47 protein-coding genes, 2 tRNA genes and 3 pseudogenes are annotated in these 47098 nt (G+C 64.5%); 30 read left to right on the top strand and 22 right to left on the bottom strand.

Annotated features, from left to right (window positions below):
* Together VL129_RS16245 and VL129_RS16240 are read left to right on the top strand one after the other, a co-directional pair.
* Positions 1-819 (top strand): hypothetical protein (locus tag VL129_RS16245; protein ID WP_325414542.1); only part of this gene is annotated, 819 nt, incomplete at its 5' end.
* 75 nt (positions 820-894) lie between these two features.
* Positions 895-1194, top strand: a complete 300-nt coding sequence (locus VL129_RS16240) for a hypothetical protein (RefSeq protein WP_325414540.1) — start codon at positions 895-897, stop codon at positions 1192-1194.
* 592 nt (positions 1195-1786) lie between these two features.
* Here VL129_RS16240 and VL129_RS16235 read toward each other — a convergent pair.
* Together VL129_RS16235 and VL129_RS16230 are read right to left on the bottom strand one after the other, a co-directional pair.
* Positions 1787-2131, bottom strand: a pseudogene (locus tag VL129_RS16235) (transposase); the annotation flags it as partial.
* 232 nt (positions 2132-2363) lie between these two features.
* Positions 2364-2903 (bottom strand): DUF421 domain-containing protein, encoded by a 540-nt coding sequence (locus VL129_RS16230; RefSeq protein WP_325414538.1) that lies wholly within the window; start codon positions 2901-2903, stop codon positions 2364-2366.
* Positions 2904-3122: 219 nt separating this feature from the next.
* On the opposite strand from VL129_RS16230, the gene VL129_RS16225 reads away from it, so the two are divergent.
* From VL129_RS16225 to VL129_RS16175, 11 genes are all read left to right on the top strand, one after another.
* Positions 3123-3539, top strand: a complete 417-nt coding sequence (locus VL129_RS16225) for a hypothetical protein (RefSeq protein WP_325414536.1) — start codon at positions 3123-3125, stop codon at positions 3537-3539.
* A complete protein-coding gene (locus VL129_RS16220) occupies positions 3536-4132 on the top strand; it encodes a MerR family transcriptional regulator (protein ID WP_325414534.1) in 597 nt (198 codons plus the stop codon). Before VL129_RS16225 ends, VL129_RS16220 begins: the two co-directional genes overlap by 4 nt.
* Positions 4129-4566: a DUF1810 domain-containing protein gene (locus VL129_RS16215; protein WP_325414532.1), complete on the top strand. Its 438-nt coding sequence runs from the start codon at positions 4129-4131 to the stop codon at positions 4564-4566. Before VL129_RS16220 ends, VL129_RS16215 begins: the two co-directional genes overlap by 4 nt.
* 131 nt (positions 4567-4697) lie before the next feature.
* Positions 4698-5060, top strand: a complete 363-nt coding sequence (locus VL129_RS16210) for a DUF1304 domain-containing protein (RefSeq protein WP_325414528.1) — start codon at positions 4698-4700, stop codon at positions 5058-5060.
* Between the two features lie 234 nt (positions 5061-5294).
* Complete coding sequence (locus VL129_RS16205) at positions 5295-5705, top strand: hypothetical protein (protein ID WP_325414526.1); 411 nt, start codon at positions 5295-5297, stop codon at positions 5703-5705.
* An 11-nt stretch (positions 5706-5716) separates the two neighbouring features.
* Complete coding sequence (locus VL129_RS16200; RefSeq protein WP_325414525.1) at positions 5717-6463, top strand: SAM-dependent methyltransferase; 747 nt, start codon at positions 5717-5719, stop codon at positions 6461-6463.
* Positions 6464-6506: 43 nt separating this feature from the next.
* Positions 6507-6713, top strand: coding sequence for a cysteine-rich CWC family protein (locus VL129_RS16195; RefSeq protein WP_325414523.1), 207 nt, complete (start codon positions 6507-6509; stop codon positions 6711-6713).
* Positions 6714-6784: 71 nt separating this feature from the next.
* The gene (locus VL129_RS16190) at positions 6785-7225 is read left to right on the top strand and encodes an ABZJ_00895 family protein (protein ID WP_325414521.1); all 441 of its coding nucleotides are present in this window, start codon (positions 6785-6787) and stop codon (positions 7223-7225) included.
* A gap of 183 nt (positions 7226-7408) precedes the next feature.
* The gene (locus VL129_RS16185) at positions 7409-7660 is read left to right on the top strand and encodes a hypothetical protein (protein WP_325414519.1); all 252 of its coding nucleotides are present in this window, start codon (positions 7409-7411) and stop codon (positions 7658-7660) included.
* A 22-nt stretch (positions 7661-7682) separates the two neighbouring features.
* Entirely contained in the window at positions 7683-8084 is a 402-nt protein-coding gene (locus VL129_RS16180; protein WP_325414518.1) for a MerR family transcriptional regulator, read from the top strand.
* 29 nt (positions 8085-8113) lie between these two features.
* The gene (locus VL129_RS16175) at positions 8114-8692 is read left to right on the top strand and encodes an NAD(P)H-dependent oxidoreductase (protein WP_325414517.1); all 579 of its coding nucleotides are present in this window, start codon (positions 8114-8116) and stop codon (positions 8690-8692) included.
* Here VL129_RS16175 and VL129_RS16170 read toward each other — a convergent pair.
* From VL129_RS16170 to VL129_RS16160, 3 genes and pseudogenes are all read right to left on the bottom strand, one after another.
* Positions 8674-10240: pseudogene (locus VL129_RS16170) on the bottom strand (cation:proton antiporter domain-containing protein). The gene VL129_RS16175 and the pseudogene VL129_RS16170 sit on opposite strands and share 19 nt — an antisense overlap.
* Positions 10241-10312: 72 nt before the next feature.
* Positions 10313-10388, bottom strand: a tRNA-Gly gene (locus VL129_RS16165).
* 4 nt (positions 10389-10392) lie between these two features.
* Positions 10393-10468, bottom strand: a tRNA-Glu gene (locus VL129_RS16160).
* A 356-nt stretch (positions 10469-10824) separates the two neighbouring features.
* On the opposite strand from VL129_RS16160, the gene VL129_RS16155 reads away from it, so the two are divergent.
* Entirely contained in the window at positions 10825-11592 is a 768-nt protein-coding gene (locus VL129_RS16155) for a hypothetical protein (RefSeq protein WP_325414515.1), read from the top strand.
* A 70-nt stretch (positions 11593-11662) separates the two neighbouring features.
* Here VL129_RS16155 and VL129_RS16150 read toward each other — a convergent pair whose 3' ends face one another.
* The 3 genes from VL129_RS16150 to msrB are packed head-to-tail and all read right to left on the bottom strand — an operon-like array spanning position 11663 to position 13473.
* Positions 11663-12544: an ATP-binding protein gene (locus VL129_RS16150; RefSeq protein WP_325414513.1), complete on the bottom strand. Its 882-nt coding sequence runs from the start codon at positions 12542-12544 to the stop codon at positions 11663-11665.
* Between the two features lie 13 nt (positions 12545-12557).
* Complete coding sequence (locus tag VL129_RS16145) at positions 12558-13040, bottom strand: glutathione peroxidase (RefSeq protein ID WP_325414511.1); 483 nt, start codon at positions 13038-13040, stop codon at positions 12558-12560.
* 28 nt (positions 13041-13068) lie between these two features.
* A complete protein-coding gene (msrB, locus tag VL129_RS16140; protein ID WP_325414509.1) occupies positions 13069-13473 on the bottom strand; it encodes a peptide-methionine (R)-S-oxide reductase MsrB in 405 nt (134 codons plus the stop codon).
* Positions 13474-13672: 199 nt separating this feature from the next.
* Here msrB and VL129_RS16135 point away from each other — a divergent pair, with 199 nt between their 5' ends.
* The 3 genes from VL129_RS16135 to VL129_RS16125 all read left to right on the top strand — a co-directional run bounded on the left by VL129_RS16135 (position 13673) and on the right by VL129_RS16125 (position 16806).
* On the top strand, positions 13673-14884 hold the full coding sequence (locus tag VL129_RS16135) for a pyridoxal phosphate-dependent aminotransferase (protein WP_325414507.1): 1212 nt from the start codon (positions 13673-13675) through the stop codon (positions 14882-14884).
* A 159-nt stretch (positions 14885-15043) separates the two neighbouring features.
* On the top strand, positions 15044-15916 hold the full coding sequence (htpX, locus tag VL129_RS16130; RefSeq protein WP_325414505.1) for a protease HtpX: 873 nt from the start codon (positions 15044-15046) through the stop codon (positions 15914-15916).
* Between the two features lie 239 nt (positions 15917-16155).
* Positions 16156-16806, top strand: coding sequence for a DUF2959 domain-containing protein (locus VL129_RS16125; protein ID WP_325414503.1), 651 nt, complete (start codon positions 16156-16158; stop codon positions 16804-16806).
* Between the two features lies 1 nt (position 16807).
* Here VL129_RS16125 and VL129_RS16120 read toward each other — a convergent pair whose 3' ends face one another.
* A complete protein-coding gene (locus VL129_RS16120) occupies positions 16808-17455 on the bottom strand; it encodes a thiopurine S-methyltransferase (RefSeq protein WP_325414500.1) in 648 nt (215 codons plus the stop codon).
* Positions 17456-17575: 120 nt separating this feature from the next.
* Here VL129_RS16120 and VL129_RS16115 point away from each other — a divergent pair, with 120 nt between their 5' ends.
* The 12 genes and pseudogenes from VL129_RS16115 (at position 17576) to VL129_RS16060 (ending at position 31671) form a co-directional block, all read left to right on the top strand.
* Entirely contained in the window at positions 17576-17992 is a 417-nt protein-coding gene (locus VL129_RS16115) for an OsmC family protein (protein ID WP_325414498.1), read from the top strand.
* A 240-nt stretch (positions 17993-18232) separates the two neighbouring features.
* Complete coding sequence (locus VL129_RS16110) at positions 18233-19723, top strand: methyl-accepting chemotaxis protein (protein WP_325414495.1); 1491 nt, start codon at positions 18233-18235, stop codon at positions 19721-19723.
* 91 nt (positions 19724-19814) lie between these two features.
* A complete protein-coding gene (locus VL129_RS16105) occupies positions 19815-20024 on the top strand; it encodes a YgdI/YgdR family lipoprotein (protein WP_027589791.1) in 210 nt (69 codons plus the stop codon).
* Positions 20025-20206: 182 nt separating this feature from the next.
* Positions 20207-20785 (top strand): ANTAR domain-containing response regulator, encoded by a 579-nt coding sequence (locus tag VL129_RS16100; RefSeq protein WP_325414492.1) that lies wholly within the window; start codon positions 20207-20209, stop codon positions 20783-20785.
* A gap of 623 nt (positions 20786-21408) precedes the next feature.
* Positions 21409-22641 carry an alanine transaminase gene (gene alaC, locus VL129_RS16095; RefSeq protein ID WP_325414490.1) on the top strand — a complete coding sequence of 411 codons (1233 nt, stop codon included), beginning with the start codon at positions 21409-21411 and terminating at the stop codon, positions 22639-22641.
* A 606-nt stretch (positions 22642-23247) separates the two neighbouring features.
* Positions 23248-24492, top strand: a complete 1245-nt coding sequence (locus VL129_RS16090) for a CmpA/NrtA family ABC transporter substrate-binding protein (RefSeq protein WP_325414488.1) — start codon at positions 23248-23250, stop codon at positions 24490-24492.
* A 16-nt stretch (positions 24493-24508) separates the two neighbouring features.
* A complete protein-coding gene (gene ntrB, locus VL129_RS16085) occupies positions 24509-25354 on the top strand; it encodes a nitrate ABC transporter permease (RefSeq protein ID WP_325414486.1) in 846 nt (281 codons plus the stop codon).
* Positions 25355-25368: 14 nt separating this feature from the next.
* Positions 25369-26157 (top strand): ABC transporter ATP-binding protein, encoded by a 789-nt coding sequence (locus VL129_RS16080; RefSeq protein ID WP_325414484.1) that lies wholly within the window; start codon positions 25369-25371, stop codon positions 26155-26157.
* Positions 26158-26303: 146 nt separating this feature from the next.
* Entirely contained in the window at positions 26304-27005 is a 702-nt protein-coding gene (locus VL129_RS16075) for a hypothetical protein (RefSeq protein ID WP_325414482.1), read from the top strand.
* A 250-nt stretch (positions 27006-27255) separates the two neighbouring features.
* A pseudogene (locus tag VL129_RS16070) lies at positions 27256-28455 on the top strand (NAD(P)/FAD-dependent oxidoreductase); the annotation flags it as partial.
* Between the two features lie 16 nt (positions 28456-28471).
* Positions 28472-31168, top strand: coding sequence for a nitrate reductase (locus VL129_RS16065; RefSeq protein ID WP_325414480.1), 2697 nt, complete (start codon positions 28472-28474; stop codon positions 31166-31168).
* Positions 31169-31194: 26 nt separating this feature from the next.
* A complete protein-coding gene (locus tag VL129_RS16060; protein ID WP_325414478.1) occupies positions 31195-31671 on the top strand; it encodes a cytochrome C in 477 nt (158 codons plus the stop codon).
* A gap of 52 nt (positions 31672-31723) precedes the next feature.
* On the opposite strand, the gene VL129_RS16055 is transcribed toward VL129_RS16060, so the two are convergent.
* The 7 genes from VL129_RS16055 to ppsA all read right to left on the bottom strand — a co-directional run bounded on the left by VL129_RS16055 (position 31724) and on the right by ppsA (position 38611).
* The gene (locus VL129_RS16055) at positions 31724-32701 is read right to left on the bottom strand and encodes an OmpA family protein (RefSeq protein ID WP_325414476.1); all 978 of its coding nucleotides are present in this window, start codon (positions 32699-32701) and stop codon (positions 31724-31726) included.
* A 75-nt stretch (positions 32702-32776) separates the two neighbouring features.
* Complete coding sequence (gene sigX, locus VL129_RS16050; RefSeq protein WP_325414474.1) at positions 32777-33370, bottom strand: RNA polymerase sigma factor SigX; 594 nt, start codon at positions 33368-33370, stop codon at positions 32777-32779.
* An 84-nt stretch (positions 33371-33454) separates the two neighbouring features.
* Positions 33455-34279, bottom strand: coding sequence for a mechanosensitive ion channel family protein (locus VL129_RS16045; protein WP_325414546.1), 825 nt, complete (start codon positions 34277-34279; stop codon positions 33455-33457).
* A gap of 2 nt (positions 34280-34281) precedes the next feature.
* A complete protein-coding gene (locus VL129_RS16040; RefSeq protein WP_325414472.1) occupies positions 34282-34515 on the bottom strand; it encodes a CrfX protein in 234 nt (77 codons plus the stop codon).
* Positions 34516-34627: 112 nt separating this feature from the next.
* A complete protein-coding gene (rraA, locus tag VL129_RS16035; protein ID WP_325414470.1) occupies positions 34628-35116 on the bottom strand; it encodes a ribonuclease E activity regulator RraA in 489 nt (162 codons plus the stop codon).
* A gap of 59 nt (positions 35117-35175) precedes the next feature.
* Complete coding sequence (locus tag VL129_RS16030; protein ID WP_325414468.1) at positions 35176-36171, bottom strand: alpha/beta fold hydrolase; 996 nt, start codon at positions 36169-36171, stop codon at positions 35176-35178.
* Between the two features lie 70 nt (positions 36172-36241).
* Positions 36242-38611 carry a phosphoenolpyruvate synthase gene (gene ppsA / locus VL129_RS16025; RefSeq protein ID WP_325414466.1) on the bottom strand — a complete coding sequence of 790 codons (2370 nt, stop codon included), beginning with the start codon at positions 38609-38611 and terminating at the stop codon, positions 36242-36244.
* Between the two features lie 157 nt (positions 38612-38768).
* On the opposite strand from ppsA, the gene ppsR reads away from it, so the two are divergent.
* On the top strand, positions 38769-39587 hold the full coding sequence (ppsR, locus tag VL129_RS16020) for a posphoenolpyruvate synthetase regulatory kinase/phosphorylase PpsR (RefSeq protein ID WP_325414464.1): 819 nt from the start codon (positions 38769-38771) through the stop codon (positions 39585-39587).
* A gap of 57 nt (positions 39588-39644) precedes the next feature.
* Here the strand turns inward: ppsR and prpF are convergent, their stop codons facing one another.
* The 6 genes from prpF to VL129_RS15990 form a co-directional block, all read right to left on the bottom strand.
* Positions 39645-40832: a 2-methylaconitate cis-trans isomerase PrpF gene (gene prpF, locus VL129_RS16015; protein ID WP_325414462.1), complete on the bottom strand. Its 1188-nt coding sequence runs from the start codon at positions 40830-40832 to the stop codon at positions 39645-39647.
* Positions 40829-41248 carry an endonuclease domain-containing protein gene (locus VL129_RS16010; RefSeq protein ID WP_325414544.1) on the bottom strand — a complete coding sequence of 140 codons (420 nt, stop codon included), beginning with the start codon at positions 41246-41248 and terminating at the stop codon, positions 40829-40831. Before VL129_RS16010 ends, prpF begins: the two co-directional genes overlap by 4 nt.
* A 156-nt stretch (positions 41249-41404) precedes the next feature.
* Positions 41405-44011: a Fe/S-dependent 2-methylisocitrate dehydratase AcnD gene (acnD, locus tag VL129_RS16005; protein WP_325414461.1), complete on the bottom strand. Its 2607-nt coding sequence runs from the start codon at positions 44009-44011 to the stop codon at positions 41405-41407.
* Positions 44012-44082: 71 nt separating this feature from the next.
* On the bottom strand, positions 44083-45210 hold the full coding sequence (gene prpC / locus VL129_RS16000; protein WP_325414459.1) for a bifunctional 2-methylcitrate synthase/citrate synthase: 1128 nt from the start codon (positions 45208-45210) through the stop codon (positions 44083-44085).
* A gap of 81 nt (positions 45211-45291) precedes the next feature.
* On the bottom strand, positions 45292-46179 hold the full coding sequence (gene prpB / locus VL129_RS15995; protein WP_325414457.1) for a methylisocitrate lyase: 888 nt from the start codon (positions 46177-46179) through the stop codon (positions 45292-45294).
* Positions 46176-46883, bottom strand: coding sequence for a GntR family transcriptional regulator (locus tag VL129_RS15990; RefSeq protein WP_325414455.1), 708 nt, complete (start codon positions 46881-46883; stop codon positions 46176-46178). The genes prpB and VL129_RS15990 overlap by 4 nt, the downstream gene beginning before the upstream one ends.
* Positions 46884-47098: the final 215 nt, after the last annotated feature.

The following is a 47098-nucleotide window of genomic DNA, read 5'->3' as shown; positions in this document are numbered from 1 at the left end:
CCGCCAGCGCCGCCACAGCACGCTGGGACATGTCAGCCCGGAAGCCTTCGAAGCCCGGATGAGTACTTAAACCCGTGTCCACGACTTCTGGGCAAGATCACACCACCAGAGGAAGGGGATCTGTACTTTGATACGGACTGCCTCAAATTTCTCGACGAAAAGTGGAAGCTTAGCAAAAAAATTATTATCCCAAGCTCTCCTAATTTTCATTTTGAAAATGAAAGCAACAAGTCCTTAACCCCTTTACATAAGTCATTTAAGCGCGGCACAAGTGGGTCAGACTGGAAAAAAGCATACCAGGCAGTTAAACATGAACGCGCAAAAAGTTTAAGTAATGGCAATTTAGGCAACCTACTTCGAGCTTTAGGCGCGCTATTTATATTGAATCTTTATTACAAGAGGGAGAAATTTTCCTTAGGTAAAGACAGCACTGGGAATACGCTTTCATTAAACTGCGGTTCGGATATATTTTCTATTTTAGCGCACAAGCAAATTGGTCACGACGGCAATGGTGGCTACATAAAAAATTCCGAATTCGATAAGTCTATTTACTATGTTGACTGGACTCACGAGACTGGCGCTGAGTTTCAGAAAAACATGACAGCAATGAACCAGCGTATTAATCAATTGTTTTTTCAGCATCCTAAGATTCTTAAATATATTTCAGAAAACGACGTGGCGGAATATGAGGGTAATCTGGCCTGGGATGTATTAGGAAAAAATGAGTACATTCGCACTCTACAACAAGCTCAAAGAGAAATTCCTATAAAATACGAAAAATTAGAGTATGAGGCACGGATAAACCTGCAAGATGTGTAAAATTGCATATAACAAACGCATCAAGTCGCTCGCAGACTCGCTGGGACAGCTTTTGCTGCCCCTTATGCGGGCGTTATGCAGCTCATGAATAGAAATATTCGCACCTTAAGCGATCTCGATTTGAGTCCGAATGAAATGCGCTCAGTACTGAGCCTTCGGATAGGTGCTGATGTGGCCAAAGAATGCAACCTGGAACAAATTTTCTTTTTTATAAAAGGCCTTGATAGGGTTAGATTGATATCGATGGCGGATGACTACTTAGACCCAAAGGACTTGAGTACTAAGTATTTTATTTCAAAGGTTGAAAATGAAATTGGAGATATAGCCCTTTCGTGGTTTTGCGAAGGTAAAGTTGATGGCCGGCATGGTCGCTAGTGCATAACAAATGGTTCAAACTGTTCGCTTCGCTCACTGGGATGGGCTAAAGCCCGCCCTTTAACAAAACGTTATACGGGTTTGACTCATGGAAGAACTACTAGGCCTCATGCTCCGCTTCGTAGGATACGTGGTAGGGGAATTTATTCTGGGCACTTTCTTTTACGCCATCGGCTGGCCATTTGTAAAAGCATTCACGCTTGGGAAATACCCTAAGCGCGAATGGCTGAGCGGATCTAGAAATGAAGCTTATGTATGGTGCATAGGAATTTTTGTATTTTCAGTTTCACTAATGACCATATTTGGGCAGTTCAATGTATAACAATGCGTATATGGACTCTTCCTACAAGCGGTGAGGAAAGCTTTTTCTGATCCTGTCGCCAGTGCGGTTGCATTCGTATATCCGGCCTGTAGTGGGCGTTTCGTCCGGGCCATTCTGTAGTTCGCGCAGCGGGGGCCAAGCGTTCAATCGATCACCGGGATCATGATTGTTATCGGCCTTGCTCCGCTGCAGGACTCACCTGTTTCGACAGTTTCGCTGCTCACCACAACCACCCGAAAAGCACCTCACATCTACTGATTACTCCCGCCGTCAGGCGGGTCTTGCGCTCTGCCAGTCACCGCTGAAGCGCCGCTCGTGGCACCACACCGCCCAGCAGATCCTGACCAGTTTGTTGGCCAGCGCGACTGCAGCCTTGTTGTGGCCAATGCGCGCGGCGGTTTCCAGGCTCCAGCGCTGCAGGCGAGTGAGTTTTTCCGGCGTTCGCGCCTGACGGCGTTGCGCGGCCAGCAACGCCACCCGTGCGCCATGGATCAGCAGGGTGCGCACATAGGTATTGCCCTGTCGGCTGATGTGCCCGAGCTTTCGGCGCTCCCCGCTGCTGAACTCGCGGGGCGTCATGCCAAGCCAGGCGCTAAGTCGGCGACCATTGGCGAAGAAAACAAAGGAAAACAAAGGGGACAGATTTATTTTGCATCCCCAGCTGCTCGGCAGCGGCGCTGATCGAGCCACTGTCGACCGTCGAGGCTGGTTTTCATCGCTAGAAATCGCATTGAAGGGCTGGCGGGAAAAACGGGGCTGGCGGCACGGCCACGTGGCAACCGGACCGGCGTGTTCGCCCGAGCTCCTGTACGCATCGATCAACAACCGCCAGACCGTGTCCCGGCCTTCAAACGCCCTTTGCATCCGGCCCCGGTACATGTACCCCGGCCAGTGTGGACCGGCTGTCACCTGCGCCATCGGTGATCACGCTGAAACTGCCATCGGTCTCAAGCACCACTGCCTCGATGCCATCCAGCGCTGCTAGCCCCTCACTGCGCGCCGCAGCACGCACCTCGTCTTCCGTCACCCGCGCCGCGCGTAACGCATCGTCGAGAAAGCGCCCGCGATAGAACAGCAGCGCCGGCTCGCCCGTCACCGTGCGCCGCACCCACGCCACCCGCACGCTGGACCAGGTGACCACATACTGCAGCCCGATCAACAGCGCGAACGCCAGTACGCCCTCCGCCAGCGACACATTGCGGTTCAGCAGAATGGTCGCGAAAGTCGAGCCCAGCGCGACCGTCACCACCAGATCGAAGGCATTCATCTTCGACAACGTCCGCCGCCCCGACAGACGCAACAGCAGCACCAGGCCGATATAGGCCAGCACGCCTACAACCAGCGTGCGTATCAGCGTTGTTCCGCTACTGAAAAACATGCCTTCCACGATCACCTCCGCATATGGGCCATGCAGGGTGGACAGGGCTGGCGGCAGGAAATTGCAGCCAGCAACGGTCAGACCGCGATAGGGAAATCGAGGATTAATTCATCGCCTGCTTACCCGCACGAGCAGTGGCTAATTTGCCATTACGCGCCGCATAGACCGCTTGACCTGCCGGCTATAGTAGGCCCGAAGCTAGACGCTCCCCTTCCACAGGAGCACACCATGACCGACCCGAATTCGATGTCCGACGACCAGTTTCTTGCAGCCTTTCTGGATTCCAGCATGCCGCCAGCGGGCTTTGACCACCTGGGCCACATTCGCGCAGCCTGGCTGCTGCTCCAGCGTCGTCCGCGGGAAGAGGCGGTGTCGGAAACCTGTGATGCCATCGCCCGGCTGGCGACTCATCTGGGTGTCCCGGGGAAGTACAACCGAACCCTTTCCGAAGCGCTGGTTCGTTTGATGGCGCAGGGCGGCGCCACCGATAGGACACTCTCCTGGCTGGACTTTCTTGCAGCCAACGCCGATCTGGTCGGTGGTGCGCGCCCTGTCCTGGCGCGCCACTACAGCGACGAAACCCTGAACTCGGTGGCGGCGCAGGCGCACTTCACGCCGTCCGACCGCCAGCCTCTACCGTTATGAGCCACGCACGCAGGGACACATTCACACTCGGCCAGCTCGCCAAACGCGTCGGGCTGGCGCGATCCTCGATCCTGCATTACGAGTCCGTCGGGTTGTTGGCCCCTTATGCACGTAGCCCGGCCGGCTACCGCCTCTACGGCGAGTCCGAGCTGGATCGTCTGCTCACCATTCGCCGCCTGCGAGGGTCCGGTCTGGCGCTGGCCGACATACGCATCATTCTCTCGCCGTCCGATGAATCAGCCTTGCGCGGAGGCACCGGGCCCATGGCGCTACTGGAGAAGCGTCTGCTCGGTCTCAGCCAGGAAGTGGAGCGTATCCGCACGCAACAGCGCCTTCTCGCACATCTGCTCGCGGCTCCCGACATCCGAAACGGTCGGCAGCATTGGGACAAGGCGTCGTGGGTTGCACTGTTGCGACGTGCAGGGTTCGACGAAGAAGCCATGCACCTGTGGCACGTTGAATTCGAGCGTGAAGATCCGGACGAGCATGCGAACTTCCTGGCGTTGCTTGGGCTCACCCCGGCGGAGGTCGCCGAGATTCGGCGCTGGTCAAAGGCAGCATATGGCGAGCAAACCCTGCGGAGTTCCCCATGAATACCGATGCGCTCAGTCTTTCCCGGTTCATCGAGGCCCAGGAAGCCTCCTACGCCACGGCCCTGGCCGAGCTGCGTGCCGGCCGGAAACAGACGCACTGGATCTGGTTCGTGTTTCCTCAGCTCAAGGGGCTGGGCAGCAGCGCCAACGCCGACTATTACGGCCTGAGCGGGCTGGCCGAGGCTCGTGCCTATCTGGCGCATCCGCTCTTGGGCCAGCGGCTGCACGAGGCCACTGCAGTCATGCTGGCGCATCAGGCCGCCGGGGCCGCCTCGGTGCTGGGTGAGCTGGATGCGATGAAGTTCCGCTCCTGCATGACGCTGTTCGCCCGTGCCGATCTCGCCGGGCCGGTTTTCGGCGCTGCGCTGAAACGTTTCTTTGCCGGACAGCCGGACGCGCGCACACTCCGGTTGCTGGGTGAGGCTGAAGAGTGAAGATGCTGTTTGCCTCCCTGTATGCAGCGGTAATATTTTCCACACTCTACGCCGGACGTTTGCCTGCCTTTAAAATCAGAGCAAAACAACAGGCAGCACAACACTCCCCCTAACGAGCAACAGGTATAACAATGATAATAACCGCCAATCTGGCCGTGCTTTTTGTAGCCTTGCTTCACGTATATTTTCTGGTACTGGAAATGTTCCTTTGGGAAAAACCGGCAGGTCTCAAGGCCTTTGGCCAATCCAGAGAGAAGGCGGCGATCACGAAGGTACTGGCCGCGAACCAGGGGCTTTACAACGGCTTCATCGCCGCCGGCCTGTTGCTGGGCGTTATCCAGGGCGCAGCGGGATATGATTTCAAAGTTTACTTTCTGTCCTGCGTCATCATCGCCGGCATATATGGCGCAATGACAGCGAGCCGCAAGATCCTGTTTATACAGGCTGCTCCCGGCATTATTGCGCTCTTGCTGGTTATTTATTCCGGGCAATAAATTCGGCAACCGCGAGGGTCGCGACTTGCTGCAGCACGCCAATGCTCTGCACAACCGGAAAGGGCTGTCTCATATCCGGGGCACAGCGATTTATCCTTGCCTCAATGATGGGAAGCCCATAAATTGCGCACTGTTTCAGAACAGTGCGCCTTGGCGCTTGGCAAGTCGAGATGAGGTTTGAACTTGGACTGGATAAATGGAGGATCTGTGCGTTCGAATTTGAAGAAGTATCTTGTGATTGCCATCACCTTCCTGCTCGCGTCGTGCAGCCAGGCGGAGCGTGATCTGAATGAGGCGATAGCGCTGTCGCGGGACGGGCTGGCACTGCTGCAGCAGTCGGAGAATCCGGATCTCGCCGAGGCTGATCGGGTGAAGCTGGCGGCGGAAGGTCTCGCCAAGGCCGAGGCCGCCAAGGAAAGCTACCAGGCGCTGATCGCGGCGGATCCGCAGAGGGGGCTCTACCATAACAACTACGCTTGGCTGCAGATGAAACTTGGCGATCTTGCAGGGGCCGAGAAGTCGTTCGAAGAGGCCGGCAAGTACCGAGACTCCATCCAGCCCGATGGTGTGCTGGACAAGAATCTCGAGGCGTTGCGCCAGTTGCGCGAAGACCAAGCCCAACGATTGGCGGGTGAGACCCCGTAAGGAATCTGCCCATGGACATCCCGCGCATCTTCAACATCACGGAAAGCGCTCACCGCATCCACAACCCGATCACCCCCGAAAAGCTCGCCACGCTCGGCGCGGCGCTGCGTCTGGAACAGGGGGCCCGGGTGCTTGACCTGGGCAGCGGTTCGGGGGAGATGCTCTGTACCTGGGCGCGCGATCACGGCGTGGGCGGCATCGGCATCGACCTGAGCCAGTTGTTCAGCGAGCAGGCGAAGCGCCGTGCCGTAGAGCTGGGCGTGGCCGATCGAGTCACGTTCATCCATGGCGATGCGGCGGGCTATGTCTGTGACGAGAAGGTCGATGTGGCCGCCTGTATCGGGGCGAGCTGGATCGGCGGTGGCGTCGCCGGCACCCTCGAGCTGCTGGCGCGGAGCCTGCGCCGCGGAGGGATCATGCTCATCGGCGAGCCCTACTGGCGGCAATTGCCGCCCACGGAGGATGTGGCCAAGGGCTGTCAGGCGAATGCGATTGCCGACTTTCTCCTGCTTCCAGAGCTGCTCGCGTCGTTCGGCGAGCTGGGCTACGACGTGGTGGAAATGGTGCTGGCCGACCAGGACGGCTGGGACCGATACGAGGCGGCCAAGTGGCTCACCATGCGCCGCTGGCTGGCAGCCAATCCCGGCGACGAGCTGGCGAGCGAGGTTCGCGCCCAGCTGACCTCGGAACCCGTGCGTTATGCCACGTACACGCGCGAATACCTGGGCTGGGGCGTGTTTGCGCTGATGGCGCGGTGATGCAGAATCCGCAACGGCTCGGTCTCCTTCAGGTAGTCAACGCATGAAGAACCCCCTCCCCCATCAGCGCTGTCCGCTTTGTGGCGCTGCGAATCAGTGCGCACCGGCCTCCGCCGGGCATTTCGACGTGGAATGCTGGTGCACGCAGGCAACGGTGAGTCCGCAGGCGCTGCAGCGGCTGCCGGCGGACCAGGTGGACCGAGCCTGCCTGTGTCCGCGTTGCGCGGCCGGGGTCGAGGACCGCGGCTGAAGCCGCGCCTCCCCGCATCCTCCCATCCCGCCCCCACACGCGGGCGCCATCAAGACCCAAGGAAACCCCTGATGTCTGACGTTTCTGCCGAATCGCCCAAACCCTTCTTCATTGCCCTGCTGATTCTCGGGGGCACTCTCTGTTTCGCCATTCTCTTCGTGCTGATCGACATCCTGCTGGCGATGGATTCTCCCAGCAGTGGCGCGGTAGGCGGGTTCCTCGCCGCCATGGGGGTTGGCCAGTACCTGGCGGGCAAGCGCTCGGCTCCGCTGCCCCGCAAGACCAAGTGGCTGGCCGCTGGCTGGTACACCCTGTTGACCCTGGCGCTTGGCGCGGGCCTGCTGGCCCTGGATGCGGCACTGAACCCGGAGCTTTCCGAGCTGGCGAGCCTGAGTGCCGGCTTGCTCCTCGTCATCGCGGGGATCGCGGTTGTCCTGTCGCTGCCGCTCACCTATGCGGGCCTGCTGGTCGGCGAAAAGGCGGCCGCCAGGTTCGCGGCGAAACGGGCTTGATCGTCGTACGCAGCCAGAGGCAAGCAGGCGCGTGATCCACCCACCCATGATTCAGATCAACGCACCCGGCCAGTTTTTGCCAGGTGCCATCAATATGATATGTACGGGACGGATTGCTCGCGCCCAGGGCTCTGCCCCGGGGCTGCGCGACCCGTCATATCAAAAAGCCCAGATGGAATTCCCATGAATCCGAAAGCCTTCACGAAGATCAACACGGCCTATGCCGAGCTGCCCTGGTACCGCAAACGCTGGTTCATTCTGATTTCACTTCTGGTATTTACCCCCGTCGCGGTCGTGGTCGCCCTGACGGGCGATGTGTACGCCCAGAGCAAGGGCCAGAGCTATGTGTTCACGGATCGCCAGCGCAACCAGATCCTGTATCTGGCGGCCATGTTCTTCTTTGTCGGCATCGTCTCCGCCCTCGGCCGGGCCTGATTCCTGCAGGCACAGCCGCGATATGTATATCGGCAATCTCTCGAAGCAGACCGGCGCATCGCGCAAGGCGATCTACCTTTACGAGGAACTGGGGCTCATTCCGACACCCAGGCGCCAGGGCACGTATCGCGTCTATGCGCCGGAGGTGGTCGGCATCGTCGAGACCATCCGCTGCGCGCAGGCACTCGGCTTTACCCTGAAGGAGCTGGCCGAAGCCCTGCAGAGCGTACCCGGCCGGCCACAGCCGAGCCTGGACGACCTCGTCGAACAGATCGATCGCAAGCGGCGGGCCCTGCAGGCGCAGATCTACGCCGCAACGACACGGATCGAGCGGCTGGACGAGCTCCGCCAGCGCCTGGCTGACGCACCCTCGCTGTGGGTCTGCGAGAAAACCGTTGACTCTGCCCCTAGGGGCAAACCTTAGGCTGCCGGCTCCGATGAACAGGAGTCAGCATGAACAAACGTATTCTCGTCATCCTCGGCCATCCCTCGCAGGACAGCCTGTGCGGCGCCCTCGCCCAGTCCTACGCCAACGGGGCGGCGTCGGCAGGCCATGAAGTGCGCAGCCTTGCCCTCGGATCGCTGCGTTTCGATCCCGTGCTGCACGAAGGCTACGCGCGCATTCAGGTACTCGAACCCGACCTGCTGGCCGCCCAGGAGGCGATCACCTGGGCCCAGCACCTCGTCTTCGTTTATCCGATCTGGTGGGGGTCGATGCCGGCCCTGCTGAAGGGCTTCTTCGACCGGATTTTCCTGCCGGGATTCGCCTTCCGCTTTCGCGAGGGCGCGCTGATGGCCGACGGCCTGCTGGCGGGCCGTTCGGCGCACCTGCTAGTCACCCTGGACACGCCGCCCTGGTATTTCCGCTGGGTGTACCGGATGCCCGGGCATCATCAGATGAAGCGCACCATTCTCGAGTTCTGCGGCATCAAGCCTGTCACCGTCACGAATTTCGGCCCGGTGAAAGGCGCCAGCGCCAAGACACGGGAGCGCTGGCTGGCGCGGACGTTTGCCTACGGCGCGAACGTCTGACTCGACGCTGCGTGGCGGGCTTCCAGCTGCTTGGCCACGTTCTGCGCCAGACCGGCGCCGGCTTCGCTCATGGTCAGGTAGGTGTGATCCGCGCCCGCCGCTTCGATCTGCCGGGCGACGTCCTCGTAGAGGGCATGGGAGACCAGCAGGCCGGTGAAGCCCTTCTCGCGCAGCTTGCGACTGGCGATGACCTTCGCCTCGGCGTCGTTCATGGCCAGGATCACCGCCTCGACCTGGCGCATCTCCAGGCTCTGCCAGAAGGTCTGATCTTCAGCATCGGCATAGAGAATGTTGCAGCCCTCGCGGGCCGCGCGTTCGACGGCCACCGGGTCGGAGTCCAGGCTGATCAGCCGGTAGCCTTTCGGCTGCAGGTCGTTGTAGGCGGCGCGTCCGGTGCGCCCCATGCCCATGACCAGGATCTGTGCATCACCCAGCGACACCGGCTGTTCGTCCGGGTGGCGGGTGTCGCGCTCCAGCGGGATCAAGCGGGTCGTACAGCGACGCCGAGACACGATTGAACTGCGCCGAGAGGATGAACGAAAAGGCCACCGTGATGGCCAGCGGCACCAGCCATTGCGGCATCACCACGCTCATGACGATCAGGCCGAATTCGCTGTAGTTGGTCAGGCTGGCGGCGCTGAGGAAGGCGCTGCGCGAGCGCAGGCGGAAGGCCAGGAACAGGAAGAAGAACAGCACGGTCTTCAGCGGCAGCAACAGTGACATCACGGCGGCGAAGATCAGCGCGTCGATATCCGGCAGTCCGCCGATGCCGATCTGCAGGAAGAAGCCGACCAGGAAGACTTCCTTGACCGACCACAGGGAATTGGACAGCTCGCCAGCGCGCGGATGCTTGGCCAGCATGGCGCCGAAGGCCAGTGCGCCCAGCTCGGAACTGAGCCCCACCGACTCGAAACCCAGGCCGCCGACCACCAGTGCCATCATCAGACCGAGCAGCACCAGCAGTTCCTCGTGACCGCTGTGATCAAGCAGCCGGAACAGCAGCGGACGCAGCAGCGGCAACAGGAAGACCAGCAAGGCCCAGGCCGAGGGCACCTTGCCACTGGCCAGGCTCATCACCAGCAGGGCGATCAGGTCCTGCATGATCAACACGCCGATCGCCACCCGGCCATGGAAGGCCTTCAGCTCGCGGCGACTCTCCAGCACCTTGGCAGCCAGCACGGTGCTGGAGAACGCCAGCACCACCGAGAGCATCAGCGCTTCGTACGCGCTGACATCGAAAAACAGCAGGATCGGCGGCAGCATCAGCACGGAGGACAGCCCGAAATGCAGCAAGCTGCCGCCCACCACTTCCGGGCGGGCCAGGTTGCTGAGCTTGAGCTTGAGGCCCACGGTGAACAGCAACAGCAGCACGCCCAGGTGCGACAGGTGGGCGAGGATCTCGCTGTCCTGGCGGGTGATGCCGAGCTGGTTGTCGAACGCGGCCAGGGCGAACCCGGCGCCGAGGTAGCCGATCAGCGGCGGCAGGCCGATGACACGGGCCAGCAGACCCAGTCCGAAGGCGAAGGCGATCCAGGTGGCTTCGATCATGGGCGGCTCCCTTCGCGTGATACACCAGGCAGAAACGAAAAAAGCGACCTTGCGGTCGCTTTTTTCTGAGTTTGGAGCGGGAAACGAGACTCGAACTCGCGACCCCGACCTTGGCAAGGTCGTGCTCTACCAACTGAGCTATTCCCGCTTATTGGCGTCCCCTAGGGGACTCGAACCCCTGTTACCGCCGTGAAAGGGCGGTGTCCTAGGCCACTAGACGAAGGGGACGCGGCCCGGAACTTACAACAGTTTTTGCAAACTTTCTTTCCGGCTTCCCCGCTTGGCGTTGCCGTCTGCGCTGGAAGTGGGGCGCATTTTATGGATGCCTCGGGGAGGCGTCAACACCCAAACAAAACTTTTTTTAAATCAATGACTTCTGCTCAAAAAACATTCAGGCCGAACGACTGTCCGTCGCCTCGCCCCAGCGCGTGCTTTCCGGCGCTCGACGGACGCGGCACGATGCGGCACTGCGCGGCAGGGGCCTGTCCGGACCGGAGGTGCGCGACGAAAGCTTAATAGACCCTAGGAGCCAAGGGGAGAAATCTCTACACTCGGGGCCAGATGCCATCACCGGAGGAAAGCCGTTGTCTCCAGCCCTTATCACCGCCCTGGTCTTCGCCGCGCTGTTCATTGCGATCATCCTGGTTTATGTCAGCCAGCAGATCGAGCGCCGCAAGCTGGAGCGACAGCGCCAGAAAGCCGAACTCACCGAGCGCGTTCGCCGCTGCGCCGATCTCAGCGAGATTCTGCCCGGGCAGATGATGTCGCCGGCGCTCAAGCTGCTGATGTGCAAGCTGGAGCTCAAGCTCAGCGAGCGACTGCGCCCCATGGCGCCGGAAAACACCGAACTGGTCACGCGCATCGACGAGCTGGTGGTGCTGCTGGGCAAGGGCGAGAACCTGCCGGTGAAGAACCTGCCGCAGTCGATCAATACCGAGAACAAGGCCAAGGAAGTGCGCTTCCTGCTTGAAGGCCTGCACGGGGTGATCACCCGCGCGGCGCGCGAGAATCTCATCACCACGGCCGAGGCGCGCCACTGGGTCGACGAGATCCGCCACATGATGGTGCAGCTGCACATCGACTTCTTTACCAGCGTCGGCGTGCAACTGCTGCAACAGGACAAGCCCCGCCAGGCGCGCCTGGCCTTCGAGCGCGCCGTGCAGTTCCTGCGCCGCCAGGCCGACCAGGAGCGCTACCGCATCGAGCTGCGCGAACTGGCCAAGCACCTGGAGCGCGCGAACAACCTGGCGCTGGACCGCGAGCCCACCGAGGAAGATGACGACCAGCTGACCGTCGGCCTCACCCAGGAGGAAATCGACGATCCGTGGCGCAAGAAGCAGGTCTACGACTGAGACCCGCCCCTTTCGGGGGCGCAGCGCCGTCGCGCTCTGCCCCCTGCCCCGCCGCCGCTCGGCGGCCTGATCACTGCAACAGCCTGAGCCCCACCCACTGCCGCGCGAACTGGTAGGCGCAGCGGCCATTGCGGTTGCCGCGCCCTGTCGCCCAGCGCACCGCCGCCTTCTCCAGCTCCTCGTCCCACGCCCAGCTCAGACCGGCCTCGGCCGCCAGGCTGCCGATCCAGTGGCGCACCACCGACAGGTAATGCTCCTGGCTGAAGGGATAGAAGGACAGCCACAGGCCGAAGCGGTCGGAGAGCGCGATCTTGTCCTCCACCGCTTCGCTCGGGTGCAACTCGCCGTCCACCCGCTCCCAGTTGTCGTTGTCGCTCTGCCGTTCCGGCACCAGGTGCCGGCGGTTGGAAGTGGCGTACAGCAGCACGTTGTCCGGCGCGCGTTCCAGCGAACCGTCCAGCACGCTCTTCAGCACCCGGTACTCCCCCTCCCCAGCCTCGAACGACAGGTCGTCGCAGAACAGCACGAACCGTTGCGACTGATCGATCAGTTGCTCGACCACCCGTGGCAGGTCGGCCAGATGATCGCGTTCGATTTCCACCAGGCGCAGCCCGGCCGGCCAATGCTCGGCCAGCAGCGCGCGCACCAGCGAACTCTTGCCAGTGCCGCGCGCGCCCCACAGGAGGGCGTGGTTGGCGGGCAGGCCGGCGACGAACTGGCGGGTGTTACGGGCCAGCTGCTCGCGCTGCAGATCCACACCCAGCAGGTCATCCAGGCGCAAGTCGTGGCTCACCCGCAACGGCTGCAGGAAGCCGCTGCGTCCCTGGCGTTGCCAGCGCGCGGCCAGGGTGGTGGTCCAGTCGATCACCGGCGGTTCGACCGGCAACAGGGGTTCGAGTCGCTGCGCCAGGCGCTCGGCCCGCTCCAGCAACGCGATCAGTCGGGAATCCAAGGGGGTACTCCTTTTACAGCAGCAGCTTTTCCACTGCCTCTTGCAAGGCTTCGGGTTTGGTGGTCGGGGCGAAGCGCTCGACGCGCGAGCCGTCTGCACTGATCAGGAACTTGGTGAAGTTCCACTTGATGCGCTGACTGCCCAGCAGGCCCGGCGCGCGGCGCTTGAGTTCGACGAACAGCGGATGGGCACCCGGGCCGTTCACCTCCAGCTTGCGGAACAGCGGGAAGCTGACCCCGAAGCTGGTCGAGCAGAAGCTGGCGATCTCCTGCTCGTTGCCCGGCTCCTGGGCGCCGAACTGATTGCAGGGAAAACCCAGCACCGTCAGCCCGCGATCCTTGTATTGCTGCCAGAGGTGTTCCAGCCCCTCGTACTGCGGGGTGAAGCCGCAGCGGCTGGCGGTATTGACCACCAGCAATGCCCGGGCGCCGTAGTCGGCCAAGCGGGTTTCCTGTCCTTTGATATCGGTAATCGGGATCTGCAGCAGATCGGTCATCGGGGCAACACTCCTTTGTCGAACGGTTTCAGGCGGGGTCCGTCTTCGGCACCAGCTTGAGTGATGCCGAATTGATGCAGTAGCGCAGCCCGGTTGGCCGCGGGCCGTCCGGGAACACATGGCCGAGGTGGGCATCGCAGCGCGCGCAGCGAACTTCGATGCGCTGCATGCCGTGGCTGAAATCCTCCAACTCCCTGACCGCGTCGCCGTTCACCGGCTGGAAGTAACTGGGCCAGCCGCTGCCCGAATCGTACTTGGTGTCGGAATCGAACAGCGGCGCCTGGCAACAAGCGCAGTGGTAGATGCCCGGCGTGCGGGTGGCGTAGTACTCGCCGCTGAATGCACGCTCGGTGCCACCCAGGCGGCAGATATGGAACTGTTCGGGCGAGAGTTCCTCGCGCCAGGCGTCGAGGGGTTTGTCGATCTTGTCCATCGCGGCTCCGGAAACGTCAGCAGACCCTATGGAAAATGCCGGCCCGCACCTTTCCCCGCTTGCGGGCCAGTCGTATCATGCGGGGCTTTCAACCGCCAGTCTGGCAGCGCACGCGGATGCTGCCAAGGCGCTCCTCGCCGCCTTCGACTGCACGTGGCCGTGCAGCCTTGCGACGTTCACTTCGGGAACACTCAGCATCATGCAGATCAGTAAGTCGAACAAGCTCGCCAACGTTTGCTATGACATTCGCGGGCCGGTGCTCAAGCACGCCAAACGCCTGGAGGACGAAGGTCATCGCGTGCTCAAGCTGAATATCGGCAACCCGGCGCCGTTCGGCTTCGAAGCCCCGGAGGAGATCCTCCAGGACGTGATCCGCAATCTGCCGACCGCCCAGGGCTACAGCGACTCCAAGGGTCTGTTCAGCGCGCGCAAGGCGGTGATGCAGTACTACCAGCAGAAGAACGTCGAGGGCGTGGGCATCGAGGATGTCTATCTCGGCAACGGCGTGTCCGAGCTGATCATGATGTCCATGCAGGCGCTGCTGAACAACGGCGACGAGGTGCTGCTGCCGGCGCCCGACTACCCGCTGTGGACCGCCGCCGTGAGCCTGGCCGGTGGCAAGCCGGTGCACTACCTGTGTGACGAGCAGGCCGGCTGGTTCCCCGACCTGGCCGACATGAAGGCCAAGATCACCCCCAACACCAAGGCGCTGGTGCTGATCAACCCGAACAACCCCACCGGCGCCGTGTATTCCAAGGAGTGCCTGGAGGCCATCGTCGAGCTGGCCCGCCAGCACAACCTGATCCTGTTCTCCGACGAGATCTACGACAAGATTCTCTACGATGACGCCGAGCACATCGCCACCGCCTCGCTGGCGCCGGACGTGCTGTGCCTGACCTTCAACGGCCTGTCCAAGTCCTACCGGGTGGCGGGTTTCCGCTCCGGCTGGATCGCGATTTCCGGTCCCAAGCACCTAGCCAAGGGCTACATCGAAGGCCTGGACATGCTGGCCAACATGCGCCTGTGCGCCAACGTGCCGGCCCAGCACGCCATCCAGACCGCCCTGGGCGGCTACCAGAGCATCAACGACCTGGTGCTGCCGCCCGGCCGCCTGTTCGAGCAGCGCAACCGCGCCTACGAACTGCTCAACGATATCCCCGGCATCAGCTGCGTGAAGCCGATGGGCGCGCTGTACGCCTTCCCGCGCATCGACCCGAAGGTCTGCCCGATCCACAACGACGAGAAGTTCGCCCTCGACCTGCTGCTCTCGGAGAAGATCCTCATCGTGCAGGGCACCGCCTTCAACTGGCCGTGGCCGGACCACTTCCGAGTGGTCACCCTGCCGCGCGTGGATGACCTGGACATGGCCATCCGCCGGATCGGCAATTTCATGAAGACCTACCGCCAGTGACGACAACGACCCTGCCAGGCAGGGTCGTGTGCCGCATCCGCAAGACAGGCGAGGCGCAGCCAGGGGACACAGTTTGCAATAGTCCCTCGGTTGAATAGGCCTCGCCCGAACCTTATATAACCAGCGTTCCGTTATTCCTCAGTGGAGTTCGCCCACACCATGATGCGTATTTTCCTGTTCCTGGCCACCAACCTGGCGGTGCTGATCATCGCCAGCATCACCCTGAAACTGCTCGGGGTTGATCGCTTCACCGGCCAGAACTACGGCAGCCTGCTGGTTTTCTGCGCCGTGTTCGGCTTTGCCGGCTCGCTGGTCTCGCTGTTCATCTCCAAGTGGATGGCCAAGATGAGCACCGGCACCCAGATCATCACCCAGCCGCAGACCCGCCACGAGCAGTGGCTGCTGCAGACCGTGGAGCAGCTGTCGCGCGAAGCCGGCATCAAGATGCCGGAAGTGGGTATCTTCCCGGCCTACGAGTCCAACGCGTTCGCCACCGGCTGGAACAAGAACGACGCACTGGTCGCCGTCAGCCAGGGCCTGCTGGAGCGCTTCTCCCCCGATGAAGTACGCGCCGTGCTGGCCCACGAGATCGGCCACGTGGCCAACGGCGACATGGTCACCCTGGCGCTGATCCAGGGCGTGGTGAACACCTTCGTGATGTTCTTCGCGCGCATCTTCGGCAACTTCGTGGACAAGGCCATCTTCAAGAACGAGGACGGCCACGGCATCGGTTACTTCATCGCGACCATCTTCGCCGAACTGGTTCTCGGCATCCTGGCCAGCATCATCGTCATGTGGTTCTCGCGCAAACGCGAATTCAAGGCCGACGAAGCCGGCGCCCGCCTGGCCGGCACCGGCGCGATGATCGCCGCCCTGCAGCGCCTGCGCGCGGAAAGCGAAGTGCCGGTGCACATGCCCGACAGCCTCACCGCCTTCGGCATCAACGGTGGCCTGAAGCACGGCCTGGCCGGCCTGTTCATGACCCACCCGCCGCTGGAAGACCGTATCGAGGCCCTGCGCGCCCTGCGCTGATCGGCCACCATCGCTTCACACTTGCTTGGGCGACTTCGGTCGCCCTTTTTTATGCTTACCCCCTCTCCCCGGTCCTCTCCCGCGAGGGGAGAGGGAGGTGTCCGATTGCGTTCCCTCTCCTTGCGTCCTGGTGGGAGGGGGGAGGTCATGGCGCTTGCGTTTCCCCTCTCCCCTTGCGGGAGAGGACCGGGGAGAGGGGTTGGGTTACAGTGTCGCCATTTTCACGCCGAGGACTCCTTATGCTGCGCCCCCTTTCCGCCCTGCTGTTCACCGCCCTGCTCGGCCTGACTGGTTGCCAGAGCGCCTATTTCGCCGCCATGGAAAAGGTCGGGGTGCACAAGCGCGACATCCTGGTCGACCGGGTGGAAGAAGCCCGTGACAGTCAGCAGGAGGCCAAGGAGCAATTCCAGAGCGCGCTGGACCGCTATCGCAGCGTGGTGCAGGTGAAAGGTGGCGAGCTCGAGGCGCGCTATGAGGCGCTGAACAAGGAATACCAGGCCAGCGAATCCAGCGCGAAAGAGGTACGTGAGCGCATCGAAGCCGTCGAGGATGTGGCCGAGGCGTTGTTCGAAGAGTGGGAAGGCGAGCTCAAGCTGTACAGCAACGCCAGCCTGCGCAAGGCCAGCGCCGCCGAACTCAAGCGCACCCGGGCGCAATACAAGACCCTGCTGGAGCGCATGCGCGCCGCCGAGCGACGCATCGAGCCGGTGCTGAGCGTGCTGCGCGACCAGGTGCTGTTCCTCAAGCACAACCTCAACGCCCGCGCCATCAGCGCACTGCAAGGCGAATACCGCAGCCTGCAGGGCAATGTCGATCAGTTGCTGCGCGACATGCAGCGCGCCATCGACGAGGCCGACACCTTCGTGCGCAACCTGCAGCAGAACAGCTGATTCAGCGCGCCAGCCGGTAGGCCGCCTCGTCCAGCCGGGTGGCCCCCAGCTTCAGGAATTTCCAGTTTTCCGCCAGCACGTCGCGACGCTCCAGCGGTGTCACCGACCAGCCAGCTCCGCCCCAGCGCTCGCGCACCTCGGCGTCATCGACCGCGAACGGCGGGCCATCGCGCAGCGCCTGGTCATAGTCCACCGTCACCAGCAGCCCCTCGCAGCGTGCTGGCAGGATCGCCGTCAGGTGCGCCACGTACCGCTCGCGCAGGGCCGGCGGCAGGGCGATCATCGCCGCCCGGTCGTAGAAGCACACGCAGTCGGCCACATCCTCGGCGCGCAGGGCGAAGAAATCGCCGCACCAGAGTTCCAGCGCTGCGTGCCGGTAGCAGCGGAAACGACCGTTGTCGCTGATCTCAGGGGTCAGGCCCTGCTCCGCAAAGAAGGCCTGCACGGCCGTTTCCATCAGCTCCACGCCCAGCACCCGATGGCCCTGCCCGGCCAGCCAGGCCATGTCCAGGCTCTTGCCGCACAGCGGCACCAGCACCCGGGTTCCCGGCTCGCCGGCCCAGTGCCGCAGCAGCCAGGGATTCACTTCGGACAGATGAAAGCCGATCTCGTTACGGTTCCAGCGCGCCCGCCAGAAGTCTTCATGCATGGTGTGTTCCCCGAATTGGTCAGCGGCGGGATTCTCGCATGAAAGGCCGGTCGGTCCGGCGGAACAACTGCCGGCTCCAGACGCTCTACCCTGTTCGAGCCCATCGCTGGAGAACCGTCCATGAGCATCGTCGTGCACACCCTGACCAGCGCCAGCTACCGCCACAGCGTCATGGTGGATGAGCGTCATGAACTGGCCACGGACCTGCCGATCGGCCAAGGTGGCCAGGGCAGCGCACCCGAGCCCCACGACTACTTCGACACCGCCCTGGCGACCTGCAAGGCACTGACCGTGACCCATTACGCCCGCCAGAACGGCATTCCGCTGACCGGCATCAGCGTGGAGGTCAGCCACGACGGCAGCCGGGAGAAGGAAGGCTTCTACGCGATGACGGCGGAGCTGACCCTGCGCGGCAACCTGACCGACGAGCAGCGCGCCGAGCTGAAGCGGGTGGCTGGCCACTGCCCGCTGCACAAGCTGATGACCCAGGTGCAGATCAGCATCGAGACCCGGCTCAGCGAAGGCCCGTTCAGTTAATTCAACGATCCACCAGGAATGACCCGCTTGGTATCAGTTTTAGGCATTTGAGCCGTCGAACGCCGTGATAGCATAATGCCCACACTTTTGTCGGGGGCGTTTCCAGCGCCTTCGCCAGCCGCTGTACCCGCCCCTCGCCGTGTGCCTAATAACAATTAAAAGGTTTCTGCCGAGTCCGTGCGCGTTTCCGAACGCTTGCGCGCGGGGCTTTCCCATTAATTTTTTTAGGCTGCCGACCCCATGAACCAAAGCCTGACTTCCCTGCAACGCCATCACCGTCAGGCCGACCGCGTCATGCGCGGCGTGCTCTGGGCGATGTTCCTCTACGCCCTGATCCTGGGCCTCTGGTTCGACAACGCCGGGCAGGCCCTGGTGATCGGCGGCCTTACCGGCGTGACGCTGACCGTGCTCGGCCAGCTGATCCCTGGCCAGCGCCTGCTGCGCGGCCTGATGGGCGCGGCCTTCATGGTGATGGCCGCCCTGCAGATCAACCTCGCCCACGGCGTGGTGGAGTTCCATTTCGGTATCTTCGTGCTGCTGGCGGTCCTGCTGTTCTACCGCGACTGGCTGCCGATCGTCGCGGCAGCGGCCACCGTGGCCGTGCACCACCTGGTGTTCTATGCCCTGCAGACGCGCGGCTTCGATCTGGTGGTGATCCAGCAAGGCGGCTGGGGCACCATCTTCCTGCACGCCTTCTACGTGGTGCTGGAGACCGCCATCCTGGTGTATCTGGCGCAGCAGAGCCACAAGGCCGCCGCCGAAGGCGAAGGCCTGATGACCGCCACCGATCGCCTGGTGTCCGACGACAAGATCAACCTGACCTATCGCATTCCCCAGCGCGGACCGATCGCCCAGCGCTTCAACGCCTTCCTCGACGAGCTCGGCGAACTCACCGGCGCAGTGGTGCGCGACAGCCGCCAGCTGGAGCAGTCGGCCGATCACCTGGCGGCCACCACCGATCAGTTGCGCAGCGGCGCGAACCGCCAGCTGGACGAAACCGCGCAGATGCTGGCGGCCATGGACGAGATGGTCGCCGCCATCGAAAACGTCGCCGATCATGCCAGCGAGGCGGCCCGCGCCGCCCAGGGCATCAACGAGAAATCCGACACCGGCGAACGCCTGCTCCAGACCTCGCAGCAGGCCATCGACGCCCTGGCCGAGCAGCTGAACGAGGCCAACCAGACCGTGCAGGCGCTGGCCGAGCAGTCCGAGCAGGTCAGCAAGGTGCTCGAGGTGATCGGCAGCATCGCCGGCCAGACCAACCTGCTGGCGCTCAACGCGGCCATCGAGGCGGCGCGCGCCGGCGAAGCCGGCCGCGGCTTTGCCGTGGTGGCCGACGAGGTGCGCAACCTGGCGCAACGCACCGCCGACTCGACCCGCGAGATCCATGACATCCTCGGGCGCCTCCAGCAGGACAGCCAGACCGCCGCTCGGGTCATGCGGAGCAGCCGCGAAGCCGCGCTGGACTGCGTGACCGGCAGTCGGCAGGCGGGCGAGCTGCTGGTGGCCATGGGCGACGAGATCGAGGCGATCAGCCGCATGAATACCCTGATCGCCTCCAGCACCCAGGAGCAGAGCGCGGTCAACCTGCAGATCAGCCAGAACCTGCAGGGCATCCGCGAGGTGGCAGAGCGCAACGCCGACGACGCGCGGCGCCTGGACCAGGAGAGCGAGCAGCTGCAGGCGCTGACCGACCGGCTGGAGCGGCTCAGCTCGCGCTTCCACGTCTGAGCGGGTTCGGACGAACGCGGGGAGCATCCGCCAGGCCTGCTGGTCACAGCCCTGTACGCCCGTTCAGGGTGAAACGGTAGGAGGCTCCTCAATGAAGCACTGGATCATTGCTGCGTGCTGCGCGCTGGGGCTGGCGGGTTGCGCCAGCGATTACATCATCGCCACGACCGACGGCCAGATGCTGGCCAGCCAGGACAAGCCCGAGCTCGACAAGAAGACCGGCCTGATCGAGTACGAGGACAGCGAGGGGCGCACCCGGCAGATTCCCAAGTCCCAGGTGCGGCAGATCATCGAGCGCTGATCCACGGCCAAGCGCCCTGGCATGGCAGTTGCTCCGGCATCGGCATACCTATAACGGCGCGCCCGCGCCTTGCCGTGCCCGTGTTCCGCCGATCCACCATGAGGCATGACCTCCTTGCCATGCGCCCTTGTTGTGCGCATGAGCGGGAATGGTTCGGCGGAGCACATCGTGGAGAGACTGCCATGCTGCGCATCCTGCTGATCAACGACACCGCCCGTCATGTGGGGCGTCTTCGACAGGCCCTGAGCGAAGCGGGATTCGACGTCATCGCCGAATCCGGTCCGACCATTGACCTCCCCGACCGCGTGGAAGCGCTCAAGCCCGACGTCATCCTGATCGACAGCGAATCGCCCGGCCGCGACGTGCTCGAGCAAGTGGTCATGGTGTCGCGCGCCCAGCCCCGCCCGATCGTGATGTTCACCGACGAGCAGGACCCACAGGTGATGCGCCAGGCGATTCGCTCGGGGGTCAGCGCCTACATCGTCGAAGGCATCCAGACCCAGCGCCTGAAGCCCATCCTCGACGTGGCCATGGCCCGCTTCGAAAGCGAGCAGACCCTGCGCAGCCAGTTGCAGGCCCGCGAAGCGCAGCTCAACGAACGCAAGCGCATCGAACAGGCCAAGGGCATCCTCATGAAGCTGCGCCAATGCGACGAGGAAGAGGCCTACACCCTCATGCGCCGCCAGGCCATGGGCCGGCAGCAGAAACTCATCCAGGTGGCCGAGCAGATCATCGCCATGCAGTCGCTGATGCGCGGCTGAGGCCTACCCCACAGGGCTGGACTTGTAGGGCCGGGTTTATCCCGGCCGACATTGCTGCGACTGACATCCTTAGCTGTCACCCGCCTCCGCTGGCCGGCGTAAAGCCGGCCCTACAGGTTCTTCCCGGCATCAGGCGAACGTCATGCCTTGTAGGGCCGGGTTTACCCCGGCCGATGTTGCTGCGACCGACACCCTTAGCGGAGCACCCACCTCCGCTGGCCGGCATAAAGCCGGCCCTACAGGTTCTTCCGGTATCGGCGAACGTCATGCCTTGTAGGGCCGGGTTTACCCCGGCCGATGTTGCTGCGACCGACACCACAGGCTTAGCACCCGCCCCCGCTGGCCGGCGTAAAGCCGGCCCTACAGGTTCTTCCCGGCATCGGGCGAGCGTCATGCCTTTGTAGGGCCGGGTTTACCCCGGCCGACGTTGCTGCGACCGGCACCCTTAGCGGAGCACCCGCCCCCGCCGGCCGGCGTAAAGCCGGCCCTACAGGTCCGGCCACAGTCCCAGCGCCCGGGCCGGCTTGCCGCTTGTCGGTGGACGGCGTATCGTCGCCTTCGGTCGCACAGGCGACCAGCGTCGCTCGGACGGTTCCGGGCGCTTACGTCACATCGAGGAAATCATGGCCGAACACGGCAAGCGCCGCTTTGCGCGCATCGATCGTCTGCCCCCCTACGTTTTCAATATCACCGCCGAGCTGAAGATGGCCGCCCGCCGCCGTGGCGAGGACATCATCGACTTCAGCATGGGCAACCCGGACGGCGCCACGCCGCCGCATATCGTCGAGAAGCTGGTGCAGGTCGCCCAGCGCGACGACACCCATGGCTATTCCACCTCGCGCGGCATTCCGCGCCTGCGCCGCGCAATTTCGCGCTGGTACCAGGATCGCTACGCCGTGGAGATCGACCCGGAATCCGAAGCCATCGTCACCATCGGCTCCAAGGAAGGCCTGGCGCACCTGATGCTGGCCACCCTGGACCAGGGCGACACGGTGCTGGTCCCCAACCCCAGCTACCCGATCCACATCTACGGCGCGGTGATCGCCGGCGCCCAGGTGCGCTCGGTGCCGCTGATTCCCGGCATGGACTTCTTCGCCGAGCTGGAACGGGCGATTCGCGAGTCGATCCCCAAGCCAAAGATGATCATCATCGGCTTCCCCTCCAACCCCACCGCCCAGTGCGTGGAGCTGGACTTCTTCGAGCGTGTGGTGGCCCTGGCCAAGCAGTACGACATCCTGGTGGTGCACGACCTGGCCTACGCGGATATCGTCTATGACGGCTGGAAGGCGCCGTCGATCATGCAGGTGCCGGGCGCCAAGGACGTGGCGGTGGAGTTCTTCACCCTGTCCAAGAGCTACAACATGGCCGGCTGGCGCATCGGCTTCATGGTCGGCAACCCCGAGCTGGTCAACGCCCTGGCGCGCATCAAGAGCTACCACGACTACGGCACCTTCACACCGCTGCAGGTGGCGGCCATCGCCGCGCTGGAAGGCGACCAGCAGTGCGTGCGCGACATCGCCGAGCAGTACCGCCAGCGCCGCAACCTGATGGTCAAGGGCCTGCACGAGGCCGGCTGGATGGTCGAGAACCCCAAGGCGTCCATGTACATCTGGGCGAAGATTCCCGAGCCCTATGCGCACATGGGCTCGCTGGAGTTCGCCAAGAAGCTGCTGGCCGAGGCCAAGGTGTCGGTGTCCCCGGGCATCGGCTTCGGCGAGTACGGCGACGATCATGTGCGCTTCGCGCTGATCGAAAACCAGGACCGCATCCGCCAGGCGCTGCGTGGCATCAAGGCGATGTTCCGCGCCGACGGACTGATCACCCCACCGACCAAGGCGCGCAAGACCGAGGCCTGACCCGTCAGGGGCCGGCGCAACGCCGGCCCCGTAGAGCAGTCGGCGCTTTCCCGGCGGCCGATGCGGTGTGCACCCAGCGGCGGCCCACGAGGCCGCGCGGAAATCCTGTGGGGCCGGCTTTACGCCGGCCAGCGGGCTCGAATCCTCAGAAACCATTGCGTTCCCACCTCTGCCGGCCGGGATAAACCGGCCGGGCAGGTCCGGCCCCACAACCACCAGCGTAACCAGGCTTTCGTAGGAGGGGCTTGGCCGCGACGCCCTACCCACCCGGTCGCGGCTAAAGCCGCTCCTACAGGTTCCGCATCGGTCATCGCGGTAGCGCTCCAGCATGCGCCGCCCTGGCGCATAGCAGGTGCCCCAACGCACAAGTACAAGGCATCGCCTTTCCCACTCTCCGCTCTGCATACGCCAACCGGCTGTTTTCAAAGGCTTTTAATTGCCTCTGAAAACCTGGCAAGCCCTTTGCTTTGTCTCAACCGAACTCTCGCGGCACGCCAATGGCGGCGGGCTGTGGATCGCGGACAACGGCGTCCGTCGGGTTGCCTTCCCCCTCGCAGGTAACCCGACGTGTACGCCGTTTTTTATTGCCCGAAAAAGGAAGTCTCCATGAACGAGCGTGATTCGACCCGTCGCACCTTTCTCAAGCAGTCCATTGCCGTCGCCGGGCTGAGCCTCGCCGCGCCGTCTTTCCTGCGCACCACCGCCTGGGCGGCGGGTTCGGATGCGCCGGAGAAAACCGATCTGCGCATCGGATTCATACCGCTCACCGATTGCGCCTCGGTGGTTGTCGCCGCCACCCAGGGCTTCGGCAGCAAGTACGGGCTGAACATCACGCCCAGCAAGGAAGCCTCCTGGGCTGGCGTGCGCGACAAGTTGAACACCGGCGAGCTGGATGCCGCCCACGTGCTGTACGGCATGATGTACGGCGCCCAGCTAGGGCTGGCCGGCCCGCAGCGTGACATGGCGGTACTTATGAGTCTGAACCAGAACGGCCAGGGCATCACCCTCTCGAAACAGCTGCGCGACGCGGGCGTGACCACCGGCGAACAGCTGGCCGCCCATGTAAAGCAGTCCGCCACGCCGCTGACCTTCGCCCAGACCTTCCCCACCGGCACCCACGCCATGTGGCTCTACTACTGGCTGGGCGCCCACGGCATCAATCCGATGAGCGACGTGAAGACCATCACCGTGCCGCCGCCGCAGATGGTGGCCAACATGCGCGTCGGCAACATGGACGGTTTCTGCGTCGGCGAGCCCTGGGGCGCGCGGGCGATCTTCGACAAGGTGGGCTTCACCGTGGCCACCAGCCAGCAGATCTGGCCGGACCATCCGGAGAAGGTGCTGGGCACCACCCGCGCCTTCGTCGAGCAGTACCCCAACACCGCCCGCGCGCTGGTGATGGCGCTGCTGGAAGCCAGCCGCTTCATCGACGCCAATGAGGAAAATCGCCGCAGCACCGCCAAGCTGATCGCCGGCAAGGCCTATGTGAATGCCCCGGTGCAGGTGATCGAGCAGCGCTTCCTCGGCAACTACGAGGATGGCCTCGGCAACAGCTGGCAGGACCCGTACAGCATGCGGTTCTGCCGCGACGGCAGCGTCAACTTCCCCTATCACTCCGACGGCATGTGGTTCCTGACCCAGTTCCGCCGCTGGGGACTGCTGAGCGAAGACCCCGATTACGCCGCCGTGGCCGCTGCCGTCAACCAGACCCGCCTGTACAGCGAAGCCGCCAGCGCCCTGGGCATGGCCGTACCGGCCAGCCCGCTGCGCAGCAGCACGCTGATCGACGGCAAGCGGTGGGACGGCAGTGATCCGGCCGGCTACGCCCGTTCCTTCACCATCAAGGTTTGACCTGAGGAGACGCGCCATGACCGTACCCTTGACGCCGCCCCCGGTGGCCCATCGCGAAACCCACCCCCTGCGTCGCCTGGCCATCGCCGGCTGGCTGCGCCAGGGCACGCAGGCGGTGCTGCCGCCGCTGCTGGGCATCCTGCTGTTCCTGTTCCTCTGGGCGCTGCTGGCGGCGCGCAGCGAGGGCCTGCCCGGCCCCCTGGTCACCGGGCAGGCGGCGCTGGCGCTGTTCGCCGATCCCTTCTACGACAACGGCCCCAATGACATGGGCATCGGCTGGAACATCCTGCATTCGCTGGGTCGAGTCGGCGCCGGCTTCGGGCTGGCGGCGCTGGTCGGCATCCCGCTGGGCTTCGCCATCGGCCGCTTCGCCTTCCTGGCGCGCATGCTGGCGCCGATCATCAGCCTGCTGCGCCCGGTGTCGCCGCTGGTCTGGCTGCCGATCGGCCTGCTGGTGTTCGAGGCCGCCGGGCCGGCGTCGATCTGGGTGATTTTCATCAGCGCCATCTGGCCGATCATCCTCAACACCGCCGCCGGCGTGGCCAGCGTGCCGCAGGACTACCTGAACGTCGCCCGCGTGCTGAAGCTCTCCGAATACAAGGTGCTGACCCGCATCCTGTTCCCGGCGGTGCTGCCGCACCTGATGACCGGCATCCGCCTGGCCATCGGCGTGGCCTGGCTGGTGATCGTCGCGGCGGAAATGCTCACCGGCGGCATCGGCCTGGGCTTCTGGGTGTGGGACGAGTGGAACAACCTCAACGTGGCGCACATTCTCATCGCCATCGTCATCGTCGGCCTGGTCGGCCTGGCCCTGGAGCAGAGCCTGCTCCTGCTGGCCCGCCGCTTCGACTACCACAGCTGAGCCCGGAGGCTTTCATGGACAAATTCGTCGAGCTGACCCGCGTCGGCAAACACTTCGAGACCCGCAAGGGGCGCTTCGTCGCCCTGCGCGAGGTGAACCTGGACATCGCCCGCGGCGAGTTCGTCTCGCTGATCGGCCACTCCGGCTGCGGCAAGTCCACGGTGCTCAACCTGATCGCCGGGCTGCTGGAGCCCAGCGAGGGCGGGCTGATCTGCAACGGCCGGGAAATCGACGGGCCCGGCCCGGAACGTGCGGTGGTGTTCCAGAACCACAGCCTACTGCCCTGGATGACCTGCCTGGGCAACGTGCAGCTGGCGGTGGACAAGGTGTTCGCCAGCCAGAGCAAGGCCGAGCGCCGCGAACGCAGCGAGGCGGCCCTGCGCATGGTCGGCCTCGACCATGCGCTGCACAAATACCCCAGCGAGATCTCCGGCGGCATGAAACAGCGCGTCGGCATCGCCCGCGCGCTGGTGATGGAGCCCAAGGTGTTGCTGATGGACGAACCGTTCGGCGCGCTGGACGCCCTCACCCGCGCCCATCTGCAGGACGAACTGCTGCGCATCGTCGGCCAGACCCACAGCACCGTGGTGATGGTGACCCACGACGTGGACGAAGCGGTGCTGCTCTCCGACCGCATCGTGATGATGAGCAACGGGCCGGCGGCCACCGTCGGCGACATCCTCACCGTCGAACTGCCGCGCCCCCGCGAGCGCCTGGCCCTGGCCAACGACCCGCTCTATCACCAGTACCGGGGCGCGGTACTGGAATTCCTTTACCAGCGCCAGCGCCGCCCGGCCGCCTGAGTGCTGCGCATGGCGACCCCGCGCGGGGTCGCCATTTGTCCCGCTCAAGATAAGCCGCCCGATGCCGACAACCCTCACACAACAAGGCGAACTGCCCGTTAGGGCTTTACAACGCTTCGCACTCGTCCACCCGGGGGATGGTCAGCATGTCGGCTTTCAGGAAGAAGAACACTCTGGCACCGGCCTACAGCTGGCGCGGCACACAGTCGGAGCCGGGGATTCTGGTGCACTACCGCTCCGATCATCATGAGCGCTCGGATGGCCTGTTCTGGTGCCTGTCCTGGCTGGCGCTGCTGCTGCATCTGCACCTGTTCATCACCGATGCGCACAACCTGCCCCAGCACGCCTATCGCTGGATGCTGATCGGCAGCTATGCGCTGATGTTCCTGGCGCCGGCCTGGCTGCTGGCCCGCCCGCTCACCTGGCTGCCGCGCCCGCTGCAGCTGACCTTCCAGGTTCTACTGATCAGCCTCGTGCATCTGCTGGTGCATATCGACCACCTGTTCTGGACCTCGCAAGGCCAGCACTGGGGCGACCTGTCCCTGGACGCGACCCTGGCCTTGCTCCGCGCGCAGAATCCATTGCTGGTGGTGCTGGCCATCCTGACCGTCCAGACCCTTCTGCGCAGCCTGGCCAGCCTGGTGATTCTCTTCGCACCGCGCCTGCCTTTGCCTGGCCTGCGTCTGGCGCTGCTGGTGTTCCTTGCCACCACGGGTGCCGAACGCCTGGGCTATGCCCTCGGGCATTACGAACACAATCGCACCCTGCTGCGCATGGCCGATGGCATGCCCTTCCATCAGCCGCTGGTCATCGACCAATACCTGAAAGAGCTGCGCGGCAAACCCTGAGCCTGACGCACCGCGCGCGGGCAGGACGCACCAGCAGCGGACACGCGCGGCCCGTCCCCACCCAGGCGCCAGTGCCCACCCCCCCTGAACCCGGGCATCTGCCAACCTGGCACGCTGTCTGCTTGGCTTCTTCGCAACACCGGCACGGCCTTCAACGGCGAAGGCAGCAACGACCGGCACGGACAAAGGCGTCCTCGTCGCACTGGCGACGGGACGCCTTTTTTGTTTCTGCAGGCTGACGGAGACGCGAATGAACAGACCCAGGCTGGTCATGGTCGGCAACGGCATGGCCGGGGTGCGCACGCTGGAAGAATTGCTCAGGCTGGCCCCGAACCTCTACGACATTCAGGTGTTCGGCGCCGAGCCGCACCCCAATTACAACCGCATCCTGCTCACCCCGGTGCTGGCCGGCGAACAGCGCCTTGAGGACATCATCCTCAACGATCTGGACTGGTATCGACAGCACGCTATCCGCCTGCATCTGGGCAAGAAGATCGTGCGCATCGATCGCGCACGGCGTCGGGTAATTGCTGACGATGGCAGCGAGGCGCAGTACGACCGCCTGCTGCTGGCCACCGGTTCCCGCTCGTTCATTCCGCCGCTGCCCGGCCATGATCTGGCTGGCGTCATCGGCTATCGCGACATCGCCGACACCCGCGCCATGCTCGACGCCGCCGAACGCTATCGCCACGCCGTGGTGGTCGGCGGCGGCCTGCTCGGCCTGGAGGCGGCCAACGGCCTGCGCCAGCGGGGCATGCAGGTGAGCGTGGTGCACCGGGGCGAGTGGCTGCTGGATCGCCAGCTGGACCGCACCGCCGGCGAGCTGCTGCAGCGGAGCCTGGAGGCACGTGGCATCCGCTTTCGCCTGGCCGCCACCACCGAGCGCCTGCTCGGCGGCGAGGACGGCCGGGTACGCACCGTCTGTCTGCAGAACGGCGAGCGGCTGCCCGCCGAGCTGGTGGTGATGGCCACGGGCATCCGCCCCAACGCTGAACTGGCCGAAGCAGCCGGCCTGCCCTGCCGACAGGGTATTCGGGTCGACGACACCCTGCAGACCTTCGATCCGCGCATCTATGCCGTGGGCGAATGCGTCAGCCATCGCGGCATCAGCTACGGGCTGGTGGCGCCACTGTTCGAGCAGGCACGGGTATGCGCCACGCACCTGGCGCGCCTGGGCATCGGCCGCTACGCGGGATCGCTGCTGGCCACCCGCCTCAAGGTCACCGACATCGACCTGTTTTCCGCCGGCGACTTCAGCGGCGACGCCGGCACGCAATCCATCACCCTGAGCGACCCCACGCGCGGCATCTACCGCAAGCTGGTGGTGCGCAACGACCGCCTGGTGGGCGCCTGCCTGTTCGGCGACAGCGCGGATAGCGCCTGGTACCAGCGCTTGATCCGCGAGGGCTGCAGCATCGCCGGCTGCCGCGAGCGGCTGATGTTCGGTGAAGCACAGGAGACCCGCCATGCCGGATGACCGCCAGACCACTGCCGCCACCTGCTGCTACTGCGGGGTCGGTTGCGGCGTGCTGATCGAGCACGACGGCCAGCGCATCCTCGGGGTGCGCGGCGATCCGGCCCATCCGGCCAATCGGGGCCGACTGTGCAGCAAGGGCGCGAGCCTGCACCTGAGCGGCGACCTGGCCAGCCGCGCCTTGTATCCGGAGCTGCGCCTGGGCAAGGCCCTGGGCCGCAGCCGGACCGACTGGGACAGCGCGCTGGAACATGCCGCCGAGCGCTTCGCCGCGACGATCCGGGAGCATGGCCCGCAGAGCGTCGCCTTCTATGTCTCCGGCCAGTTGCTCACCGAGGACTACTACGCCTTCAACAAGCTGGCCCGCGCGCTGATCGGTACACCACACATCGACAGCAACTCGCGGCTGTGCATGTCCAGCGCCGTGGTGGGCTACAAGCGCAGCCTGGGCGCCGACGCGCCGCCCTGTTCCTACGAGGATGTGGAGCTGGCCGACTGCGTGCTGATCATTGGCGCCAACCCGGCCTTCGCCCATCCGGTGCTGTTCCGGCGTCTGGAGGCCGCCAAGGCGCAGCGCCCGCAGATGCGCGTCATCGTGGTCGACCCACGACGCACCGACAGTTGCGAGCTGGCCGATCTGCATCTGGCGCTGCAGCCGGGCACCGACGTCGCCTTGCTGCATGGGCTGCTGCACCTGCTGCTGCGCGACCAGCGCCTCGCCCCCACCTTCATCGCCGAACACACCGAAGGCTTCGCGGCACTGCACAGCCTGGTGCAGGAGTACCCGCCGGAGCGGGTCAGCCAGCTGTGCGGGCTGAGTGAAGACGATCTGGAGCAGGCCGCGCGCTGGATCGGTGATGCTCCCCGCTTTCTGTCGCTGTGGTGCATGGGCCTCAACCAGTCCAGTAGCGGCAGCGCCCGAAACAGCGCGCTGATCAACCTGCACCTGGCCACCGGGCAGATCGGCCGGCCCGGCGCCGGTCCCTTCTCGCTGACCGGTCAGCCCAACGCCATGGGCGGCCGCGAAACCGGCACCCTGGCCAATCTGCTGCCCGGACATCGGGAAGCCAACAATGCCGAGCACCGCGCCGAGGTCGCCGGTTACTGGGGCGTCAACAGCATTCCTGGCGCCGGGCTGAGTGCGGTCGAGCTGTTCGACGCCGTGGCCGACGGCCACATCAAGGCGCTGTGGATCGCCTGCACCAACCCGGCGCAGTCGATGCCCGACCAGCAACGCATACACGCGGCGCTGGCGGCCTGCCCGTTCGTGGTGGTGCAGGAGGCGTTCGCCGGTACCGAGACCTGCGCCTACGCGGACCTACTGCTGCCCGCCGCCAGCTGGGGCGAGAAGGACGGCACGGTGACCAATTCGGAGCGGCGCATCAGCCCTGTGCGCAAAGCCGTGCCGGCCCCCGGCGCCGCGCGGCCGGACTGGGCCATCGCCTGCGACTTCGCCCGGCGCCTGGAAGCACGGCTGCGGCCCGGCCTTCCCAGCTTGTTCGCCTTCGACTCGGCGCAGGCGCTGTTCGAGGAGTTCACACCGCTCACCGCCGGGCGTGATCTGGATTACTCGGGGCTCAGCCACGCCCTGCTCGACCGCCTCGGCCCGCAGCAATGGCCGTTCCCGGCCGGCGCCCGCCAGGGCACGCCACGCCTGTACGCGGATGGCCGTTTTCCGACACCCAGCGGACGGGCGCGCTTCATCGCCGAGCCTTATCGAGCCCCGTTGGAAGCTGCGGAGCGTGCGTTTCCGTTGCTGCTCAACACCGGAAGGCTGCGCGATCAGTGGCACGGCATGAGCCGCACCGCCAGCGCCGCGCAATCGTTCGGCCATGCGCCGGAGCCGCTGCTGGGCCTGCATGCGGACGACCTCGCCGGTCTGTGCCTGCGCGACGGTGATCTGGTGCGAGTCGCCAGCCGACGGGGCGCGCTGGTGCTGCCGGCGCAGACCGATCCCGGGCTGCGCCGGGGCCACGCCTGGCTACCGATGCACTGGGGGGATCGCTTCCTTAAGGGGCTCGGCAGCAACGTGCTGACCCAGCCGGGGTTCGATCCGCTGTCGCGCCAGCCGGAGCTGAAGTTCAGCACCATTGCGGTCACACCCATCGATCTGCCCTGGCGGCTGTATGTACTGGTGGAAGGTTGCGGGCTGGCGCATCTGGACGCGCTGCGCCCGCTGCTGGCGGACTTTCCCTACGCCAGTCTGGGACTGCAGGGCCGCGAGCGTACGGCGTTGGTGATCCGCGCCGCGAGCAACCAGGCGCCGCCACGGGAGTGGCTGGCGCGCCTGGACCGAATGCTGGCCCTGCACGAACCCCTGCTCGCCTACGACGACCCGGCCACCGGGATCAGCAAGCGCCTGCGCATCGAACAGGGGCGCCTGACCGCGCTGCGCCTGGCCGGCGAAACCCTCGGCCGCGACTGGCTGACCGCGCTGTGGCGTGAGGGCAAGCCGATCGAGGGTCCCCCACACCGGTTGCTGGCGCCGTCGCCCGGCCAGGCGACGACCGACCGCCTGGTGTGCAACTGCCTGAATGTAACGGCGGACCGCATCCAGGCGGGGCTGACCCGTGGCCTGGGGCTGCCGGAGCTGCAGCGCGAACTGCGTTGCGGCACCCAGTGCGGTTCGTGTCTGCCGGAGATCCGCCGCATGGCCAGGGACACTGTCAGCAGCTGCGCTATAACTTGAAACCCGGACTCAAGGAGAGAGCCATCATGATCACTGCTTCATTGCGTGCCACCGCCCTGCTATTGCCCCTGTGCGCCTGGGCGGCGGCGCCCGCCGGCGATGTGGAGCAACTCGAGCGGGGCCGTTATCTGGTGCAGATCGCCGGCTGCAACGACTGCCACACCGACAATTACCTGCAAGCTCCGGATCAGGTCCCGGAAAGTTCCTGGCTACAGGGAACGGGCCTAGGCTGGAACGGCCCCTGGGGAACCACCTATGCCAGCAACCTGCGCCTGGTGCTGCCGCAGCTGAGCGAAACCGAGTGGCTGCACCTGGCGCGCAATGCCAATTACCGGCCGCCGATGCCCAATCACGCCCTCCGGCTGATGAGCGACGAGGACCTGCTGAGCATCCATCGCTTCGTCAGGCATCTGGGCCAGGCCGGTACGCCGGCGCCCGCCTATGTGCCACCGTCCGGCAAGACTTCCGGCCCGTTGGTGCTCTTCCCTTCCCCCGACCAATAAAAAACCGGGGCCCCTTCAGGCCCCGGTCTTGGTCACACAGAGCGAATGGACCTCATTCGACCTGCGCTTCCACCTCGGCTTCCACGCGGCGGTTGATGGCGCGGCCGGCCTCGGTGGCGTTGTCCGCCACCGGGCGGGTTTCGCCATAGCCGACCGAATCCACGCGGCTGCCATCGATGTCGTACTGCTCCACCAGCACGTTGCGCACGGAGCTCGCGCGACGATCGGAAAGGTCCTGGTTGTAGGCCTCGGTGCCGACCGAGTCGGTGTGTCCTTCCACCACCGTGGTGGTCTGCGGGAACTGCTGCATGAATTCCGCCAGGTTGCGGATATCGTCGTAGCTGTCCTCGCGCACCACGTCCTTGTCGAAATCGAACTTCACATCCAGTTCGACGCGCACCGTTTCCGGAATGGGCTCGGCTTCGACCACCGGTTCGTAGACCGGCTCGGCCTGAACAACTTCTTCCTGGCGACCGCCACCGAAATTCAGGCCTACCCCAACGCCGGCCATCCACTCGCTGTCGCCCTGGTCGATGTTGTGAATGGCATCCACCCCCGCCCGGGCGAAGAAGTTTTCGGTGAAATAGACCTTCAGCCCGGCACCGACATTGGCGAAGGTACTGTGGTCCCGTCCGTCGCGTTCCGCCTGGCCAATGCTCTGGTGAGCCATGCCGGCCGACAGGTACGGGCGCACGCCAGGTCCCGGCTCGCCGAAGTGGTAGACCGCGTCGAGCGAGGTCAGACTGCCCTTGATGTTCTTGTAACGCCCATCGGCCGTGACCGGATCGTCCGAGGTGAGATCGTGGTATTCGCCGTGGGAGATGCCCAGGGAGACATCATCCGTGAGGAAGTAGCTAGCCCCGGCCCCGTAAAGCTCGCCTTCGCTTTCGATATTGCGACGGCTGTCGGGGTAGTACTGCTTGGCGAACACTTCCACCTCGACGGCGCCCTGGCCCTGAGCCAACGCGTTTGCGGAGGTCGCGGCGACAACAGCACCAATGACCGCGCCTAAGGTGTTTTTGAGCCTCATCCGTAAATCCCCATCTGAATGGTATGGATGGCTCCCCCCGAAACAGAGGAGTCACCATTCAGAGAGGCGGACCGCTTACAAAGTTTCCGCGCTGCCGGCGAATTTTTCGCGCATACGGTCCAGCGCCCGCTTGTAGCGCATCTTCGTGGCGCTGAGACCCATGTGCATGATGTCGGCGATTTCCTGGAATTCCAGTTCGGCGACAAAGCGCAGGATGAGGATTTCCCGGTCGATGGGATTGACGTGCACCAGCCAGCGATCCAGCCCGCCCTTGTCCTCTACCTTCGGGGTTTTCTCCTCCGAAGCCTCTTCCAGGGGTTCCAGGCTGAGCGCGTCGACGAGGCGGCGTTTGCGACGTTCCTTGCGGTACTGGGTGATGCACTCGTTGTAGGTGATGCTGTACAGCCAGGTCTTGAACTTGGACTTGCCTTCGAAGTTCTTCAAGCCGTACAGCACCTTGAGCATCACTTCCTGGCAGACATCGTCGGCATCCCGGTCGTTGCCCAGATACCGCGCACAGACATTGAACAGCGTGCGCTGGTAGCGCCGCATCAGCTCTTCGTAGGCACGGGTGATATGGAAGAGTTCCTGGTGCGCACGTGCCACCAGCTCTTCGTCGGAGAGCTCGCGGGGGTCATAGCGCTGGCCGGGGTGCTGGACTTTGTTCAAAACGAATCGTCGGCAATTGAGGCGGATGCGCAGCGAACGACCGGGCGGTCGTCGCGGCGCAATACGATAACAGGATTTGCCGCCTCAACGGCTGTTGACGCGATGTTCGAGCAGCGTCTTATTGGCTATTGACACCAGCTGGTCATCAGGGGTCAGCAGCACGGTCTTTACCGTGCCGATTTCCTCGATCTGACCCTCAATGTCGCCGATCTGGATATCCTGGCCCACCTCGTACAGCTCACGCACGTATATGCCGGCGATGATCTGCCCGGCGATTTCCCGGCTGCCCAGACCCAGCGCCAGGGCGGCGGCCAGGCCGACCGAGATCAGCACGATGGCGATGACGGTGTTGAGCAGATCGGTCTTCACTTCCAGTTGGCCGATGGCCACCGAGATGCTGATGATGATGATCATGGCCTGGGCGACACGCCCCAGGCTGGCGGCGTAATCCAGCCCCACGCTTTCCGCGGCACCGCGCACCAGGCCGTTGACCAGTTGGGCCAGCAGCACGCCGGCCAGCAGCACCAGCGCCGCGCCAAACACCTTGGGCAGGTACAGGGCGAAGACGTCGAGGGTGGCCGAAACACGCTGCAGGCCCAGCGAGTCGGCAGCCGACACCAGGAACACCAGCAACACGAACCAGTAGACGATCTTGCCGATCAGGGTGGACACCGGCACCTGGATGCCGATGCGCGCCATCATCTTGGTCAGGCCGGTGCCTGCCATCAGCCGGTCCAGACCCAGCTTGGCCAGCAGCTTGGACAGCAGCGTGTCCAGCAGCTTGGCAACCACGAAGCCCAGCAGCAGCACCACCAGGGCGCCGAACAGGCGCGGGATGAAGGCCGCGACCGAGCCCCACATGGTGCTCATGGCGTTGACGAGGCTCTGGGTCCAGGGATCGAATTCCATCTTCATTCAGCCTTTTCAGCACAGCGTTTGGTGGCGGATCCCGCCTGTCGGGAGCCGGCGCTCAGCGCGATCATCATGGCCTCGAACCAGTTGCCCATCAGCGAGAACAGGTCGCCGACGCCCACCTGGCGGTTGGCGGTCTTGAGCACCCGATCAAGGGTTGCATCGTCATCATGCCGGGAAGACGGAGCGTTCTTGAGCAGATCGCGCAAGGATTCTTCGAAGGGGTCGTGCATGCGCACCTCCGCGGAGTACAGACGGGTAGACGCGGCGGGATAACCGAGGGTCACACACGACGGCCCGACCATCCCGCTGCCGGCAGCGGGATGGCGTGGACGCAGCGCTGCTTTACTCGGGCATGCTCAGCGGTTCGGGAGAGACGATGATGCCGTTATTGTCGGCGTACACGTACTGGCCGGGGCGGAAAGTCACGCCGGCGAAGGTGACGACCACGTTCAGGTCGCCGATGCCGCGCTTGTCGGTCTTCATCGGATGGCTGGCCAGCGCCTGGATGCCCAGCTCGGTCTGCGCCAGCACATCGACGTCGCGCACGCAGCCGTAGACGATGATGCCTTCCCAGCCATTCTTCGCCGCCTTCTCGGCCAGCATGTCACCCAGCAGGGCGCGACGCAGCGAGCCGCCACCGTCCACCACCAGCACCTTGCCTTCGCCGGGCAGGTCGACCTGCTCCTTGACCAGCGAGTTGTCCTCGAAGCATTTGACGGTGACGATCTGACCACCGAAGGAGTCGTGGCCGCCAAAGTTGGCGAACATCGGCTCGACGACCTGGACCAGATCCGGGTAGGCGTCGCACAGGTCAGGGGTGACGTATTGCATGCTGAACTCCTTGAATATGGGTGCTGCTGGGGGCGCACATCTTAGCCGCAGCACTCCCTTTAGCACAGGGTCTCGCGCTCGACCTGTTCCGCGGCATGCGCCGAAGCGGCGACCTGGCGTTGCAGCCAGTCGACCAATAGCGGCCAGACGTCACGCTGCGCCGCCTTGCTGATCAGCATCTCGACATGACCGAAGGCACTGGCAAAACCGTTCTTCGGCCCCAGGCACAGATGCTCACGGCTGGCCGAGCCGAACTGGCGCAGCAACCGCTCGCAGGCCGCTGGCGGATCCTGTCGATCCCCTTCGGCGGACACCGCCAGCACCGGGATGCGCACGGTGGCCAGGCCCTGCCACCAGTTCTCCCGGCCGGCGCCGAAGCGACCGAACAGACCGTGCCAGCGCAGGGCATCGCGGGCCACGCCGATCGGCTCATCCTCGGGGCCGCGCCGCAGGCGCATGCCGGACAGGTGCGGCATGCAGCTCAGCAACAAATGCCCGCCCCATTCCAGCGGCGGAAACTTCAGCGGCAGGTAGATGCGGCTGACCTGCGCACCCAGCAGCGTCAGCGAGGCCGCGCTGCGCTGCTCCAGATAGCCGCCGCCGGCGGCGGCGGCGAGTATCACGCCGCCCAGCGAATGCCCCATCCAGTGCGGTGCCTGAGCAGTCTGCTCCAACACGAACTCGGCAATGGCCGGCAGGTCGTAGCGGGCGTAGTCCATCACGCGATTGTGCCGATAGCTGCTGTTGCGCGGCGACAGGCCGTGGCCGCGCATCTCCGGAATCCACACATCGAAACCGGCCCGCGCCAGATGGGCGCCGAAGCCGATGCCCTTGGGCGAGAACCAGAAACGCCGGTTGGTGAAGCTGCCGTGCAGCAGGATCACCGGCACACCGCGCGAGCCCGGGGCATCGGCGCGCCCCAGGCGGGTGACCGCCAGCTCGACGCTGGCATCGGGACTGTTGCGCGGCTTGAGTAGATAGATGTCCTCGCTCAGGTCGCCGCACAGTTCGGCGCTGAGCAGGGCGACGGGAAAGAGTCGGCTGCTGCTTTGCATTACGGGATTCGTTCGCGTGGATATGAAAAAGGGCGGGTCCAGGCCCGCCCTTCCAGTATGGTCAAAGCGCTCAGATTTGCCCTTCGGCGAGGAAGAACCAGGTATCAAGAACGGAATCCGGGTTCAGCGACACGCTTTCGATGCCCTGCTCCATCAGCCAGCGGGCCAGATCCGGGTGGTCGGACGGGCCCTGGCCGCAGATGCCGATGTACTTGTCGGCCTTGCGGCACGCCTGGATGGCGCTGGACAGCAACTTCTTGACCGCCGGGTTACGCTCGTCGAACAGGTGGGCGATGATCCCGGAGTCGCGGTCCAGACCCAGGGTCAGCTGGGTCATGTCGTTGGAGCCGATGGAGAAACCGTCGAAATATTCGAGGAACTCGTCGGCCAGCAGCGCATTGGAGGGCAGCTCGCACATCATGATCACGCGCAGGCCGTTCTCGCCGCGCTTGAGGCCGTACTGCGCCAGCAGGTCGACCACCTGGGAGGCTTCGCCCAGGGTACGCACGAACGGCACCATCAGCTCGACGTTGGTCAGGCCCATCTCATCGCGCACCTTGCGCATGGCCCGGCATTCCAGCTCGAAACAGTCGCGGAACGATTCGCTGATGTAGCGCGACGCGCCACGGAAGCCCAGCATCGGGTTCTCTTCCTCGGGCTCGTAGAGCTTGCCGCCGATCAGGTTGGCGTATTCGTTGGACTTGAAGTCCGACAGGCGCACGATGACCTTCTTCGGCCAGAAGGCGGCGGCCAGGGTGCTGACCCCTTCCACCAGCTTCTCGATGTAGAAGGTCACCGGATCGGCGTAGCCGGCGGTGCGCTTCTGCACGCTTTCCTTGATGTCGGCGGGCAGGCTGGCGAAGTTCAGCAGCGCCTTGGGGTGCACGCCGATCATGCGATTGATGATGAACTCCAGGCGCGCCAGGCCGACTCCGGCGTTGGGCAACTGGGCGAAGTCGAAGGCGCGGTCCGGGTTGCCGACGTTCATCATGATCTTGAACGGCAGCTCGGGCATCGCATCCACGGAATTCTTGCGCACGTCGAAGCCCAGCTGGCCTTCGAAGATAAAGCCGGTGTCACCCTCGGCGCAGGAGACGGTCACGCCCTGGCCGTCCTTCAGCACGTGGGTGGCGTTGCCGCAGCCCACCACCGCCGGAATGCCCAGCTCGCGGGCGATGATCGCCGCGTGGCAGGTACGGCCGCCACGGTTGGTGACGATGGCGCTGGCGCGCTTCATGATCGGTTCCCAGTCCGGGTCGGTCATGTCGGAGACCAGCACGTCGCCCGGCTGCACCTTGTCCATCTCGGACACGTCGTGGATCACGCGCACGGGACCGGCGCCGATGCGCTGGCCGATGGCGCGGCCTTCCACCAGCACGGTGCCCTTTTCCTTGAGCAGGTAGCGCTCCATGACGGTGGCGCTGGCACGGCTCTTCACGGTTTCCGGGCGGGCCTGGACGATGTACAGCTGACCGTCGTCACCGTCCTTCGCCCACTCGATGTCCATCGGGCGGCCGTAGTGCTTCTCGATGATCAGTGCCTGGCGCGCCAGGTTGGTGACTTCCTCGTCGCTGATGGCGAAGCGGGCGCGCTCTTCACGGGTAACCTCGACGGTCTTCACCGACTTGCCGGCCTTGCCCTCGTCGCCGTAGACCATCTTGATGGCCTTGCTGCCCAGGTTGCGACGCAGGATGGCCGGGCGACCGGCTTCCAGGGTGTGCTTGTGGACATAGAATTCGTCGGGGTTCACCGCACCCTGTACCACGGTCTCGCCCAGGCCGTAGGCGGCGGTAATGAACACCACGTCGCGGAAGCCGGATTCGGTGTCCAGGGTGAACATCACGCCGGCGGCGCCGGTTTCCGAACGCACCATGCGCTGCACGCCGGCGGACAGGGCGACCAGCTTGTGATCGAAGCCCTGGTGTACGCGGTAGGCGATGGCGCGGTCGTTGAACAGCGAGGCAAACACTTCCTTGGCGGCACGGATCACGTTGTCCACGCCACGGATATTCAGGAAGGTTTCCTGCTGGCCGGCGAAGGAAGCGTCCGGCAGGTCTTCGGCGGTGGCCGAGGAGCGCACGGCCACCGCCATGTGTTCGTTGCCGCCACTCATTTCGGCGAAGGCCTTGCGAATGTCGGCATCCAGCTGGGCGGGGAACTCGGCGTCCATCACCCACTGGCGGATCTGCGCGCCGGTCTTGGCCAGGGCGTTGACGTCGTCGACGTCGAGCGCATCCAGCGCGGCATGGATGCGCTCGTTCAGGCCGCTTTGTTCGAGGAAATCACGATAGGCCTGGGCCGTGGTGGCGAACCCGCCGGGAACGGAAACACCGGCACCCGCCAGATTGCTGATCATCTCGCCCAGGGAGGCGTTCTTGCCCCCTACCCGCTCGACATCGTGGTTGCCGAGCTTATCGAGGGAAACTACGTACTCAACCAAGGTGATCTCTCCACGCTGAAGGGGAATGACGCTGGCGGATTGTGTCCGCATCGGTGTGGCCTGCCCCGGGGAAATAGGTAAGAATGCCAGCCGGCTAGCGACGGAATTGCCCGGCTATGATAGCCAAGAATCGCTTTCACCTTAAGGCTTTCGGCGTATGAAACGAACCGCTTTCTTCATCTCTGACGGAACAGGCATCACCGCCGAAACCCTCGGACAGAGCCTGCTCGCCCAGTTCGAGAACATCCAGTTCCAGAAGCTCACGCGTCCCTACATAGACACGCCCGACAAGGCCCAGGCCATGGTCCGGCAGATCGATCAGGCCACCGAACGCGACGGTTACCGGCCGATCATTTTCGATACCATCGTGAACCAGGAGATCCGCGACATTCTGGCGCAGTCGTCCGGCTTCATGATCGATATCTTCTCCTGCTTTCTGTCGCCACTGGAGCAGGAACTGAGCGCCAGCTCGTCCTATTCGGTGGGCAAGTCCCACGCCATCAGCCACTCCGCCAACTACATGGAGCGCATCGAGGCAGTGAACTTCGCCCTCGACAACGACGATGGCGCGCGCACCCATTACTACGACAAGGCCGACCTGATCCTGGTCGGCGTGTCACGCTGCGGCAAGACCCCCACCTGCCTGTACATGGCCATGCAGTACGGCATCCGCGCCGCCAACTACCCGCTGACCGAAGAGGACATGGAGCGCCTGCAGCTGCCCGCCGCGCTCAAGGTCCACAAGCACAAGCTGTTCGGCCTGACCATCGACCCGGACCGGCTCACCGCCATCCGCCACGAACGCAAGCCCAACAGTCGCTACTCCAGCTTCGCCCAATGCGAGTTCGAGGTGCGCGAAGTTGAAAAGCTGTTCCAGCGCGAGAACATCCCCAGCCTGAACACCACGCATTTCTCGGTGGAAGAGATCTCCGCCAAGATCCTCGTGGAAATGGGCGTGGAACGCCGCCTGAAGTAACGACCCCGCACCCGAAAAAGCCGGCCAACGCCGGCTTTTTCGTTTAGCGGCGGGACATCAGAACGCGTCGCCCGGCACCCGCACCCAGCCTTCCATGAGGATGCGCGCGCTGCGGCTCATGATCGCCTTGGTCACCGTCCAGCTACCGTCGATCTGCTTCGCCTCGGCGCCGACCCGCAGCGTGCCGGACGGATGGCCGAAGCGCACGGCCTGGCGCTCGCCGCCGCCGGCGGCCTGGTTGACCAGCGTGCCGGGCACCGCCGCCGCCGTGCCGATGGCCACCGCGCAGGTGCCCATCATGGCGTGGTGCAGCTTGCCCATGGACAGCGCACGCACCAGCAGGTCGACCTCGCCGGCCTCGATGATCTTGCCGCTGGACGCCTTGTAGGTTTTCGGCGGCGAAACGAAGGCGATCTTCGGCGTGTGCTGGCGGGTCAGCGCCTCTTCGGCCGTCTTGATCAGTCCCATGCTCAGCGCGCCGGCCACGCGGATCTTTTCGAAGCGCGCCAGCTGGGCGGAGTCGCCGTTGATGTCCTCGCGCAGCTCGGTGCCCTGGTAGCCGATGTCCTCGGCGTTGACGAACACCGTGGGGATGCCGGCGCTGATCATGGTGGCCTTGAAGGTGCCGACGCCGGGCACTTCCAGGTCGTCGACCAGGTTGCCGGTGGGGAACATCGAGCCACCCTCCTCGCCGTCATCGGACGGATCGAGGAACTCCAGCACGATCTCCGCCGCCGGGAAGGTCACCCCGTCCAGCTCGAAGTCACCAGTCTCCTGCACCTGGCCATTGGTGACCGGTACGTGGGCGATGATGGTTTTCTGGATGTTGGCCTGCCAGATGCGCACCACACAGGTGCCGTTCTGGGGAATGCGCGCGGGATCCACCAGCCCGGCATGAATGGCGAAGGCGCCGGCCGCGGTGGACAGGTTGCCGCAGTTGCCGCTCCAGTCAACGAAGGCCTTGTCGATGGAGATCTGGCCGTAGAGGTAATCCACGTCGTGCTCGGGCTGGCTGCTCTTCGACAGGATCACGCACTTGCTGGTACTGGAGGTGGCGCCGCCCATGCCGTCGATGTGCGCCGTATAGGGATCGGGGCTGCCGATCACGCGCATGAACAGCTGGTCACGGGCCGTGCCCGGCACCTGGCAGCGCTCGGGCAGGTCCTGCAGGCGGAAGAACACGCCCTTGCTGGTACCGCCACGGATGTAGGTAGCGGGGATTCTGACTTGTGCTGCGTGGGTCATTGTTTGCTCCTGGCGGATCGTTCCCCCTCTCCCCCGGCCCCTCTCCCGCGAGGGGAGAGGGGGGATGCGGAGCGAGCCCCACACAGGACAGCTCCCTCTCCCTTGATGGGAGAGGGCTGGGGAGAGGGTGAAGCAACCGCCTCGAATATCACTGCCAATACCTGTTCGGTACTCAGCAGTATCTCGTTATTCCAGAACCGCAGAACCCGAAAGCCCTGCCCCTTCAGCCAGGCATCGCGCAGGGCGTCATGCCGGCTGTCATTGTGTTGCCCGCCATCGGCCTCGACGATCAGCCGGGCGCCGAAGTGCACAAAGTCGAGCACATACGGTCCCAGCGGCTGCTGGCGGCGGAATTTATGTCCGCCCAGCCGGTGGGCGCGCAGATGGCGCCAGAGCAAGTGCTCGGCGTCGGTCATGCTGCGCCGCAGACGGCGGGCGAAGGTTTTCTGATCCATGGCGTCCTTGCCTTGTTTTAAGCCCCTCTCCCCAGCCCTCTCCCACGAGGGAGAGGGAGCTGTCCGTGCTACCCCTCGCCCCTTGTGGGAGAGGGGTCAGGGCAGAGGGGGCGCGGATTACGCGTTGCCTTCGAGGAAGTCCTTGGCGAAGCGCTGCAACACGCCGCCGGCCTCGTAGATCGACACCTCTTCGGCGGTGTCCAGACGGCAGGTCACCGGCACCTTGAGGCTTTCGCCGTTGGTGCGGTGGATGACCAGGGTCAGCTCGGCACGCGGCTTGCGCTCGCCGATCACGTCGAAGGTCTCGGTGCCGTCGATGCCGAGAGTCTTGCGGGTGGTGCCCGGCTTGAACTCCAGCGGCAGCACGCCCATGCCGATCAGGTTGGTGCGGTGGATGCGCTCGAAGCCTTCGGCGACGATGGCTTCCACGCCGGCCAGCCGCACGCCCTTGGCCGCCCAGTCGCGGGACGAGCCCTGACCGTAGTCGGCGCCGGCGACGATGATCAGCGGCTGCTTGCGCTCCATGTAGGTCTCGATGGCTTCCCACATGCGCATGACCTTGCCTTCCGGCTCGACGCGCGCCAGCGAACCCTTCTTCACCTGGCCGTCGACCACGGCCATTTCGTTGACCAGCTGCGGGTTGGCGAAGGTGGCGCGTTGCGCGGTCAGGTGGTCGCCGCGGTGGGTGGCGTAGGAGTTGAAGTCCTCCTCCGGCAGGCCCATCTTCGCCAGGTATTCACCAGCGGCCGAGTCCAACAGGATGGCGTTGGACGGCGACAGGTGGTCGGTGGTGATGTTGTCCGGCAGCACCGCCAGCGGACGCATGCCCTTGAGGGTACGCTCACCGGCCAGCGCACCTTCCCAGTACGGCGGACGACGGATGTAGGTAGACATCGGGCGCCAGTCGTACAGCGGGCTCTCGGCCTCCTTCACAGTGCCCAGATCGAACATCGGGATGTAGACCTGCTTGAACTGCTCGGGCTTGACGCAGGCGGCGACGATGGCGTCGATCTCCTCGTCGCTCGGCCACAGGTCCTTCAGGGTGATGGGGTTGCCTTGGGCGTCACGGCCCAGCACGTCCTGCTCGATGTCGAAGCGCACGGTACCGGCGAGGGCGTAGGCCACCACCAGCGGCGGCGAGGCCAGGAAGGCCTGCTTCGCGTAGGGGTGGATGCGGCCGTCAAAGTTGCGGTTGCCGCTCAGTACGGCGGTGGCGTACAGGTCGCGGTCGATGATTTCCTGCTGGATCTTGGGGTCCAGCGCGCCGGACATGCCGTTGCAGGTGGTGCAGGCGTAGGCGACGATGCCGAAGCCGAGCTTTTCCAGTTCCGGCAGCAGGCCGGCTTCTTCCAGGTACAGCTTGGCGACCTTGGAACCCGGGGCGAAGGACGTCTTCACCCACGGCTTGCGCACCAAGCCCAGCGCGTTGGCCTTCTTGGCCAGCAGGCCGGCGGCGACCACGTTGCGCGGGTTGGAGGTGTTGGTGCAGCTGGTGATGGCGGCGATGATCACCGCGCCATCGGGCAGCAGGCCCTTTTCCTCCTCGGCGCGCGCGGCGGCCAGCATGGCTTCGTCGGCGATGCCGCGCTCGTGCAGTGCCGAGGTCGGCAGGCGCTTGTGCGGGTTGCTCGGGCCGGCCATGTTGCGCACAACGCTGGACAGGTCGAAGGTCAGCACGCGCTCGTACTCGGCGCCTTCCAGCGCGGTCGCCCACAGGCCGGTGGTCTTCGCGTAGTTCTCGACCAGCGCCACCTGCTCCGGCTCGCGGCCGGTGAGCTTGAGGTAGTCGATGGTCTGCTGGTCGATATAGAACATCGCCGCAGTGGCGCCATATTCCGGGCACATGTTGGAGATGGTGGCGCGGTCGCCGATCGACAGGCTGTCGGCGCCTTCGCCGAAGAATTCCACCCAGGCACCCACCACGCGCTCCTTGCGCAGGAATTCGGTCAGGGCCAGCACGATGTCGGTGGCGGTGATGCCCGGCTGACGCTTGCCGGTCAGTTTGACGCCGACGATGTCGGGCAGGCGCATCATCGAGGCACGGCCGAGCATCACGGTTTCGGCTTCCAGGCCGCCGACGCCGATGGCGATCACGCCCAGGGCATCCACGTGCGGGGTATGCGAGTCGGTGCCGACGCAGGTGTCCGGGAAGGCCACGCCGCCACGAGCCTGGATCACCGGCGACATCTTCTCCAGGTTGATCTGGTGCATGATGCCGTTGCCGGCGGGGATCACGTCGACGTTCTTGAAGGCGGTCTTGGTCCACTCGATGAAGTGGAAACGGTCCTCGTTGCGGCGCTCTTCCACGGCGCGGTTCTTCTCGAACGCGTCCGGGTCGAAGCCGGCGTATTCGACGGCCAGCGAGTGGTCGACGATCAGTTGGGTCGGCACCACCGGATTGACCTTGGCCGGGTCGCCACCCTGTTCGGCAATCGCGTCACGCAGACCGGCCAGGTCGACCAGCGCGGTCTGGCCGAGGATGTCGTGGCAGACCACGCGGGCCGGATACCAGGGGAAGTCCAGGTCGCGCTTGCGCTCGATCAGCTGCTTGAGCGCATCGGTCAGCAGCGCCGGATCGCAGCGGCGCACCAGCTGCTCGGCCAGCACGCGCGAGGTGTACGGCAGTTTTTCGTAGGCGCCGGGCTGGATGGCGTCGACCGCCGCGCGGGTGTCGAAGTAATCCAGCGCGGTGCCGGGCAGGGATTTGCGGAATGCGGTGTTCATGCCATGGACTCGATGGGGTGATGAGTAAAACGGAGCAGGGAGAGCCCGTCACCGGGCCCTCCCTTCCCCAATCAGCGCTGTGCCATGGGCGGCACGGCGCGCGGCTCGACACCGATGTACTCGGCGCTCGGGCGGATGATGCGGTTGTTGCTGCGTTGTTCGAACACGTGGGCGGCCCAGCCGGTAACCCGCGAGCAAACGAAGATCGGGGTGAACAGCTTGGTGGGGATGCCCATGAAGCGGTAGGCGGAGGCGTGGTAGAAGTCGGCGTTGGGGAACAGCTTCTTGCGCTCCCACATCAGCTCGTCGATGGCCACGGAGATCGGGAAGATCATGGTGTCACCCACTTCCTCGGCCAGCTGCTTCGACCAGATCTTGATCACCTCGTTGCGCGGGTCGGAAACGCTGTAGATCGCGTGGCCGAAGCCCATGATCTTTTCCTTGCGCTCCATCATCCGCTCCAGCTCGGCGACGGCTTCGGCCGGCGTCTTGAAGCGGTCGATCAGGTCCATCGCCGCCTCGTTGGCGCCGCCGTGCAGCGGGCCGCGCAGCGAGCCGATCGCACCGGTGATGCAGGAGTACAGGTCGGACAGCGTCGAGGCGCAGACGCGACCGGTGAAGGTCGAGGCGTTGAACTCATGCTCCGCGTAGAGGATCAGCGACACGTTCATCACCTTGCGGTGCAGTTCGCTGGGCGACTTGTCGTGCAGCAGTGCGAGGAAGTGGCTGGCCAGGTCGGGCTCGCCGGTGACGCAGTTGATGCGTACGCCATCGTGGGTGTAGCGGTACCAGTAGCACATGATCGCCGGGAAGGCCGCCAGCAGGCGGTCGGCGATATCGAGCTGCTGCTCGAAGCTGTGCTCGGGCTCCAGGGTGCCGAGCATCGAACAACCGGTGCGCATCACATCCATCGGATGGGCATCGGCGGGAATGCGTTCGAGCACTTCCTTGAGCGCCTGCGGCAGATCGCACATCCCTTGCAGACGGCGCACGTAGGCGTCCAGCTGCGCGGCGTTGGGCAGTTCGCCATAGAACAGCAGGTAGGCGATTTCCTCGAACTGGCAATCCTTGGCCAGCTCACGCACGTCATAGCCACGGTAGGTCAGGCCGGCGCCTTCCTTGCCGACGGTGGACAGGGCGGTCTGTCCGGCGATCTGGCCGCGCAGACCTGCGCCGCTCAACACTTTTGCTTCAGCCATTGCTCTCTCCTATTGAAGTTGTTCTGGATGCTGCAAATTGCTTCGGGTGCGGCCCGGGCTGACGGGCCGCACGGTTCGCTTCTAGCCCTTCTTCTGCGCGAAAAGCGCGTCCAGGCTCTGCTCGAAGGCGTGGTAGTTGATGCGCTCGTACAGTTCCATGCGCGTCTGCATGGTGTCGATCACGTTCTTCTGGGTGCCATCGCGACGAATGGCGGTATAGACGTTTTCGGCGGCCTTGTTCATGGCGCGGAACGCCGACAGCGGGTAGAGCACCAGCGAAACGTCGACAGCAGCGAGTTCCTCGGTGGTGTACAGCGGCGTGGCGCCGAACTCGGTGATGTTGGCCAGGATCGGCGCCTTGATGCGATCGGCGAAGGTCTTGTACATCGCCAGCTCGGTGATCGCCTCGGGGAAGACCATGTCGGCACCGGCCTCGACGCAGGCGGCGGCGCGATCCAGGGCGGCGTTCAGCCCTTCCACGGCCAGCGCATCGGTGCGCGCCATGATCACGAAGCTGTCGTCGGTGCGCGCGTCCACAGCCGCCTTGATGCGGTCGACCATTTCCTGCTGCGAGACGATTTCCTTGTTCGGACGGTGACCGCAGCGCTTGGCGCCCACCTGGTCTTCGATGTGGATCGCGGCCGCGCCGAACTTGATCATCGACTTGACGGTACGCGCGACGTTGAACGCCGAAGCGCCAAAGCCGGTATCCACGTCGACCAGCAGCGGCAGGTCGCAGACATCGGTGATGCGACGCACGTCGGTCAGCACGTCATCCAGACCGGTGATGCCCAGGTCCGGCAGGCCGAGCGAGCCGGCCGCCACGCCACCACCGGAGAGATAGATGGCCTTGAAGCCGGCGCGCTTGGCCAGCAGCGCGTGGTTGGCGTTGATGGCACCCACCACCTGCAGCGGATGTTCGGCGGCCACGGCGTCTCGGAAGCGCTGACCGGGGGTATTGGAACTCATGCGTCACCTCTGCTTTGGTTGTCTACCTGTTGTTCCACGTTGCGGCGCGAGGCCGCGATATGTCGGCGCATCAGCAGCTCCGCCAGTTCGCCATCGCCCTCGGCGATGGCTTCAAGAATCCGCTGATGCTCGGCGAAGGCCTGATGCGGCCGGTTCGGCGTACTGGAAAACTGGATGCGGTACATGCGCACCAGTTGATAGAGGTCACCGCACAGCAACTGGGACAGCGTAGCGTTGCCGCTGGCCTGGATGATGCGGTAGTGGAAATCGAAATCACCTTCCTGCTGGTAATAGCCGCGCCCGGCCTGGAACGCCTCGTCGCGCTCGTGGGCATCCAGCACCCGGCGCAGTTCATCGACCTCCGCGCGGGTCATACGCTGCGCCGCCAGGCGACAGGCCATGCCCTCCAGGGATTCACGGATCTGGTACAGCTCGACCAGCTCGCGGGTGCCCAGGGACACCACCCGGGCGCCGGCATGGGGAACTCTCACAACGAGACGTTGTCCTTCCAGCCTGTGAATCGCTTCACGCAACGGCCCGCGGCTGATGCCGTAGGTACGGGCCAGTTCCGGTTCGGAGATCTTGCTGCCCGGGCCGATCTCGCCACTGACGATGGCGGCCTGGATGCGACGGAACACCTGCTCGGCCAGGGTCTCGCCTTCTTCCGCCACGGACAGCAACGCAGGCTGTAGCCACTCATTCATTGTCGACAATCCGATTAATTGATGCCTAAAAAATACCCAATTTCCCAGGCAAAAGCCATAAGCCAGGGCAAGATTGTCAACACGACGAGCGTCGGACCATGCAACCTTGGTCGAGTTGTCTTTCTTTCGCCCGGTTCACAGTCCGCCCGGCGCCAGGCTTCCGGCGCCATGCTAGAATCCGCTCCGCCTGTGCCTGGGTGTTCTTCCGCGCTCCG

This window comes from Pseudomonas sp. (assembly GCF_035497915.1).
Taxonomy (GTDB): Bacteria; Pseudomonadota; Gammaproteobacteria; order Pseudomonadales; family Pseudomonadaceae; genus Serpens.
This window is presented reverse-complemented; position numbering and strand designations above follow the sequence as displayed.

What these genes read in the sequence shown, in the direction of transcription:
- VL129_RS16030 (WP_325414468.1), bottom strand. Translation starts at nt 36,171, where the DNA reads ATGCAAAGCAGCAGCCGACTCTTTCCCGTCGCCCTGCTCAGCGCCGAA.
- VL129_RS16185 (WP_325414519.1), top strand. Translation starts at nt 7,409, where the DNA reads ATGAATCCGAAAGCCTTCACGAAGATCAACACGGCCTATGCCGAGCTG.
- VL129_RS16145 (WP_325414511.1), bottom strand. Translation starts at nt 13,040, where the DNA reads ATGACCGATCTGCTGCAGATCCCGATTACCGATATCAAAGGACAGGAA.
- VL129_RS16210 (WP_325414528.1), top strand. Translation starts at nt 4,698, where the DNA reads ATGATAATAACCGCCAATCTGGCCGTGCTTTTTGTAGCCTTGCTTCAC.
- VL129_RS16100 (WP_325414492.1), top strand. Translation starts at nt 20,207, where the DNA reads ATGCTGCGCATCCTGCTGATCAACGACACCGCCCGTCATGTGGGGCGT.
- VL129_RS16010 (WP_325414544.1), bottom strand. Translation starts at nt 41,248, where the DNA reads ATGACCGACGCCGAGCACTTGCTCTGGCGCCATCTGCGCGCCCACCGG.
- ppsR (WP_325414464.1), top strand. Translation starts at nt 38,769, where the DNA reads ATGAAACGAACCGCTTTCTTCATCTCTGACGGAACAGGCATCACCGCC.
- VL129_RS16055 (WP_325414476.1), bottom strand. Translation starts at nt 32,701, where the DNA reads ATGAGGCTCAAAAACACCTTAGGCGCGGTCATTGGTGCTGTTGTCGCC.
- VL129_RS16225 (WP_325414536.1), top strand. Translation starts at nt 3,123, where the DNA reads ATGACCGACCCGAATTCGATGTCCGACGACCAGTTTCTTGCAGCCTTT.
- VL129_RS16200 (WP_325414525.1), top strand. Translation starts at nt 5,717, where the DNA reads ATGGACATCCCGCGCATCTTCAACATCACGGAAAGCGCTCACCGCATC.
- VL129_RS16060 (WP_325414478.1), top strand. Translation starts at nt 31,195, where the DNA reads ATGATCACTGCTTCATTGCGTGCCACCGCCCTGCTATTGCCCCTGTGC.
- VL129_RS16090 (WP_325414488.1), top strand. Translation starts at nt 23,248, where the DNA reads ATGAACGAGCGTGATTCGACCCGTCGCACCTTTCTCAAGCAGTCCATT.
- VL129_RS16120 (WP_325414500.1), bottom strand. Translation starts at nt 17,455, where the DNA reads ATGCATGAAGACTTCTGGCGGGCGCGCTGGAACCGTAACGAGATCGGC.
- VL129_RS16135 (WP_325414507.1), top strand. Translation starts at nt 13,673, where the DNA reads ATGCAGATCAGTAAGTCGAACAAGCTCGCCAACGTTTGCTATGACATT.
- VL129_RS16180 (WP_325414518.1), top strand. Translation starts at nt 7,683, where the DNA reads ATGTATATCGGCAATCTCTCGAAGCAGACCGGCGCATCGCGCAAGGCG.
- VL129_RS16075 (WP_325414482.1), top strand. Translation starts at nt 26,304, where the DNA reads ATGTCGGCTTTCAGGAAGAAGAACACTCTGGCACCGGCCTACAGCTGG.
- prpB (WP_325414457.1), bottom strand. Translation starts at nt 46,179, where the DNA reads ATGAGTTCCAATACCCCCGGTCAGCGCTTCCGAGACGCCGTGGCCGCC.
- ntrB (WP_325414486.1), top strand. Translation starts at nt 24,509, where the DNA reads ATGACCGTACCCTTGACGCCGCCCCCGGTGGCCCATCGCGAAACCCAC.
- VL129_RS16175 (WP_325414517.1), top strand. Translation starts at nt 8,114, where the DNA reads ATGAACAAACGTATTCTCGTCATCCTCGGCCATCCCTCGCAGGACAGC.
- VL129_RS16195 (WP_325414523.1), top strand. Translation starts at nt 6,507, where the DNA reads ATGAAGAACCCCCTCCCCCATCAGCGCTGTCCGCTTTGTGGCGCTGCG.
- VL129_RS16125 (WP_325414503.1), top strand. Translation starts at nt 16,156, where the DNA reads ATGCTGCGCCCCCTTTCCGCCCTGCTGTTCACCGCCCTGCTCGGCCTG.
- alaC (WP_325414490.1), top strand. Translation starts at nt 21,409, where the DNA reads ATGGCCGAACACGGCAAGCGCCGCTTTGCGCGCATCGATCGTCTGCCC.
- VL129_RS16105 (WP_027589791.1), top strand. Translation starts at nt 19,815, where the DNA reads ATGAAGCACTGGATCATTGCTGCGTGCTGCGCGCTGGGGCTGGCGGGT.
- VL129_RS16040 (WP_325414472.1), bottom strand. Translation starts at nt 34,515, where the DNA reads ATGCACGACCCCTTCGAAGAATCCTTGCGCGATCTGCTCAAGAACGCT.
- rraA (WP_325414470.1), bottom strand. Translation starts at nt 35,116, where the DNA reads ATGCAATACGTCACCCCTGACCTGTGCGACGCCTACCCGGATCTGGTC.
- prpC (WP_325414459.1), bottom strand. Translation starts at nt 45,210, where the DNA reads ATGGCTGAAGCAAAAGTGTTGAGCGGCGCAGGTCTGCGCGGCCAGATC.
- VL129_RS16065 (WP_325414480.1), top strand. Translation starts at nt 28,472, where the DNA reads ATGCCGGATGACCGCCAGACCACTGCCGCCACCTGCTGCTACTGCGGG.
- msrB (WP_325414509.1), bottom strand. Translation starts at nt 13,473, where the DNA reads ATGGACAAGATCGACAAACCCCTCGACGCCTGGCGCGAGGAACTCTCG.
- VL129_RS16220 (WP_325414534.1), top strand. Translation starts at nt 3,536, where the DNA reads ATGAGCCACGCACGCAGGGACACATTCACACTCGGCCAGCTCGCCAAA.
- VL129_RS16190 (WP_325414521.1), top strand. Translation starts at nt 6,785, where the DNA reads ATGTCTGACGTTTCTGCCGAATCGCCCAAACCCTTCTTCATTGCCCTG.
- VL129_RS16240 (WP_325414540.1), top strand. Translation starts at nt 895, where the DNA reads ATGCAGCTCATGAATAGAAATATTCGCACCTTAAGCGATCTCGATTTG.
- htpX (WP_325414505.1), top strand. Translation starts at nt 15,044, where the DNA reads ATGATGCGTATTTTCCTGTTCCTGGCCACCAACCTGGCGGTGCTGATC.
- VL129_RS16215 (WP_325414532.1), top strand. Translation starts at nt 4,129, where the DNA reads ATGAATACCGATGCGCTCAGTCTTTCCCGGTTCATCGAGGCCCAGGAA.
- prpF (WP_325414462.1), bottom strand. Translation starts at nt 40,832, where the DNA reads ATGACCCACGCAGCACAAGTCAGAATCCCCGCTACCTACATCCGTGGC.
- acnD (WP_325414461.1), bottom strand. Translation starts at nt 44,011, where the DNA reads ATGAACACCGCATTCCGCAAATCCCTGCCCGGCACCGCGCTGGATTAC.
- VL129_RS16115 (WP_325414498.1), top strand. Translation starts at nt 17,576, where the DNA reads ATGAGCATCGTCGTGCACACCCTGACCAGCGCCAGCTACCGCCACAGC.
- VL129_RS16080 (WP_325414484.1), top strand. Translation starts at nt 25,369, where the DNA reads ATGGACAAATTCGTCGAGCTGACCCGCGTCGGCAAACACTTCGAGACC.
- VL129_RS16110 (WP_325414495.1), top strand. Translation starts at nt 18,233, where the DNA reads ATGAACCAAAGCCTGACTTCCCTGCAACGCCATCACCGTCAGGCCGAC.
- VL129_RS16045 (WP_325414546.1), bottom strand. Translation starts at nt 34,279, where the DNA reads ATGGAATTCGATCCCTGGACCCAGAGCCTCGTCAACGCCATGAGCACC.
- VL129_RS15990 (WP_325414455.1), bottom strand. Translation starts at nt 46,883, where the DNA reads ATGAATGAGTGGCTACAGCCTGCGTTGCTGTCCGTGGCGGAAGAAGGC.